This window comes from Streptomyces sp. NPDC045026 (assembly GCF_056432625.1).
Genome location: NZ_JBWKIS010000029.1, coordinates 57,672 through 108,496, shown reverse-complemented (window position 1 = coordinate 108,496; position 50,825 = coordinate 57,672). Strand labels below are relative to the sequence as shown.

General features: G+C 72.0%; 50 protein-coding genes and 1 pseudogene (1 of these 51 only partly in view). 37 read left to right on the top strand and 14 right to left on the bottom strand.

Annotation, left to right across the window (positions count from 1 at the left end; all coding sequences use genetic code 11):
• From AC07EJ_RS38350 to AC07EJ_RS38295, 12 genes and pseudogenes are all read left to right on the top strand, one after another.
• A pseudogene (locus tag AC07EJ_RS38350) lies at positions 1-79 on the top strand (DUF1772 domain-containing protein); the annotation flags it as partial.
• Positions 80-311: 232 nt separating this feature from the next.
• Positions 312-737, top strand: a complete 426-nt coding sequence (locus tag AC07EJ_RS38345; RefSeq protein WP_478885985.1) for a DUF4267 domain-containing protein — start codon at positions 312-314, stop codon at positions 735-737.
• A 363-nt stretch (positions 738-1,100) separates the two neighbouring features.
• On the top strand, positions 1,101-1,856 hold the full coding sequence (locus AC07EJ_RS38340) for a metallophosphoesterase family protein (protein ID WP_478885984.1): 756 nt from the start codon (positions 1,101-1,103) through the stop codon (positions 1,854-1,856).
• 88 nt (positions 1,857-1,944) lie between these two features.
• A complete protein-coding gene (locus AC07EJ_RS38335) occupies positions 1,945-2,322 on the top strand; it encodes a TetR family transcriptional regulator (protein ID WP_389480096.1) in 378 nt (125 codons plus the stop codon).
• Between the two features lie 219 nt (positions 2,323-2,541).
• Complete coding sequence (locus tag AC07EJ_RS38330) at positions 2,542-2,958, top strand: cupredoxin domain-containing protein (RefSeq protein ID WP_478885983.1); 417 nt, start codon at positions 2,542-2,544, stop codon at positions 2,956-2,958.
• A gap of 43 nt (positions 2,959-3,001) precedes the next feature.
• Positions 3,002-3,469: a hypothetical protein gene (locus AC07EJ_RS38325; RefSeq protein WP_389480102.1), complete on the top strand. Its 468-nt coding sequence runs from the start codon at positions 3,002-3,004 to the stop codon at positions 3,467-3,469.
• Between the two features lie 287 nt (positions 3,470-3,756).
• On the top strand, positions 3,757-3,960 hold the full coding sequence (locus AC07EJ_RS38320) for a cold-shock protein (RefSeq protein ID WP_100591190.1): 204 nt from the start codon (positions 3,757-3,759) through the stop codon (positions 3,958-3,960).
• A 205-nt stretch (positions 3,961-4,165) separates the two neighbouring features.
• Positions 4,166-5,632, top strand: a complete 1,467-nt coding sequence (locus tag AC07EJ_RS38315) for a DEAD/DEAH box helicase (RefSeq protein ID WP_389480104.1) — start codon at positions 4,166-4,168, stop codon at positions 5,630-5,632.
• Positions 5,633-5,845: 213 nt separating this feature from the next.
• Positions 5,846-6,040 (top strand): CBS domain-containing protein, encoded by a 195-nt coding sequence (locus AC07EJ_RS38310; protein WP_389480107.1) that lies wholly within the window; start codon positions 5,846-5,848, stop codon positions 6,038-6,040.
• A 7-nt stretch (positions 6,041-6,047) separates the two neighbouring features.
• The gene (locus AC07EJ_RS38305) at positions 6,048-6,359 is read left to right on the top strand and encodes an SCO5918 family protein (protein ID WP_389480108.1); all 312 of its coding nucleotides are present in this window, start codon (positions 6,048-6,050) and stop codon (positions 6,357-6,359) included.
• 188 nt (positions 6,360-6,547) lie between these two features.
• Positions 6,548-6,886 carry a helix-turn-helix domain-containing protein gene (locus AC07EJ_RS38300; protein WP_478885982.1) on the top strand — a complete coding sequence of 113 codons (339 nt, stop codon included), beginning with the start codon at positions 6,548-6,550 and terminating at the stop codon, positions 6,884-6,886.
• A gap of 284 nt (positions 6,887-7,170) precedes the next feature.
• Positions 7,171-7,449 (top strand): hypothetical protein, encoded by a 279-nt coding sequence (locus AC07EJ_RS38295; RefSeq protein WP_389480113.1) that lies wholly within the window; start codon positions 7,171-7,173, stop codon positions 7,447-7,449.
• Between the two features lie 25 nt (positions 7,450-7,474).
• Here AC07EJ_RS38295 and AC07EJ_RS38290 read toward each other — a convergent pair whose 3' ends face one another.
• Positions 7,475-8,458: a helix-turn-helix transcriptional regulator gene (locus tag AC07EJ_RS38290; protein WP_389480116.1), complete on the bottom strand. Its 984-nt coding sequence runs from the start codon at positions 8,456-8,458 to the stop codon at positions 7,475-7,477.
• Between the two features lie 169 nt (positions 8,459-8,627).
• Between AC07EJ_RS38290 and AC07EJ_RS38285 the strand changes: the two genes are divergently transcribed.
• Together AC07EJ_RS38285 and AC07EJ_RS38280 are read left to right on the top strand one after the other, a co-directional pair.
• Positions 8,628-9,197 (top strand): hypothetical protein, encoded by a 570-nt coding sequence (locus AC07EJ_RS38285; RefSeq protein WP_393583119.1) that lies wholly within the window; start codon positions 8,628-8,630, stop codon positions 9,195-9,197.
• A 4-nt stretch (positions 9,198-9,201) separates the two neighbouring features.
• On the top strand, positions 9,202-9,807 hold the full coding sequence (locus tag AC07EJ_RS38280) for a response regulator transcription factor (RefSeq protein WP_389480122.1): 606 nt from the start codon (positions 9,202-9,204) through the stop codon (positions 9,805-9,807).
• A 152-nt stretch (positions 9,808-9,959) separates the two neighbouring features.
• On the opposite strand, the gene AC07EJ_RS38275 is transcribed toward AC07EJ_RS38280, so the two are convergent.
• From AC07EJ_RS38275 to AC07EJ_RS38260, 4 genes are read right to left on the bottom strand one after another with little or no spacing between them, the layout of a single operon-like run.
• A complete protein-coding gene (locus tag AC07EJ_RS38275; RefSeq protein ID WP_393583118.1) occupies positions 9,960-11,075 on the bottom strand; it encodes a 3-dehydroquinate synthase II family protein in 1,116 nt (371 codons plus the stop codon).
• Complete coding sequence (locus tag AC07EJ_RS38270) at positions 11,047-11,982, bottom strand: 2-amino-3,7-dideoxy-D-threo-hept-6-ulosonate synthase (RefSeq protein ID WP_389480127.1); 936 nt, start codon at positions 11,980-11,982, stop codon at positions 11,047-11,049. Before AC07EJ_RS38270 ends, AC07EJ_RS38275 begins: the two co-directional genes overlap by 29 nt.
• Positions 11,979-13,658: a class I adenylate-forming enzyme family protein gene (locus AC07EJ_RS38265; RefSeq protein WP_393583116.1), complete on the bottom strand. Its 1,680-nt coding sequence runs from the start codon at positions 13,656-13,658 to the stop codon at positions 11,979-11,981. Before AC07EJ_RS38265 ends, AC07EJ_RS38270 begins: the two co-directional genes overlap by 4 nt.
• 43 nt (positions 13,659-13,701) lie before the next feature.
• Entirely contained in the window at positions 13,702-15,159 is a 1,458-nt protein-coding gene (locus AC07EJ_RS38260) for a multicopper oxidase family protein (protein WP_389480132.1), read from the bottom strand.
• Positions 15,160-15,436: 277 nt separating this feature from the next.
• Here AC07EJ_RS38260 and AC07EJ_RS38255 point away from each other — a divergent pair, with 277 nt between their 5' ends.
• The 3 genes from AC07EJ_RS38255 (at position 15,437) to AC07EJ_RS38245 (ending at position 17,541) form a co-directional block, all read left to right on the top strand.
• Positions 15,437-16,993: a SagB/ThcOx family dehydrogenase gene (locus AC07EJ_RS38255; protein ID WP_478885981.1), complete on the top strand. Its 1,557-nt coding sequence runs from the start codon at positions 15,437-15,439 to the stop codon at positions 16,991-16,993.
• Positions 16,994-17,119: 126 nt separating this feature from the next.
• Positions 17,120-17,296, top strand: coding sequence for a thiazolylpeptide-type bacteriocin (locus tag AC07EJ_RS38250; protein ID WP_100591202.1), 177 nt, complete (start codon positions 17,120-17,122; stop codon positions 17,294-17,296).
• Positions 17,297-17,364: 68 nt separating this feature from the next.
• Positions 17,365-17,541, top strand: a complete 177-nt coding sequence (locus tag AC07EJ_RS38245; protein WP_100591202.1) for a thiazolylpeptide-type bacteriocin — start codon at positions 17,365-17,367, stop codon at positions 17,539-17,541.
• Positions 17,542-17,645: 104 nt separating this feature from the next.
• Here the strand turns inward: AC07EJ_RS38245 and AC07EJ_RS38240 are convergent, their stop codons facing one another.
• Complete coding sequence (locus AC07EJ_RS38240) at positions 17,646-18,200, bottom strand: DUF7010 family protein (protein WP_389480138.1); 555 nt, start codon at positions 18,198-18,200, stop codon at positions 17,646-17,648.
• 205 nt (positions 18,201-18,405) lie between these two features.
• Between AC07EJ_RS38240 and AC07EJ_RS38235 the strand changes: the two genes are divergently transcribed.
• The 6 genes from AC07EJ_RS38235 to AC07EJ_RS38210 are packed head-to-tail and all read left to right on the top strand — an operon-like array spanning position 18,406 to position 28,128.
• Positions 18,406-19,569 carry a hypothetical protein gene (locus AC07EJ_RS38235; protein ID WP_389480140.1) on the top strand — a complete coding sequence of 388 codons (1,164 nt, stop codon included), beginning with the start codon at positions 18,406-18,408 and terminating at the stop codon, positions 19,567-19,569.
• A complete protein-coding gene (locus tag AC07EJ_RS38230; protein WP_478885980.1) occupies positions 19,566-22,127 on the top strand; it encodes a lantibiotic dehydratase family protein in 2,562 nt (853 codons plus the stop codon). The genes AC07EJ_RS38235 and AC07EJ_RS38230 overlap by 4 nt, the downstream gene beginning before the upstream one ends.
• Complete coding sequence (locus AC07EJ_RS38225; protein ID WP_478885979.1) at positions 22,124-23,788, top strand: hypothetical protein; 1,665 nt, start codon at positions 22,124-22,126, stop codon at positions 23,786-23,788. The genes AC07EJ_RS38230 and AC07EJ_RS38225 overlap by 4 nt, the downstream gene beginning before the upstream one ends.
• Complete coding sequence (locus AC07EJ_RS38220; protein WP_478885978.1) at positions 23,778-25,706, top strand: TOMM precursor leader peptide-binding protein; 1,929 nt, start codon at positions 23,778-23,780, stop codon at positions 25,704-25,706. The genes AC07EJ_RS38225 and AC07EJ_RS38220 overlap by 11 nt, the downstream gene beginning before the upstream one ends.
• The gene (locus AC07EJ_RS38215) at positions 25,703-27,205 is read left to right on the top strand and encodes a nitroreductase family protein (protein ID WP_478885977.1); all 1,503 of its coding nucleotides are present in this window, start codon (positions 25,703-25,705) and stop codon (positions 27,203-27,205) included. The genes AC07EJ_RS38220 and AC07EJ_RS38215 overlap by 4 nt, the downstream gene beginning before the upstream one ends.
• Before the next feature lie 32 nt (positions 27,206-27,237).
• Entirely contained in the window at positions 27,238-28,128 is an 891-nt protein-coding gene (locus tag AC07EJ_RS38210) for a thiopeptide-type bacteriocin biosynthesis protein (RefSeq protein ID WP_389480153.1), read from the top strand.
• Between the two features lie 71 nt (positions 28,129-28,199).
• On the opposite strand, the gene AC07EJ_RS38205 is transcribed toward AC07EJ_RS38210, so the two are convergent.
• The 3 genes from AC07EJ_RS38205 to AC07EJ_RS38195 all read right to left on the bottom strand — a co-directional run bounded on the left by AC07EJ_RS38205 (position 28,200) and on the right by AC07EJ_RS38195 (position 30,630).
• A complete protein-coding gene (locus AC07EJ_RS38205; RefSeq protein WP_478885976.1) occupies positions 28,200-28,730 on the bottom strand; it encodes a YceI family protein in 531 nt (176 codons plus the stop codon).
• A gap of 104 nt (positions 28,731-28,834) precedes the next feature.
• Positions 28,835-29,647: an ABC transporter permease gene (locus AC07EJ_RS38200; protein ID WP_389480158.1), complete on the bottom strand. Its 813-nt coding sequence runs from the start codon at positions 29,645-29,647 to the stop codon at positions 28,835-28,837.
• Entirely contained in the window at positions 29,644-30,630 is a 987-nt protein-coding gene (locus AC07EJ_RS38195) for an ABC transporter ATP-binding protein (protein WP_389480161.1), read from the bottom strand. The genes AC07EJ_RS38200 and AC07EJ_RS38195 overlap by 4 nt, the downstream gene beginning before the upstream one ends.
• Positions 30,631-30,917: 287 nt before the next feature.
• Here AC07EJ_RS38195 and AC07EJ_RS38190 point away from each other — a divergent pair, with 287 nt between their 5' ends.
• From AC07EJ_RS38190 to AC07EJ_RS38155, 8 genes are all read left to right on the top strand, one after another.
• Positions 30,918-32,129, top strand: a complete 1,212-nt coding sequence (locus AC07EJ_RS38190; protein ID WP_478885975.1) for an FAD-dependent monooxygenase — start codon at positions 30,918-30,920, stop codon at positions 32,127-32,129.
• Between the two features lie 86 nt (positions 32,130-32,215).
• Positions 32,216-32,611, top strand: coding sequence for a TOBE domain-containing protein (locus AC07EJ_RS38185; protein WP_389480166.1), 396 nt, complete (start codon positions 32,216-32,218; stop codon positions 32,609-32,611).
• Positions 32,612-32,762: 151 nt separating this feature from the next.
• Positions 32,763-33,563: an ABC transporter ATP-binding protein gene (locus AC07EJ_RS38180; RefSeq protein ID WP_478885974.1), complete on the top strand. Its 801-nt coding sequence runs from the start codon at positions 32,763-32,765 to the stop codon at positions 33,561-33,563.
• A gap of 3 nt (positions 33,564-33,566) precedes the next feature.
• A complete protein-coding gene (locus tag AC07EJ_RS38175; protein WP_478885973.1) occupies positions 33,567-34,904 on the top strand; it encodes an FtsX-like permease family protein in 1,338 nt (445 codons plus the stop codon).
• A gap of 139 nt (positions 34,905-35,043) precedes the next feature.
• Positions 35,044-35,430, top strand: coding sequence for a cell division protein SepF (locus AC07EJ_RS38170; RefSeq protein ID WP_389480174.1), 387 nt, complete (start codon positions 35,044-35,046; stop codon positions 35,428-35,430).
• A gap of 91 nt (positions 35,431-35,521) precedes the next feature.
• Complete coding sequence (locus AC07EJ_RS38165; RefSeq protein ID WP_393583094.1) at positions 35,522-36,670, top strand: AAA family ATPase; 1,149 nt, start codon at positions 35,522-35,524, stop codon at positions 36,668-36,670.
• Complete coding sequence (locus AC07EJ_RS38160) at positions 36,667-36,999, top strand: nucleotide pyrophosphohydrolase (RefSeq protein ID WP_389480180.1); 333 nt, start codon at positions 36,667-36,669, stop codon at positions 36,997-36,999. The genes AC07EJ_RS38165 and AC07EJ_RS38160 overlap by 4 nt, the downstream gene beginning before the upstream one ends.
• Before the next feature lie 175 nt (positions 37,000-37,174).
• Complete coding sequence (locus AC07EJ_RS38155; RefSeq protein WP_389480182.1) at positions 37,175-37,654, top strand: DUF6099 family protein; 480 nt, start codon at positions 37,175-37,177, stop codon at positions 37,652-37,654.
• 75 nt (positions 37,655-37,729) lie between these two features.
• Here AC07EJ_RS38155 and AC07EJ_RS38150 read toward each other — a convergent pair whose 3' ends face one another.
• Both AC07EJ_RS38150 and AC07EJ_RS38145 read right to left on the bottom strand, forming a co-directional pair.
• On the bottom strand, positions 37,730-37,927 hold the full coding sequence (locus AC07EJ_RS38150) for a hypothetical protein (protein WP_389480185.1): 198 nt from the start codon (positions 37,925-37,927) through the stop codon (positions 37,730-37,732).
• Between the two features lie 308 nt (positions 37,928-38,235).
• Complete coding sequence (locus AC07EJ_RS38145; protein ID WP_389480188.1) at positions 38,236-39,159, bottom strand: LLM class F420-dependent oxidoreductase; 924 nt, start codon at positions 39,157-39,159, stop codon at positions 38,236-38,238.
• Between the two features lie 104 nt (positions 39,160-39,263).
• On the opposite strand from AC07EJ_RS38145, the gene AC07EJ_RS38140 reads away from it, so the two are divergent.
• The 4 genes from AC07EJ_RS38140 to argF all read left to right on the top strand — a co-directional run bounded on the left by AC07EJ_RS38140 (position 39,264) and on the right by argF (position 45,791).
• Positions 39,264-40,793, top strand: a complete 1,530-nt coding sequence (locus AC07EJ_RS38140; protein ID WP_478885972.1) for a 3' terminal RNA ribose 2'-O-methyltransferase Hen1 — start codon at positions 39,264-39,266, stop codon at positions 40,791-40,793.
• On the top strand, positions 40,790-43,381 hold the full coding sequence (locus AC07EJ_RS38135; protein ID WP_478885971.1) for a polynucleotide kinase-phosphatase: 2,592 nt from the start codon (positions 40,790-40,792) through the stop codon (positions 43,379-43,381). Before AC07EJ_RS38140 ends, AC07EJ_RS38135 begins: the two co-directional genes overlap by 4 nt.
• Before the next feature lie 76 nt (positions 43,382-43,457).
• Positions 43,458-44,681, top strand: a complete 1,224-nt coding sequence (locus tag AC07EJ_RS38130) for an arginine deiminase (protein WP_389480197.1) — start codon at positions 43,458-43,460, stop codon at positions 44,679-44,681.
• Between the two features lie 102 nt (positions 44,682-44,783).
• A complete protein-coding gene (gene argF / locus AC07EJ_RS38125) occupies positions 44,784-45,791 on the top strand; it encodes an ornithine carbamoyltransferase (protein WP_393583088.1) in 1,008 nt (335 codons plus the stop codon).
• Positions 45,792-45,819: 28 nt separating this feature from the next.
• Here argF and AC07EJ_RS38120 read toward each other — a convergent pair whose 3' ends face one another.
• Positions 45,820-46,344 (bottom strand): ATP-binding protein, encoded by a 525-nt coding sequence (locus AC07EJ_RS38120; protein ID WP_389480203.1) that lies wholly within the window; start codon positions 46,342-46,344, stop codon positions 45,820-45,822.
• 238 nt (positions 46,345-46,582) lie between these two features.
• Here AC07EJ_RS38120 and AC07EJ_RS38115 point away from each other — a divergent pair, with 238 nt between their 5' ends.
• Both AC07EJ_RS38115 and AC07EJ_RS38110 read left to right on the top strand, forming a co-directional pair.
• The gene (locus AC07EJ_RS38115; protein WP_389480206.1) at positions 46,583-47,410 is read left to right on the top strand and encodes an enoyl-CoA hydratase family protein; all 828 of its coding nucleotides are present in this window, start codon (positions 46,583-46,585) and stop codon (positions 47,408-47,410) included.
• The gene (locus AC07EJ_RS38110; RefSeq protein ID WP_389480209.1) at positions 47,395-49,698 is read left to right on the top strand and encodes a bifunctional salicylyl-CoA 5-hydroxylase/oxidoreductase; all 2,304 of its coding nucleotides are present in this window, start codon (positions 47,395-47,397) and stop codon (positions 49,696-49,698) included. The genes AC07EJ_RS38115 and AC07EJ_RS38110 overlap by 16 nt, the downstream gene beginning before the upstream one ends.
• On the opposite strand, the gene AC07EJ_RS38105 is transcribed toward AC07EJ_RS38110, so the two are convergent.
• Positions 49,673-50,509, bottom strand: a complete 837-nt coding sequence (locus AC07EJ_RS38105) for a PaaX family transcriptional regulator (RefSeq protein ID WP_478885970.1) — start codon at positions 50,507-50,509, stop codon at positions 49,673-49,675. The genes AC07EJ_RS38110 and AC07EJ_RS38105 overlap by 26 nt on opposite strands.
• Before the next feature lie 4 nt (positions 50,510-50,513).
• Positions 50,514-50,825, bottom strand: the 3' portion of a protein-coding gene (locus AC07EJ_RS38100) for an AMP-binding protein (RefSeq protein ID WP_478885969.1). Its footprint extends 1,323 nt past the window's final position; the window shows 312 of its 1,635 coding nt (coding positions 1,324-1,635); its start codon lies off the right edge, out of view; the stop codon is at positions 50,514-50,516.

The window sequence follows — 50,825 nt, the reverse complement described above, 5'->3', positions numbered from 1 at the left end:
CCGCTGGGACCGCTTCCACTACGTCCGCGTCGCCGTCATCATCGCCGCCTTCACCCTGCTCGTCGCCGCCCTCGCCTGACCCCGCGAGCCGGCCCCGAGCCGGTGGTGCACGATCCCCGCTCCCCGGGCGGCAGCGGGCCACCGAACTCCCGACATCCGGGAATGCAGCTGCCGCTCAGGTCCCACAGCGGCGATCCCGACAAGCTACGCCCCTCGATCAGCCGCGTCCGCGCGGCTTGATCAGGCCCCCACGCGACTCAGAAAGCTCCACGAAGTTCATCAGGCCGACGAAGACTGCAAGGAGAAGAACAATGTTGCTGAAGAAGGTCAACACCGTCCTGGCCGCCGCCTTCATCCTCTTCATCCTCTGGTTCGGGACGGAGTTCATCCTGAGCCCGGAGACGACGGCGCCGGGCTTCGGCCTGCCGAGCTGGCCGTCCGGCGACGGCGACGGCTTCCTGGTCATCAAGGGAATCCGCGACGTCGTCCTGGCCCTGGTCCTGGGTATCCTGCTCGTGACGGGCCACCGCCGGGCGCTGGGCTGGGCGCTGCTGGTGGAGGCCCTCGCCGCGTACGGCGACATGACCACCGTGCTGGCCCACCACGGCTCCGTGGCCACCGCGCTCGGCGTCCACTGCCTGACCGCGACACTGATGGTGGTCAACGGCCTGCTGATAATGCGCGAGACCCGCAAGGTCGCGGCCGCTCCGGCGACGCCCGCCCTGCAGCCCGCCTGACGCCACCTTTGCCCTGGCAAGATCCAAGACGGCGGCCCCGAGTGTGACCGAGTTCTTCAGTCGGCCCCTGAGTGTGCTTGTTGGCCCGGCTGAGCGTTCCTGTTGGCCATTGGCCTGCGTGCCCCGGCCAGGGACACGCCGGGGCACCGCTACCCTGCGGTGGTTTTGGGTAGCGGTGCCCTCGTGGCTGTTATGAGAGTCCTTCGAGGGCGAAATCGGTGCCGGCGTAGGTCGTGCCGCCGACGCCGCCGACGGAGGACATCTGCACGATGTGCCCGGAGTGCTGTGTGCGCAGGACGGGCAGCAACTCGCGCCGGGCGAAAGATCACACCACTCGGCTGCCTTCGCCCCACAGTGGTGACCGTGTTGAACCGCGTAGCCGTCCTGTCCGACATTCACGGAGTCCTGCCGGCCCTGGAGGCAGTACTCGCCGAACCAGACGTCAGCACCGCCGATCGCATCGTGCTGACCGGCGACATCACCGCCGGCCCGCAACCGGCCCAGGTTCTCGACCTGCTGACCGGCCTCGGTGACCGCGTCGTCTGGATCAGTGGCAACGCCGACCGCGAACTCCTCGAATACCGCCGGGGGCAACGCGAAACGATCCCCGATCCGATCGCCCCCTGGGCAGCCGAACAGCTCCGCGAGGACCATCTCGACCTTCTCAGCTCGCTTCCACGATCACTCTCCCTGTACGTGAATGGCCTGGGAAAGGTGCTGTTCTGCCATGCCACCCCTCGCGACGACGAGGAGGTCGTCCTGGTCGACTCCCGCCTCGACCGCTGGCAGGAAGTCTTCAACGGACTCGATGCCGACATTCGCACCGTGGTCTGCGGCCACACCCACATGCCGTTCGTCCGCCTCGCCCACGGCCGACTCGTGATCAACCCCGGCAGCATCGGCATGCCCTACGGACGAACCGGAGCACACTGGGCCCTCCTGGGCCCGGGCGTCGAACTCCGCACCACGCACTTCGACGTCCAAGCCGCGGCCACCCAGCTCAGCCAGGACTCGTCCTACCCCGACATCACCGAATGGGCCGACTACTTCCTGCACGCTCGCGCGACCGACGCCGACGCCCTCACAGCCTTCGCCCCACGGGACGGACGCGACCATTGAAGCGGCGTTCACCACGCTCGAGGTCGAAGGGCTCGACCGGCTGTCGCTGCGCGGGGTCGCCCGGACGCTCGGCTCCCACCTCAACTCGGTGAGCTGGTACGTCAAGACGAAGCAGACGCTCATCGAAACGATGGCCGACACCATCGTCGGCACCGTCGACGTCACCGGCCTGCCCGCCGAACCGATCGAACGGCTCCGTACCGTCGCCGGGCGCTACCGGGCCGCGCTGCTCGCCCATCGTGACGGCGGCCGCCTGGTCGCCGGTACGTTCGCCGGCGTCTACTTCGCCCTGGGCCTGACCCGGGAAGAGCAGACCCTGTCGGACAACCCGCGCGGGTTGTTCGGCGAATTAGTCGCCATCGACACCTATCCCGCGCTCGCCCAGGTCGGCGAACAACTCATGGTCGCCGACTCCTTCGACGCCCGGTTCGACTACGGCCTGGCCCGCCTGCTGGGCGTTGCCTGACAGAGAGCGCCCCACCCCCGCGAGGGTGTAGGTCCCCGGTGTCCCCGGTGTCCCCGGTGTCCCCGGTGTGTTCCGTCGTATGTAGGCCGTTCAGGCGCTGTCTCTCGTGCGACGGTCTCGGCCTGCCGACATCACTTAGCGGTGCCCGTGTTCACCGGCCGACGGGCGGATCCGGTCATGGGCCCGGCATCTGCCGTGCGCCGCACACCACTTGGAGACATGATGTCCCTGCGTCACCGCCGACCGCACGCGGCCCTGATCGCCGCCGCCCTGTGCCTGGTCACCACCCTCACCGGTTGCTCGGATTCGGGCAACGGATCCTCCTCCAGCAGTACCCCGCCCGCTTCCGCTTCCGTATCGGTGTCGTCCTCCGAGACCGGAAAGGGCGAAGTGAAGGTCACCATCAAGGGCTTCGCCTTCCACCCGGCCAAGCTGGAGGTCAGCCCCGGCACGAAGATCACCGTCACGAACGAGGACTCGGCCACGCACACGCTGACCGCCGACGACAAGTCCTTCGACACCGGCGACCTCGCGCAGGGGAAGTCGGCCACGATCACCGCGCCGTCCAAGCCGGGCTCGTACTCCTACATCTGCACCATTCACCCGAACATGAAGGGCACTCTCACGGTCCGCTGACGTCGGCGCACCCCGCACGCCCTCGTTCTCGGGAGCCCCAGCCATGCCCCACGCACCGACTGACCCGCCGAATCCCCGCGCCGCGCGCCGGCCGTGGCGCGCGGCGGCCCGCGTCCTCGCCGCCGCCGGACTCGCCGTCAACGCGTACGTGCACGCGGATCTCGCGTCACGCTACGACCCCGTCAACGCCACGATCAGCCAGGGCTCGCTCTTCAGGATCGAGACCGCCCTCGCCGCGCTCGCCGCCGTACTCGTCGTGTTCTGGCGCCGGTCCCTGGGCGACGTCTTCGCCTGGCTCACCGCGGCCGGCGGGCTCGCGGCCCTGCTGGTCTACCGCTACGTCGACGTCGGCGCACTCGGCCCGCTGCCCGACATGTACGAACCTCTCTGGTACGCGGAGAAGGGCCTCGTCGTGATCTCGCAGCTCGTGACCGTCGTGGCGATGACCTCGCTCCTGGTCAGCCGGGGTCGCGAACGGCTCCGCGCCCGGCGGTCGGTTTCCGGCCACTGAGCGAAATATCTGTTCCGGCGAGTGCAGAAATTGAGGGCGGCGGGCTGAAGTTTTTCCGGTCGGCGGGGTGTGGGGAAATTGGAGATCTGCGGGATTTCGAGGTGGCGTGCTACTGTTGGATTTAGTTGCAGTTGTGGTTCCCAAAAACTTCGAGTGCCTCCGTTGGGATATTTCGTTCCGACGGGAGCGCTTCTGTGTTTCCGGTGTCTTTCCGGGCGGGGCGATGATCGCGGCGACAGGAGTTCGCACAGTGTGGGCTCCGGGCACTGCCCCGAAGGAGATATGACATGGCTACTGGCACCGTGAAGTGGTTCAACGCGGAAAAGGGTTTCGGCTTCATCGAGCAGGACGGTGGCGGCCCCGACGTCTTCGCCCACTACTCGAACATCGCCGCCCAGGGCTTCCGTGAGCTGCAGGAAGGCCAGAAGGTGAGCTTCGACATCGGTCAGGGCCAGAAGGGCCCGACGGCCGAGAACATCGTTCCCGCCTGACGTCGTCGCTGACGCGTAGACCGTAGCTGGGGCCCGCACCTTGGGGTGCGGGCCCCAGCTCGTTGCTTTTCCGGGTGCCGTTCGGGATTTCGGCACCAAATCATTCGGCTCGTTCCTGCGATTTCCCTGTGCTGTTCGAATGTCGCGGGAATTCCTTGACGCGTGCCGTGCGTTTTCGTGCCGCGTCCAGGAAGGTTTGCTGATCATGAAACGTACGTATGGGGCCGGTCGATCCGGGCGAACGAGTCGGAGTGTGGTTTCCGGGGAGTTCGCGTTGCCGAAGAGCGTACAGCCGGGCCTCCCCGCCGTCTCTTCCTTCGGGGAACTTCCGCTGCCGGACGAGCTCCTGCGGATGCTTACCAGCCTCGGCATGAACGAGCCGTTCCCCATTCAGGCCGCCACCCTGCCCAACTCCCTCGCCGGGCGTGACGTGCTCGGGCGCGGCCGTACCGGGTCCGGCAAGACCCTCGCGTTCGGGCTCGCGCTCCTCGCCCGTACGGCCGGGCGGCGGGCCGAGCCCGGCAGGCCGCTCGCCCTGGTCCTCGTCCCCACCCGCGAACTCGCCCAGCAGGTCACCGAGGCACTCGCCCCGTACGCGCGCTCGCTGAAGCTGCGGACGGCCACCGTCGTGGGCGGCATGTCCCTCGGACGTCAGGCCGGAGCGCTGCGCGGTGGAGTCGAGATCGTCGTCGCCACCCCGGGGCGGCTCAAGGACCTCATCGACCGAGGCGACTGCCGGCTCGACGAGGTGGCCGTCACGGTGCTCGACGAGGCCGACCAGATGGCCGACATGGGCTTCATGCCCCAGGTCACGGCCCTGCTCGACCAGATGGGGCGGGAAGGGCAGCGGATGCTGTTCTCCGCCACGCTCGACCGCAACGTCGACCTCCTCGTGCGCCGCTATCTCCACGACCCCGTGGTCCACTCCGTCGATCCGTCGGCCGGCGCCGTGACGACGATGGAACACCACGTCCTGCACGTCCACCCGGTCGACAAGCACGCGGCCACCACGGAGATCGCCGCCCGCGACGGCCGGGTCATCATGTTCCTCGACACCAAGCACGCCGTGGACCGGCTGACCCGGGACCTGCTCGGCGTCGGTGTGCGCGCCGCCGCCCTGCACGGCGGCAAGTCCCAGCCGCAGCGCACCCGCACCCTCGCCCAGTTCAAGAGCGGCCACGTCACCGTCCTGGTCGCGACCAACGTCGCCGCCCGCGGCATCCACGTCGACAGCCTCGACCTCGTCGTCAACGTCGACCCGCCCGCCGACCACAAGGACTACCTGCACCGCGGCGGCCGTACCGCCCGTGCCGGCGAGTCCGGCAGCGTCGTCACCCTCGTCCTGCCCAACCAGCGCAGAGACATGAGCCGGCTGATGCGGGACGCCGGGATCACCCCGCAGATCGCCCAAGTCCGTTCGGGCGAGGCCGAGTTGAGCCGCATCACCGGCGCGCGGGCGCCGTCCGGTGTGCCGGTCGTGATCACCGCGCCGGTGGCGGAACGCCCTCGGCGCAGCGGGTCGAGCACGCGCGGCCGTCGCAGCCGTTCCGCCGAGGCCCGGCGCGCCGCCGATCCGAGGCGCACCGCCGACCAGCCGCGCACGGGGCCGGGGGCGGGGCCGGGGACGGGAGCCTCCTGGCAGTCCGCGCCCTCGGTCGCCGCAGCGTCCTGATCTGTCACGCCGCAGCCCTGCGTACCAGAGCCCTTCGCACGAGCCCTTCGTACGAGTCCTTGGTGCCAGCCCTTCGTTCCATCGCCCTTCGTCCCATCCCGCCATCCCGTAGGAGGCACTTTGACACTGGTCGAGACACATCCGCGTGAGACGGCCCGTCCCCCTTCGGGGAACGCGTCTCTGAGGCCGTCGGGACCTCACGTCTGGGCCGACATGACCGTCGAGGTCGCCCTGTCCGTCCTCGACAGCTCCCGTGACGGTCATCTCCTCCTCTGTGACGAGGACGGCCGCTGCACCGGTACGGTCAGCCGCGCCGAGCTGAGCGCCGCGCGCGACAGCGCCCGCTACACCGATCGCATCCAGCTGCGGGACATCGTCCACAGCTCCGGACCGTCCCTCTCCCTGTGAGGCCCTCATGCGCTGTGTCATCGCCAGATTCCCCTTCGAGCTGTTCAGCAGCGACGTGCTGGACGCGATGAAGGGCGTCAAACCCGAACCCGTCACCGGCGACTCCGTGCTCATCGGGCGGCGCCGCTACCCCGTCAAGCAGGTCGGGGCCGTCATCACCCGCCAGGACCGGCGCGACTTCACTTCCGGTGAGGTGGTCAGGGCGCTGACCGCGCTCGGCTTCGCCTGTACCGAGGTCTCCGCGGGCGGCTCCGCGGGGGCTGAACTCACCCCGCTCCAGGCCGCGTCGGCCCTGATGGGGTCGCCCGCCTCCGCGTAGACGCGTCACCGCCCGGCCACGGAGGCCGGGCGGTGCCGAGGGCCCCGACCTGGGTACCGGTCGGGGCCTTCGGCGTGCGCGCGGCCCGGCGGCTGCGCGACCTTGCGGACGCATGGTGTTCAATTTGCCCGGGGCACGGCCGCCGCGACGGCGTCTGGGCCCCTCCATGCGCCCCTCGACGAGGTGAAATGACAGAAGAAGGACCGCTGGGCCGTCTCGACGACGACGATTACCCCGCCTTCACGATGGGACGGGCCGCCGAGATGATCGGCACCACGCCCGCATTCCTGCGGGCGATCGGCGAAGCGCGCCTGATCACTCCGCTGCGGTCGGCCGGCGGACACCGCCGCTACTCCCGCTACCAGCTGCGAATCGCGGCACGCGCCCGCGAGCTCGTCGACCGGGGCACCCCCGTCGAGGCCGCCTGCCGCATCATCATCCTCGAGGACCAGCTCGAGGACGCCCTGCGCATCAACGCGGAGTTCCGCCGCGGGGCGGTCGAGCCGGACACCGGGGCCGAGGGCTGACCGGCCCCGCGTAAAGGCCCACCCCCCAAGGCACACTCCAAGGCCTAACCCCAAGGCCTAACCCCATGGCCCACCCCAAGGCCTCAGCCCAACGCGCCACCCGAGGACCCCGCCCCCCAGGCAACTCCCTGCCATGCAGCTTCCTGGCGTGGCCGGATGCGGACAGTGGGGGTGGCGCGGTGATTATCTCTAGGCACGCAGTCGGAACGGCCGAAACGGACCGGACCGGCGCAGGTCAACGCATCGAACGTACGCCGCACCGTACTCGCGAATGGAGACCTCCCATGTCCCGTGCCATCACCCGCTGTACCGTCCTCGCCGCCGCCGTACTCGGCGGGATCCTTATGGCCGTGCCCGCGCAGGCCCTCCCCTCCGGGGCCACCGGGCACGGAGCCGGCGCGGCGGAGGCCGTTCCCTCCTCCGCCGACGACTTCGTGTGGCCGACTCCGCCGGCCAAGCCCCTCGACTTCGTGTGGCCGACCCTGCCGCAGAACCTCCCCGGCCTGCCCGGCATACCCACCTCGCCCGACGACTTCGTCTGGCCCGTCGCCCCTCAGCGGTGAGCCCGATGCGGACGACGACGCCCCGTCAGATCCACTCCCTGCGCGTGGCCTGCACGCCGGCCTCGAAGCGGCTCGACGCACCGAGGCGCTCCATCAGCTCGGCCATGATGCGGCGCTCGGTGCGCACCCCGATACCGAGCGCACGGGCCACGGCCTCGTCGGTGAGACCCGTCGCCAGGAGCTGGAGGAGTTTGCGCTCCTGCGGGGTCAGCCCGCCGGGCAGGGCGTCGCCGGGCCGGTCGAGGGGGCAGGCGTGCTCCCAGTACGCCTCGAACAGGGCCCGCATCGCGAGGACCACCGGCTGGCTGCTGAACAGCAGCGCGGACGGCTGGGCCTGCCCCGGCAGGCCGGCCACGATCGCCGCGGTGTTGTCGACGATGAGCAGCCGCATCGGGAGCGTGGGCGAGGTCCGGATCTCGCTGTGCCGCTCCGCCATCCACTGCGCGTGCGCCTTGGTGACGCGGTCGTTGGCGACGCTGTCGAGGTAGATCGACCGGAAGCGCACCCCGCGGGCGAGCGCCCGCCCGTTGAGGGGCCGGCCGGCCTCGATGGACTCCTGGGTCAGCGCGTTGACCGGATGGAAGGCGAGGGACTCGCGCACGCAGGACTCGGCGAGCGCCTCCAGACGGATCCGGATGTCGTCGACGTTGTCGAGGTGCTCCGTGCCGTCCAGCGTGTTCGACCAGCCGGACGCCGTGTACTCGGCGGCGAGCGCGGCCAGCGCGGCACGGTTCTGCTCGATGCGCTGCTGGCGCCAGGCCAGTTCGTTCTGCTCCCGCTGGAGGAGGACCTTCAGGCCGAGCGACGGGTTCACCGCCCGCAGCCGGCCGGGGGAGTCCGTCGAAGGTGCGAGGAGGGAGAGTTCGGACAGCCTGTCCAGGGCCGCCTCCACCGCCTCCGGTGTGCAGTCCAGTAAAGCGGCGAGGCGCTTCGGATCGTGTTCCTTGTGGAACAGAATCGCGCGGTAGACGCCGAGCGTCTGCTGATCCAGTGACGTGACTTCGTCCACGTGGTGTTTCCCCCTTGAACCACGGTTGAACGTTTATTCAGCGCCAAGTAGAGGCGCCTGAACTCCACTTCATCAGGGCGCACCGCATTCCCGGCGATGCGCACGTTTCAAGCCGTACACAGATTCCGCACGTTACCTGCTCATCGTATTCCGCGAACAGGGAGTCCTCGTGTCCCACGCAGCGTCCTACGCACCCCCGCCGCTCGACGGCTGCGTCGTCCTCGTCGTCGACGCCACCACCGGCACCGGACGGGTCGTCACCGCACGGCTCTGCGCCGCCGGGGCCGCCGTCGCCGTCGTCGGGGCCGGCCATCGGGGACGCGGCGACGATGCGGCGACCAACGCCGCCTTCCTGTGCAAGGAGCTGGCCGACATCGGTCTCGTGGCGCTGCCGTATCAGGTGGACGCCGAGGACACGGAGGCGGTGCTCGCGCTGCCGGCGCAGATAGCCGCCGACATCGGTCCGCTCACGGCCGCCGTCGTGATCGTCCCGGCCAAGGAGGCCGCGTACGGGCTCGCGGACACGTTCCGTGCGGTGTCGGCCGCCGTCGTGGCGGGCCTGCCCGCGCACGCCGTGCACATCGAGATCGACCAGGAGGCCCGCGCCGAGGAACTCGCCAGGTCGGTGGTCGACCGGCTGCTCGGCCCTGCCGATTCCGAGCCCGATTCCGGTTCCGGTATCGAGTCCGGTTCCGGTTCCGAGTCCGGTTCTGAGTCCAGTACATCCATACGGGGGTAGAGAGATGTCCGTACGCGTGGTCGTAGCCGGTGATCACCAGCTGGTTCTCGAAGCGTTCGCCGAGACGCTCAACGGCACCAACGGCCTGGACGTCGTGGGGCTCGCCACGACCTACGAGGCCGTGCTGCCCGCCGTCGAGCGGCACCGCCCGACCGTGCTGCTGCTCGGGGAGCCCACGATGGGCGGCAAGGCGCTGCGGGCCGCGACCGATGTGCGCTCCCGGCATCCCAGATGCGGGGTCGCCCTCATGGTCGGCGCGGCCACACCCGCGGTGGTCGACCGGGCCGTCGCGGCCGGCGCGCTCGGCATCGTCCCCAAGAACGCGCGGATGCCGCAGCTGATCACCACCCTCATGGGTGTCGCGGGCGGCTGCCTCACCGTCGACCCGGCTCTGATGCGTCCGCCCACAGCGGGCGAATCGGCGCTCAGCGTGAGGGAGATGGACGTGCTGCGCCTCACCGCCGGCGGCGCCACGGTGAAGGAGATCGCGGGCGAGCTGTACCTCGCCGCGGGGACCGTACGGAACCTCACCTCGGCGGCCATCAAGAAGCTCGGCGGCCGCAACCGGTTCGACGCGGCCCGCATCGCGAGCGAGCACGGATGGCTGTGAGACCGGGGCGGCCCGGGGCCGCACGCCAGCCGGCCCCGGCACGGGGTGTGCCGGGGCGGGGCGTCCTGGTGCGAGGCGTACGGGTGTTGGTCACGCGCGTACGGGCGTTGCTCACACGCGTAAGGGCGTTGGCCACTTGCGTACGCGCGTTGCTACTTCTCCAGGCAGAACTCGTTGATCGGGTAGCCGACATGGCGGTCGGCCGTGGGCAGGTGGCCCAGGATCGTGTCGCCCGGCTTGAGTTCGGTGCTGTTCAGGACCGAGGCACCGGGGCCGAGGACGCGGACGTGCCAGTCGTCCTGGAGGATCAGGTTGACCGTCTGGCCGTTGGGCGCGACCGCGTCGATGGAGATCAGCGGACGCGTCTCGATCTTCACCCGGCCGACGCTGACCGGCCGCGTACGGCCCTTCACGTCGACCGCCAACACCGAGCTGCCCGCGTGCAGTTCGCTCAGGTAGTGGGTGCGCCCGTGCTGCGCCACGGTGTACGAGTGGAGCGCGCCGGCGTTGACCCGGAAGGGCCGCGTCGGCATGTACGGCAGCGGGTGGGTCTCGCTGACGCACAGCACCATGCCCTTGGAGTGCGAGCCGACGAGGATGCCCTCGTCCTTGCGGAAGTGGGTCGTCGTGTCGACGCAGGCACGCTCGCCCATCCCGATGTGCGTGGCGCCCGTGACCGTCAGCTCCACCAGCGGGATCTCCCCGCCGCGCGAGGTCGCCGCCGTGCGCAGGGCCGTGGCGTCGCCCACGGTGCGCCCGCGCATCAGGACGCCGTCCGAGCCCAGTTCGAGTACGCCGTAGACGATCTCGGCCTCCTCGTGGTTGGCCGCCGTCGTGACGATCGAACCAGGGGCGCCGGTGGCCGCCGCGATGACGATCTCCAGCGGGATCTTGGTCGGGTCGCGGAAGTCGAGGACGCTCCACGCCTCGAGGCGCGCCGCCAGGCAGGCGTCCTCCAGGGTGTCGGCGTCGACGATCTCGACGTAGCGGCCGAACTCGACGTCGGGGTGGGCCTCGACGAGCGGGGCCCGCTCGTCCTTGCCGCCGGGGACGATCACCAGGTCGGCCTCGCCGAGGTCGGCGGGGACGGAGGCGGCCCCGTCCTCGAACATGAGGATCTTGCGGACGGTCGGGGGCAGGCCGGTGAAGGCGGCCGGGTCGGCGGCGACGACGCCGTCGATCCGCTGGTGGACGGCCTCTTCGAGGATGGCGGCGGTGGCGGTGCCGGCGTCGCGGATGTCAAGCCAGCACAGTTTTGCGTCCGTCATGATGCGGACCTCCTGTCAGATCGTGGGAGAGCGGGGCGGTGGTCGGTGCGTCGAGGTGGTCCGGGGTGAGCCGGGCGTCGCTGTCCGTGTCGGCGGACGCGGTGAAGGGGCCCGGCCCGAAGTGCTGCTCGGGGAAGTGGTGGACGAGCCGGGCGACCTTGGCGGCGAGCCTCCGCGGGTCGGCGGCCTGGAAGATGTTGCGTCCCATCGCCACGCCGCCCGCGCCGCCGGCCAGGGCGTCCCGTACGTACGCGAGGACGTCCTCCTCGTCGGCGAGAGCGGGGCCGCCCGCGACGAGCACCGGCACCGGGCACGCCGCCGTCAGGTCGAGCATCTCCGCGGTGGAGCCGAGGAAGACGGTCTTGACCAGGTCGGCGCCCAGGTCGGCGGCGATCGTCACGGCGTGCGCCACGAGCTCCGGGTCCCGGGGGTCGGTGATCCGCGGGCCGCGCGGATACACCATGGCGAGCAGCGGCAGGTTCCAGCGGTCGCAGGCGTCGGCGATCCGGCCGAGGTCGCCGATCTGCTGCCGCTCGTCGTCGGAGCCGAGGTTGACGTGGACGCTGACCGCGTCCGCGCCCAGGCGCAGGGCCTCCTCGACGCCGGCGACGACGTACTTGGCGTTGGGGTCGAGCGCCTGGCTGGTGCTCGCGTTGAGGTGGATGATCAGGGACATCGCGGCGAACCGCTCCGGACTGATGTGCCGCACACTGCCCTTGTGCACGACGACGGCGTCCGAACCGCCGGCCGCGAGGCGGCCCGCGAGATGGTCGAGTGACATGCCCTTGGTGACCACGGGACCGTCACTGATCGAATGGTCGAGAGGGGTGATCATCAGGCCGGCCGTGCTGTGGCGGTAGAGCCGCCGCAGCCGCAGCGACCGGGCGAAGTGGCCGTATGCGGTCATGAGACGCCCTTTCTGGTTCGCGGGATGGCGTGATCGGGCGGAGCACCCGTGCCGCTCACGCGGACGGGGCCGTCCCGCGCGGTGGCTCCGCGCGGGGAGCTGGTGGCGGGCGCCTGCGCGGCGGCGGAGGCTTTCGGACCGGAGCGCTCGGGTGTGGACGACACCCGGCGCAGATACGCGCGGTCCGGCTTGCCCGACGGGGTCAGCGGCAGCTGCGGCCAGACGGAGATCCGGACCGGGGTGTGTTCCGGAGTCAGCGTCGCGGCCACGTATCCGCGCAGGTCGCACGAGGTGCGGGCGGCGCCCGAGTGCAGTTCGACGGCGGCGTGCACCTGCTCCACGTAGTCGTCGTCGCGCACGCCGAACACCGTGGCCTGGCGCACCTGCGGATGCTGGAGGAGCGCGCCCTCGATCGCCGCGGGGTCCAGCTTCAGACCGCCGTGCTTGATCACGTCGCCGACGCGTCCGTCGAGCCGCAGATAGCCGTACCGGTCCCAGTGCCCGAGGTCACCGGTGCGCAGCCAGCCGTCCCTGAGGGTGGCACCGGTCAGTTCCTCGTCGTCCAGGTAACCGGCCGTCACCGTAGGGGAGTTGACCCACAGCTCGCCCGTGACGCCCCGCTCGACCTGTGGTCCGCCGCCGGGCGCCCTGATCTCCAGACGCACCCACGGGAAGGGCCGGCCGACGGAGCCGAGCAGTTCCGGCTCCCGGTGGTCGAGCGGGTTGAGGCTGCTGATCCCGCCGGCCTCCGTGGTGCCGTACACCTGGATGAGGACGTCCCCGAAGAGGCGGACGGCCCGCTCCACCCGGCCCGGTGCCGCCGGAGTGCCGCTGTAGGTGATGCGGCGCAGCGAGGACAGGTCGGTCGCGTCGATGCCCGGATGGTCGAGCAGCCGGTACAGGTGGGGGACCGCCAAGTACACGTCGGTGACGTGCTGTTGGGCGAAGGCGCGCAGTACGTCGTCGGGGTCGAAGCCGTCGTGGAGCACCACCGTGCCGCCGCCCGACAGGACCGCGTCGGCCATCGGCGCCGTCGTGTGGCTGATCGGTGTGACGGACAGGAGCGTCGCGGGTCCCCGGGGATCGAGGCCATGCGCGAGGCGGTCGACGAGCTCCTCACGGGTGCCGAACTGCTGCGCGACCATCTTGGGCCGGCCCGTGCTGCCGCTGGTGAAGTCGACGACGGCGAGCGCGTCGGGCCTCGGTGGCGGCAGCCGCCCGGGATCGAGGGCCCTGGCGGGCGCCCCGCGCTGGATCGGCAGCACGGTGAGCCCCGGCAGGCGGTGCGCGAGCCAGCGCCCGCGCTCGGCGCTCTCCTCGTCCACGAGCAGGAGCAACACACCCAGATCCCGCAGCAGTTGGGTCTGCGTGCCGAGCGAGAACGTCTCCGTGTCGGTCCTCGGGTTCATCGACCGTACGTAGACGGAGGTGGCCCCCAGGAGGTGCACGGCGTACCGGGCGCTGAGCATCAGCGGATGGTTCGGCCCGGTCAGGACGGCCACGGTGTCGCCCCGGCCGACCCCGCGGTCGTACAGCAGGGCCGTGGTGCCGTGGACCGAGTCGCTCAGCTCACCGGCGGCGACGGTGCCGTCCGGCCGGTGCAGGACCGCGCGGGACGGATCCCGTTCGAGCGCGTCGAGAATACGGCGGACGTACGGGTTTGATCGTGCGGTCATGTTCCCCCCTTTCTCCAGCAATTCGTCGTACGGAATGGGCAGTTCAAGAGATCTTCATCTGCGCCATCATTCCCATGGCGCTGTGGTCGATCATGTGGCAGTGGTAGGGGTAGACACCCTTGTGCGTGTTAAAGGTGAGCTGGAGTCTGGCCGTCTGCCCCGGAAAGAGCAGCACGGTGTCCTTGAGGCCGGCCTCCGCCGGATAGACCGGCTGCCCGTCGCGTTCGAGAATGCGGAACTGCACCAGATGCGTATGGAAGTTGTGCGGAATCGTGGTGCTGGTGTTCGTGACCGTCCAGACCTCGGTGTCGCCCCATTCGATGTTCGTGTCGATGCGGCCGGCGTCGAAGGTCTTTCCGTTGATGTAGGCCTTGTCGCCGGTGCCGGGCTCGTCCATCCGCAGCTCGAAGCTGCGCTCGACGGTCGGCTTCGGCAGCGCGGGCAAGGTGGTGAGGACGTCGGGTACCCGGCTGGTGTCGGGCGTCTTCTCGCCGACGTCGAACCGCATGATCTGGCCGACGAGTTCGGTCGGTCCCGGGCCCAGCATGTTCTGGAGCGTGAGCTGGGTGCCGGGCGCGTACTTGGAGAAGTCGACGACGAAGTCGGCGCGTTCACCGGGGGACAGGACGAGGACCGGGGTGGCGGCGGGTGCCGGGAGCAGGCCGCCGTCCGAGCCGATCTGGGTGACCTGGCTGCCGTCGTTCAGGCAGAGGATGAAGATGCGCAGGTTGCATGAATTGAGCATCCGGAAGCGGTACTTGCGCGCCTCGACCTTCATGTACGGCCACGGGGCGCCGTTGACCAGGATGGTCGTCCGGTTCTCCGCGTCGTCCATCGTGTAGACCATCTGGCCGGCCGCGTCGAACTGCGCGTCACGCAGGATCAGCGGTACCTCGTAGCGGCCGGACGGCAGGCCGAGCGCGTCCTCCGCCTTGTCGCCGAGCAGATAGAGACCGGAAAGGCCCCGGTAGACGTGCTCGGACTCCATGTGGTGGGCGTGGTCGTGCGTCCACAGCGTGGCGCCGACCTGGTCGTTGGCGTACACGTACGTCCTGGAGCGGCCCGGCGCGATCGTGTCCATCATGCCGCCGTCGTGCTCCACGGGGTTGCTGCCGCCGTGCAGATGGACGGAGGTCGGCATGTCCAGGGCGTTGATCTGTCGGACCACCGCGGTGCGCCCCTTGCGGGCCCGGATGGTGGGGCCGGGGAACGTGCCGTTGTAGGTCAGGACGTCCGTGCGGGTGCCGGGCAGGATCTGGTGGCTGGTGCGGCTCATGGTGACCGCGTAGTAGTCGGTGGTGCTCGTTCTCCGGTACGGGGCGAGGACCTCGGGCACGGGGAGCGGGACCGCGAACGGCGTGACGGCCGGGGCGCCGGCCGCCGTTGCCGCGTTCGCGGATCCGCCCGACGTCAGCGTCTGGAAGAGCCCTCCCGCGGCGCCCACCGCGCCGACGGCACCGGTGGTGAGACCGAGGCGTATTGCATGACGACGTGTAAGCACGGCGGGGATTCCTTAACTGAGGTCGCTCGGCCTAACTTGCCCGGCCGGATGGTGAATTCGTCTTCCGAGCATGCGGACCAGGGCGCGGAATTCCGAGAGTTCGACGCGTCGCGGTGACGGGTGTCATGGCCGCCGATGGTGTACGTCACCGATTTCACGGGAGACAGGGGGAGCGCTTCCCGTTCGGCGTGACAGTGATTTCCGGAGTACGCCCTCAACAGCCGCCTCAACAGCACGCGGCCCTGGGCAAGTCGCCTCAAGGGAACCGGAGATCAGCATGCCGACCGAGAAGACGGCGGAATCACCGCCGCGCACCGCACCCGCGTTCCGCGCCGACGTCCGGGTCCTCTTCGACGGGGAGTCGGCGACCCTCGCGGGCCCCGCCACCTCGCTCACGCTGCGACCGGTGCGCGGCGGCATCCGCACCGCGCTCGGCCGGCTCGCCGAAGGGCCGCGCCCCATGGGCGAGTTGCTGGACGGGCTGCGGGCCGCCGAGGCCGTCCAGGTGGAACGTCTCCTCGACCGCGCGGGCCATCTCGTCGCGCGCAGCGTCCTCACCCGGGGCGGACCCGCCGACCGCAGGGAGCTCCTGCGCATCGAGCCCACTGCGCGCGACGCCGAGCACCGGATCGCCGTGGTGGCGCCGGGGACGACCGTGCGCCTCTCCCGGTTCGCGTTCTGCCGTACCCGCGAGGGCGTACTGGTCCTGGAGTCGCCGCTCGTGAAGTTCCGCGCGGTGCTCGTGGACCGCGCGGCCCGCGAACTGGTGGCCGCCCTGGGCGAACCCGTCGCGGCGGGTGCGCTCGGCACCGGCCTGAGCGAGGACGAAGTCCTCGACGCGCTCGCGCACCTCGTGGGCGCCGGATTCGTCGAACTCGCCGACCAGGAAGGTGCGTTCGCCTCCGACACGGATCCGAGGCTGCGGCAGTGGGACTTCCACGACCTGCTGTTCCACTCCCGCATCCGCTCCGGGCGCTACGACGACGTGTTCGGCGCCGTATACCCGTACCGCGGCGAGATCGACCCCCAGCCCGCCGTGAAGCCCGCCCCGGACGGACCGGCCGTGGACCTGTACCGGCCCACGCGCGAGGAGATCGCCGCGCGTGACCCCTCGCTCACCACGGCCCTGGAGACGCGCCGCTCCATCCGCTCCTACGGAGAAGGGGAGTTGACGGCCGAGCAGCTCGGCGAGTTCCTCTACCGGGTCGCCCGTGTGCGCGCCCACTACACCCCCGAGGACGGCAGCGGCCGTGACGAGGTCGTCTCCCGTCCCTATCCCAGCGGCGGCCAGGGCTACGAACTCGAGCTGTACGTGACCGTGCGGCGCTGCGCGGGGCTCGACGCCGGCATCTACTACTACGACCCCGTGGCGCACCGCCTCGTCCTCGTCAACGACGCGGAGACGGACCGGGAGTCCCTCCTCCATGTGGCATCACGCGCCACCGGGATGGAGGCGCGTCCCGACGTGCTCATCACCGTCACGGCGCGCTTCCAGCGCATGGCGTGGAAGTACCGCGCCATCGCCTACGCGACGACGCTGCGGCACACCGGTGTGCTCTACCAGACCATGTACCTGGTGGCGACGGCCCTCGGCCTCGCCCCGTGCGGCCTGGGCAACGGCGACGCCGACATGTCGGCCCGTGTCCTCGGCCTCGACTACCTGAAGGAGTCGTCCGTCGGCGACTTCCTGCTGGGCAGCCGCAGCCCCGACGACTCCGTGGCCGGCGATCCCGAGGCGGGCTGGGCCATGCTCAACAACCCGGAATGGTCGCTGCCGGTCAATTCCCCCGTGATAAATGTCAGCGAGGGGACGCAAAGGCTGGCCACCGAATGACCGGCCGAGCATTATTAATTCCGCAGCCACCGGTTGCGGAAAGAAAAAAGACCCCCCGGAAATCTCCGGGAAGGTCGCTCCGGGGAATCCCCGGGAACTCGTGAACTCACGAAAGGAATTCACCACATGAGCATCAACGACATCAAGAACGGTGACGACGCGGAGAAGGCGTTCGACAGCTTCGACGTCGACGAGCTGGAGACCCTTGAGGTCGCGCAGGGTGTCGCGCTCCCCGAGATGGGCGCCTCCAGCGGTTCGATCGGCACCTCGTCGTCCTCGTCCAGCACCTGCTCCGCCTGCTGACTTCCCCTCACCCACCGCTCGTCCACCCCGCGAAGCCACTTCGCGGAACACCGGAAGGAATTCACCACATGAGCATCAACGACATCAAGAACGGTGACGACGCGGAGAAGGCGTTCGACAGCTTCGACGTCGACGAGCTGGAGACCCTTGAGGTCGCGCAGGGTGTCGCGCTCCCCGAGATGGGCGCCTCCAGCGGTTCGATCGGCACCTCGTCGTCCTCGTCCAGCACCTGCTCCGCCTGCTGATCCACCGTTCCAAAGGATGCGCCCATCCAGCCGGGAGCTGGATGGGTACATCCTTGTGTGGGGCCCTTTCGCGGGGCCCCTTCCTGGTTCGGGCGCGTCCCGCCTCAGCCCCGCACGGCGACGTGGAACGACGAGGCCCACAGCACCAGCGCGGCGCCCAGGCCGACCACCACACGCACGGTCTCCATGGTCGTGCCGGCCGCCGCGACCACCAGACCCGCCACCGCGACCGCCGTCAGCAGGACGGCCGTCCACTTGTACTGCCACTGGTCGAAGAGGCGGGCGAGCGGGAAGAAGTGCAGGCCCACGACCAGGCAGATGCCGGGCGGGATCAGCTCGGGGTGGCCGCTCGCGTTCGACGCGGCGATCACCACGAAGATCGCCACCAGCTCGGCCATGTTCACCATGCCGACCCCGCGGTTCCACTTCTCCGGGAGCCGCACCATGCGTGAGGCCGGACCGGCCCCGCCGCGGAACGCCAGGACCACCGCCACGACGGTCACCACGGCGGCGAGCACACCGACCGTCACCGAAACCCCCACGGCGCTTATGCCGGAGCCGCCCGCAAAAGCCCACACCAGGGCAAAAACCGCGAGGACGATCGCCCCGCGGCGGCGCAGATTCTGCGTGAGTGCCAGGCACTCCGTGTCCGTAGTCATGGCCGGAGAGTACAGCGATCTTCGCGCGCGCCTGCCGGTTTTCGGCCAACCCGTCCATGACGCGGCAGTCGCCGGTGTCACGAAAGCGGTGACGTATGTAAGCGGCGGCGCCGCATTCCCTTTCCGGGCGCAAGCCGCCGCCGGAGAATTCCAGTCAAAACATTCCGCCAGATCTGTTGAAGATTTCCTGGAAGGTGCGAAAAACATGGGGGTTGAAGCGCCGGAGCGCACTGCCGTGAAGCCGGATTCCGCCGGCCTGACGGGAGTGCGGCTCCACACACGGATGCCGGTGACACCGGCGTGGCTGGCCCGGCACGTCGTGCCGGCCGCCCGCGCCCTGAGCGAACGGGGCGCCCCAGCCGTCCAGTTGAGGCGCGGCTGGCTGCACGGTCCGCACGTCGACGTCCTCGCCCTCGCGGTGCCGGGCGGCCCCGACTGGACCGAGGTCGCCGATCTCCTCGACGCGGGTCCGCTCGACCCGCCGCGCGCCCTGACCGAGGAGGCGTACCTGGAGCAGGCCCGCGAGTTCGGCCGGCTCGAAGCGGTCCAGCCTCCCTACCTGCCGCTGCGTGAGCACGGCGCCGTCTCACGGGTGAGCCCCGCCGACACGGCGTCCCGCGAGCCGCGCCTCGACCAGTTCCGCACCGTCGTGCTCGGCGCTCTCAACAAGCCCCTGCTGCGCATGATCGACGGCATCGCGGCCGAGCCCGCCACCGCCACCGTCCGGCTCGCCGAGGCGTTCGCCGCCCTCGTCGACACGCACTTCCTCGGCCCCGCCTACGGGGTGTTCTCGCCCCGCTCCCACGTCGAGGCGTTCCTCGCCTGGGCCGCGCCCACCAAGGACGTCAGGCCCGTCTTCCAGGAACGGCTCGCCAAGGACGCACCCCGGCTGCGTACCGTCGTCGAACAGCGCCTGTCCGGCGAGGTGTCGGCCGGCGCCGCGGACTGGCGGACCGCGTTCGCGTACAGCTCCGGCGCCCTGGAGAGCGCCGTCGCCGCGGGGACGCTCACCCTCGACCTGCTCGACTCCGTCACCGACGGCGTGGACCGCAGCGAGATGGGCCCGCCCGGAGCGGCCCGCGTCGTGCCGCAGGGCGACCAGCCCGACAGCGACTTCCACCGGGCCGTCGGCGACTCCGGAGTGGTCGCCGACCCCTCCCGCTGGTTCGCCGCCTTCCGCCTCCTGACGAACCTCTTCTACGAGCAGCTGCCGCTCCTGACCGTCTCGCCGATGCAGCGCTACTACATGTGCTTCGCCATCGCCGAGACCGTCGACGACGTCCTCGGCGTGTCCTGGCAGGACCGCCTCAACGACCGCCGGGACCGCATGGCCGGCGCGGCGGCCGACCCGACGGGAGTCACGCGATGACCGGCCCGACCACACCCGAATCCCTCTGGTTCCTGCGGGTCAACCCGCTGCGCCGCGCCCGCCTCGCCGACCCGGCCCAGCGTCGTACCCTCGCCGAACTCGCCTCCGCGGAGGAGGTGTTGAGGCAGGCCGCCGACGCGTGCTCCGACGAGCTGTACCACCGCATCGGCGAGGCCGCCGACGACGCCGAGCGCCGCGACCTCATCGCGCTGCGCCGCTCCATCCACAACGGCCGCGCGCCCAAGAAGCCGCCGGCTCCCACGCCCGCCGTCACCGAGTGGCTGGCCGCGCGGGACGCCAGGGAGCGGCTGCGCGACGCCGTCGTCGAGGGCTACACCGAGGCCACCGACCGCGAACGGGCGGGCCTGGCAGCCCTGTTGGGCGACGACGACCTGCTGCGCTCACTCGCCCTGGTGGCGCCCGAGGTCCACCAGGAGGCCGAGCGCTACCGCGCCGCCGTCCTCGGCCCCGGCAAGGTCTCCGCCCGCACCCGCAAGTCCGAGCGCGGCCTCATCCAGTACGTCACGCGGGCCATGGTCCGCACGAGCCCGCTGTCCCGGTTCACCGCCGTCGGCATCGCGCAGCCCGACCCGGACGGGGTCGACCCCGGCGACGTCCCCTTCGAGGGAGCCACCGCGTTCCCCGGGCTCGACCGCGTCATGCTCGGCTATGTGCTCGGCGGACTCCCCGCGGCCGACACCGCCGACCTCACGCACCTGTGGGTTGGCATCCCGCCCACCTCCGCTCCCGACCCCGAGTCCGGCAAGCTGTTCTTCCTGCGGCTCACCGACGCGGGCATGCGCCGCCTCGCCGTCCCCCTGGACGGGCCCGTCGGCGACCTGCTCGACGCGGTGTCCATGGGGCCGCGGCTCTTCCCCGCCGTCGTCGCCCACGTCGCCGAACGCGCCGGCATCCCCGCCGAGGCCGCCGACAAACGCGTACGGCAGGCCGTCGGCCAGGGCCTCCTGTGCACCTTCCACGAGGCCGAGGACGGCGCCGCCGACTACGACGACCTCCTCACCCCCGACGACCCGCGCGCCACCACCCTCGCCGCCGGCATCCGCGCCGGACTGCCCCGCCTCGCCGGCGCCCCGGCGCCCGAACGGGGCGGTGTGCTGGCCGAGTTGAGGGGCGACCTCGGCAAGCTGAGCCACCTCGCCGGGCGGCCCGCCCAGATCACCGTCGAGGAGGACTACGTCATGCCGCCGCTGAAGGTGGCGACCCGGCAGTGGCACAAGCCGCTCGCCGACCTCGGCCCGGCCGTCGAGCTCCTGTCCGTCTTCGACTGGCTGCACGACGTGCGCGTCCTGATGACGGCCGCGTTCGTCGAGCGGTTCGGAGCCGGGGCCAACATCCCGCTCGCCGCGAACGCCGCGTTCGTCGTCGGCGAGGTGTCCCGGCGCGCCGCCGCCATGGACGCCGTCTACGGGCCGCACGGCACCGGCGACCCGTCCGCGCTCGCCGGGATCGGCCCCGCCGACGGCTCCCTGGAGCGCATGTACCTGCTGCGCCGCGAGCTGACCGAGGCTGTCCACGCGCGCCTGTCCAAGACCGCCGACGCCGGCGACGACACCCTCGTCCTCACCCCCGACGACGTGACGGGCCTGACCGCGTCCCTGCCCGACCGCTTCCGCCAGGACCCCCTCATCTACGGCGTCCTCCTCCAGGAGGGCGACGGCAGGCTCGTCCTCAACGACGGACTGCCGGGCCACGGCATGCTCTACGCCCGCTTCCTCGACGCCGACCGCCGCATGGGCGGCCAGGCCCTGCCCCGCCTCGCCGAGCACCTCCAGCGGGAGTACGGCTTCGACGGCGCCCGCGTCACCGAGGACCTCGGCCTGCACCGCCTCAACGTCAACGCGCACGCGCCGATCCTTCCCGGCGGCCTCACCCCCGAGGACTGGTTCACGCTGCGCCTCGCGCACGACCCGGACACCGACACGCTCCGCGTCGAGGACGCCGACGGCGCGCCCCTGCGCGTCCTGCCGCTCGGCACCGGCCACCCCGGCCTGTTCCCGCCGCCCCTGTCCGTCGCCTCGGGCCTCGCCATCAGCGGCCGCCTCTTCAACAGCCTGCCCAACAGCTGGCACGCGGCGACGCCGTGGGACCGCGCCACCACCCGGACCGCTCCCCGCATGGCCGTCGGCGACGTCCTCATCGGCCGCCGTCGCTGGTACGGCGGTGACGAACTCACCACCGCGGTCGCCGCGGGACCCGACGAGCACGACCGGCTCCTCGCGCTCAACGCGTGGCGCGCCCGGCACGGCGTCGCCGAGGAGGTCGTCATCAAGAACGCGCCCGAGGACGAGGGGCCCCTCTCGGTCGGCGCCCCCGACGTGCAGTCCAAGCGGCTCCAGCAGAAGCCGCAGTACGTCGACCTGACCAGCGCCCTGAGCGCCCGCGTCCTGCCGCGCATGCTCGACCGGCGCGGCGCCGACGGCTGCTACCTGGAGGAGGCGCTGCCGGCCGTCGTCGACGGCACGCACGCCACCGAGTGGGTCGTCGAGGTCGGCCGCGAGGTCGGCGGCCGCTTCACCTACCGAGGGGGACAGGCATGACGAGCACCAAACTCAGGGCCCGCCCGGACCTGCACTTCGCGCCTGTGCCCGGCGGCGTCTACCTCAGCGGCACCCGCGGCCAGGTCGTCCTGCGCGGCTCCGACGTCCTGCACGCCGTGGCCGAGGGCTGCGTGCCCCTTCTGGAGAACGGCGCGACCGAGGACGAACTCGTCGCCGAACTCGGCACCGAGCGCTCCCGCCCCGCCGTACGCCACCTCGTCGGCAAGCTGCGCGACGCGGGACTCCTGCTCGACCCGGGCGCGTTCACCGTCCCCGAGCCGTCCCCCGAGGAGCGCGCGCCGCACGCCGAGTCCGTCGCGCGCCTCGAAGCGCGGCTCGACGACCCGTACGCCGCGTTCGCCCGGCTGCGCGCCGCCCGCGTACTCGTCGCGGGCCCGTCACAGGCGACCGGCCCGGCGGCACGCGGGCTGCGGCGGGCCGGGGTGGGGGAGGTGACGGTCGTCGAGGCGCCCGGTTCGTACGACAACGGTTCGTACGACAACGGGTACGAAGGTGCTGACGCGGTACTGGAGATGCGTACCGCCGCCGATGGCACGCGACTCGAACTCCCCTCTGCCGCACACCACTTGACTGTCCTTCTCGGTGACACGGTTCATGTCGTGGGACCCGTTCTCGCGGGTGGTCCCGAGGGCGCCGAGGCCTTCCACGAACGGGCGCTGTCCTGGGCGGACGAGAGTGAGGGGCCCGTGCCGCGGCCGGTCGCCGACGCCGTGGCCGGGGCTCTCGCGGGGCAGCTGCTCATCGACACGCTGACAGGGACGGCGGACGCGGGCGAGGCCCACGTCGTGCACGGGGCGGACCTGGTCTCCGACCGGGTGACCGTCGGGGGAGCCCGCATGGCGGCCGCGACCGGCCGGCCGGGCTCCCTCCTCACCGACGTCCTCTCGACGCCGATGCCCGAACCGGAGGACGCACGCGAGCCGGCCGTGGCCCTCGCCGGACGCTTCACCGGCCTGTTCGCCTACACCGCCGACGAGGGCCTGCCGCAGATGCCGCTCGCTCTGCGCGCCGTCGAACAGCGCGGGGAGCGGGCGGGCACGCTCGTCGCCTGGGGGCCGCACCAGGAGACAGCGACCGTCGCCGCGGCGCTCCTCGCCCTGCGGGACCGTGCCCCGGGGGCGGCCGCCGGACTGACCGAGGAACACTGGCTGCTCGACGGCGCGTTGCGGCTGCTGGCCCCACGCGCGGTCGAGCTTGCGGGGGCCGACGCGTCGCCCGACGCCGAAGGCGAGCGCATCCGGTCCGCGCTGCGGCAGCTCGTGGACGGCGAGCCCCGGCTCGCGCTGCGCCACGTCCCCGGCATCGACTGGCCTCTCGCCGAGGTCACCACGGCAGCCGGTGAACTCCTCGGTACGGGCTGGGGATCCACCTCCGAGGAGGCCCTGCGCGCCGCCCTGTGCGAGGCCGTCGCCCACGCACAGACGGGCAGGCCCCCTCAACTCTCCACGGACGCCCTGCTGTTCGCCGACCCGGCCGTCACCGGCGCCCTGCGCGCCCAGCTCACCACCCACGCCGACACCCTCGGCATCGCCTGGTGCGGCCACCCCGTCGCGGCGGACCCGGTCCTCGGCGAGATCCCCTTCTGGTACGGGCCGGTCGAGGCCGCAGAACGCACGCGGGAGACCCACGATGCACAGTGACACGGCTGAGGTGATCAGCACACGGCGCGCCCCCGACGCGTACGACGACGAGACCTGGCGGGATGTCTTCACCGGGCTGAGCGCCCCGGCCGTCGCGGGCGGCGCGAGCGTCTCCGTCCGGCGCGGCTGGGACCTCGGCCGGGAGCGCCAACACCTCGACGCGGCGAGGGAGTCGGGCCGCCCGCATCTGTCCGTGCGCGTCCACGGCGACGAAGTCCTCGTCGGACCGCTGTGGGTGCCGGGGACCGACGCCGGGTGCGCGGGCTGCGCCGAGGTGCGTGAGCGCACCGTCGTCGACCACCCCCTCGTCGGTGACCTCGCGCACGCGGCCGCCGGACCCGCACCGTCCGAGGCGCTGCTGCCCGAACTGCTCCGGGCGTCCCTGGAGCACCTGGCGCGGCGGCCCCTCGGCCCCGGCGAGCTGTACGCCGTATCGGCGCGCGGCCTGCGCCGCCACCGCGTCGCCCGCAGCTTCCACTGCCCGCTGTGCGGCCCCGAGAAGGCCGAACTCACCGCCGCGCAACAGCCTTTGTCACCTGCGCTGCGGAGCCGGCCGGCGTCCCCGGGCGACCCGACCCGGTCCGGCGACAGCCGTCTCGTCGAGCGGGGCCTGCTGCGCGAGCGCCTCGTCGACGACCGCTACGGCCCGGTCCGCGCCGTCCTGCGCGAGTCCCGCACCCCGTTCGCGATGAGCATGGCCGTCGTGCCGGACGCGCCGGCGATGGGCCACGGCCGCGCCAGGACGTTCGCCGAGACCGAGCCCGTCGCGGTCCTGGAGGCGTACGAGAGGCTCGGCGGATTCCCGTACGACATCCCGGTCCTCACCGACCGCGCGTACACGGACGTCGCCGAGCACGCCGTCGACCCGGCGACCCTCGGCCGGTACACGGACGAGCAGCTCGCCCACCCGACCAGCCGGGTCACCCCGCACACGGCCGACACCCCGATGGACTGGGTGTGGGGCCACGACCTCGACGACGGGCGGGCCCTGCTCGTCCCCGCCGACCACGCCTTCTACCAGTACGAATACGCGTTCCGCAGGGACCGGCGCGCCGCGAGGGCCGTCACGCCGCACGAGCGCAAGCACTACTTCTACGAGTCGTCCAGCGGCTGCGCCGTCGGCGCGAACCTCGAAGAGGCGGCGCTGCACTCGCTGTTCGAGCTCGCCGAGCGCGACGCGTTCCTCACCTCCTGGTACCGGGCCGCGCCGCTGCCCCACATCCCGCAGAGCTCGATCACCGACCCGACGAGCCGCGCCATGATCGAGCTGATCCAGGCGCGCGGCTTCGACATCCATCTCCTGGTCGCCACGCGGGACATCGCGCTGCCCGTGGTCTGGGTCCTGGCGGTGAACCGCCTCAACCCGTTCCCCGCGACGTTCTCCTCGGCCGGATCCGGGGCGGACCCGCAGTCCGCGGTCCGCGGCGCCCTGCGCGAGGTCGCCCAGCTCGTCACCAACCCCGTCGACTGGACCAGGGAACAGGTCGAGGCGATGGCCGAAGACCCATGGCTGGTCCAGGAGTTGGAGGACCACGTCCGGTTCTCCTCGATCCCCGAGACGCGCGAGCGGGCCACGGCCGCGCTCGGCGGCGAGAGCGTCACCCTGGACGAGGCGTTCCCCGACTGGCCACGGCGCCTCGCCGACGCGTCGGGCGGCGATGTGCGTGGCGCCCTCGACTTCGTACGCTCCCTGTTCGCCGACGCGGGCCTCGACCGGATCGTCCTCGTCGACCAGACGAGCCGCGAGCACGCCGACGCGGGCATCCACGTCGCGCGCGCGGTCGTCCCCGGCATCCTGCCGATGTGCTTCGGCCACGCGCAGCAGCGCTTGGCGGGCCTGCCCCGTCTGGAGGCGGCCCTGCGCGGCACGGCCCAGGAGCACCGGACGTCCCCCTACGACCCCCACCCGTTCCCGTGACCGCGCCCGCGCCGGCCCGGCGTTCCCCCGTGGAACTGCCGGGCCCCGAAGGCGACAACAGCATCGCGCGCGAACCCCTCTGGTACGCGTACGGCGCCGGGGCCGACCGGCCCGAGCCGCCGCCGTGGACCTGGACCCCGGAGCCGCCCCCGGACACGCACGTCGCGCCCGCGCCGCCGCGCGCGGGCGCCCCGCGCGAGACCCTCCCGCTCGGCACCGTCGACCAGCTGGAACGGATGCCCTACCCCACGCTCCCGCCGCCGCGCGACGTGCCGGACCGCCTGGCCCGCGCGCTGATCACCGCGTTCGGCCCGCAGCGCCGCGAGCCCGAGAACCCGTACAACGACCACCGCCCCTACGCCTCCCCGCGCTGCCTCTTCCCCGTCCACGCCTTCGTGGCCGGGGGCAGTGGCGGGGCGCCCTGGCGTGTCCTCGATCCTGACCGGCACGCGCTGACCGGTGAACCGGGCGGGGGCGCGCCGCGCCGGATCGCCCTCACCGGCCGCTACACGTCGATCCCGGCCGCCTACAAGTGGTTCAGGGGCTCGCTGGTCGCGCTCGAACTCGGCATCGTGCTGCGGGCGTTGGGCGTGGGCTTCGAGCTGTTCGACGTACCCGCACGCCTTTCGCTGCCCGGGTCCGACGGGCACGCGCTCCTCGGGGACCTCGGGCTCGACCCGGCGTGGGAGTGGTCGCTGCCGCTCACCCTCGACGTCGGCGACCCGGCCCCGGTCCTGCCGGTACGGCGGCGCGCGGCCGTTCCCGACCGGCGCGACCCGTCGCTCGCCGACCTCGTGCGCGTCAACCGGCAGCAGACGTACGACAGTTCACCCGTCCCGGTCGGGCCCGCGATCCCCAGGGGCCTGCCCCCCTCGCGCACCGTCCCGAACTGGGCGGAGCTCCTGTGGCAGCGGCACTCCGGCCGCATGCCCCGCGCCCTGCACGGCATGAGCGGCCGCCGCGCCCGGCTCCCCGCCGAGGCCTTCGACACCGCGCTGCGGTGGCTCGCCGTCCCGCCCCCCGGGCCCGACCTCGCGGCGGCCTTCGACGCGGTGAACGTCACCGCCGTCGTCCAGGGCGTCGACGGCCACGAGGACGGGGTCCACCGCGCGGTCCCGGGTGGCGCCCGCCTCCTGCGCGCCGACCCGGAAGCGCCCGCCCGCCTGGAGGAGCACTACGGGTACGGCGTCTCGCCCGTCAACGGCTGCCGCATCCGGCACGCACCCATGACCGTGTTCTTCTCCGTGCGCCCCCGCGACCTGTTCGCCCGCTCGGGCCCGGCCGCTTGGGGCGCCGCGCAGCACGCCGTCGGCTGGGCCGCCCACGGCCTGTGCCTCTCGGCGGCGGCCTCCGGCCTCTTCGCCCGGCCTGTGCGCGCGTTCAAGGAGATCCCCACGCAGCGCGTCCTCGGCCTCGACCCGGACGAGACGATCGTCCTCTCCGTCGTCGTCGGCGCCCCGCAGGACTCGGGCGGCGCCCTCCTGGACCTCCGGCTGTGACCGCCCACGCCCCCACCACTCAGGGAGACCTCATGACATGGAGCTCGTGGCACCTTCACCTCGCCACCACCGCCCGGTCCGCGCACGACCGCGTCCTGACCGACGTGATCGGCCCCGCGATCGGCGAACTCGCCCCCGGAACACCCTGGTTCTTCATCCGCTACTGGCAGGCCGGACCCCATCTCCGGCTGCGGATAAGAGACTTGGACCCAGGGACGTACGAACGCGTCGAGGAGGTGCTGCGCGTCCGGCTCGCCGACGCCGGCACGCTCGCGCCCGGCGAGGAGCCGCTCGACCCCGACGCCTACCTCGAAGGCGCGGGCGCGCTCGCCTCCGCGGGCGAGCAGGGCGACGACCGGCACGTACGGGCCATGCTGGCGCCCGGCGTCCACCGCGCCGACTACGACCCCGAGTTCGACCGCTACGGCGGACCCGCCCTGATGCTCGCCACCGAGGACCTGTTCCGCCTCTCCAGCGAACTCGTCCTGCGCCTCGCACCGAAGGCCCCTTCGCAGGCGCAGCGCGCCCTGCTCGCCCTGCGCGGCACGATGGCGGCCGCCGCGGCCCTCGGCGACACCGCCGAACGCGGCTACTTCTACGCGCACGGCCTGGGCGCCTGGCGCGCCTGGGCCGGGGAGGCCGGCTACCCGGACGAGCTCCTCGACTCACTGACGACGATCACCAGGGACGCCGGGGCCAGGCCCGTGGACCCGCTCGCCCACGGCCCGTTCGCGCACTGGCACGACGGGCTCGCCGCCCTCACCGGCGACATCCGCGAAAAGTCACCGACCCACCCCGGAATGATCCTCTTCTCGCACGCCCACATGCTCCACAACCGCCTGGGCCTGAGCCTCCTTGAGGAATTGCGCAACTACGCCTGGCTGGCGCATGTCTTCCCGGTCGAGCAGGGCGCTCTCGCCTGACCCGGGAGCACGCACGACGAGGCCCGGCCGGTGATGCACCGGCCGGGCCTTCGTGTTGTGCCGCACGCGGATCAGGCGCGTACGAACACCGCCGTCACCCGCACCCGCAGCCGGGGACCCACCAGCGCCCGCATCGCGCTGACGCCGCACGCGTGCCGGTCGACCGTCGCCGACGCGCGGACGAGCGTGCGGGCACCCTCCGGGACGACCTCGTCGACCGTGAGGACCAGCGGCATCACGCGGCCCTTGACCGACAGGTGACCCGGGACGGTCCACGGCTCGCCGGCCGCGGCGAGGGTCTCACCGTCGAAGCGGAGGAGCGGGTGGCGCTCCGTGTCGAGGAAGGCGGGGCCACGGACGGCGTCGTCCCGGCGCGGGTTGCCGGTCGTGAAACCGGCCGCGTCGAGCGCGACGTCGAGGCGCCCGAGGCGGCCGTCGCTGTCGAGTTCCGCGGCGCCGGAGCGCACCGGCATCGACCCGGTCACCGGGAGGAGGAGAAAGTGCCGGCCGGTGAACTCGACGGAACTGGCGGAGGGTTCGAGGGTCCAGGCACCGGCGAGGTCGGTCGGCCCGGGACGCGTGTGCGGTTCGGTGAGGGACATGGGAGGGGTTCCCTTCGGGGAGTGGGGGGTGGGGAGTGAGGGGCGGGGTGCCGAGGGGGCCTCCGAGGAGGCCCCCAAGCCGTGCGCGGGGTACGGCGCGTGGACTACTCCGGCCGCGGGTCCCAGCGGAAGCTGCGCACCGCGATCAGGGCGCCGATGACACCCCAGGCCGCGAGGACGGCGAGGTCGCGCCACTGGTAGCCGGAGTTCTGCGCGAACGGCGCCAGCATCGCGTCGTTGAACGGCTTCACCGGGAGCAGCCCGGCGATGTTGTTGAGCACCTCGGAGTGGATCGGGAAGTAGCTGCCCGAGATGAACACCAGCGGGAACTGGATAAACTGCACCACCGCGGGCGCCGCTTCCGAGTTCTTGATGAGCGAGGCGACGCCCACGCCGAGCGCGCAGAAGCTCGCCGCGCCGAGTACGAGGGTCACCAGGATCGCGCCCCAGTGCGTCGGCAGCGGCACGTCGTACAGCGAGCCGATGCCGATGACGAGCGCGACGTCGACGACGCTCACGACGATGCAGTGCACGAGCAGGCCCGTGAAGTAGACCCAGGCCGGCAGCGGCGTCGCGTGCAGCCGCTTGAGCACGCCGGTCTGCCGACGCATCGCGAGGACGATCGCCAACTGCCCGTAGCAGGCGCCCAGTACGGACACCGCGGCGATCGTCGGCGTGTAGTACTGCATGCCGGACAGGCCGAAGAAGAACTTGTCGTCGGCGCTGCCGCTGAACACCGCGCCGAAGATCGCGATGATCACGATCGGCAGCACGAACGTGAACACCATCGACTGCGGGTTGCGCCAGAACGACAGCTGCTCGTAACGGATCTGGTGGCCGAGCAGCGCCAGCGGACTCCGCCCGTCGCGCGCGGTGCGCCCGGCGCCGGCGGCCGTGGTCGGGGTCAGGGTGGTCATGAGCGGCTCCGTCCGGGTCGGCGCCCTCGCCGCGAGGACGGTCCGCGCCCGCGTTCAAAGGACGGTGAGGATGCTTCCTGTTCCGCGTACTTGCTGGTCAGGCCCAGATAGATGTCCTCGAGCGTGGGCTGCTCGACGGTCAGGCGCTCCAGCGGGGTGCCGCGCCGCAGCGCCCACTCGGTGAGCCGGTGCAGCGCTGCCGTCGGCTCGTCCGACTCCGCCGTGACCAGGCCCTCCTGCACATCGCTCACCGGCAGCGGCACGTCGGTGAGGGTCGCGCCGTGCGGCAGCAGGAAGCGGATCCTGGCCAGCGCGCTGTCCCGGCCGCCCAGCGTGTCGGGCGTGCCCGCCGCGACGATCTCGCCGCCCGCGATCACGGCGACCGAGTCGGCGAGCGCCTGCGCCTCGTCCATGTAGTGCGTGGTCAGGACGATGGTGGTGCCCGCGTCCCGCAGGTTCTTGACGACATCCCAGGCGCCGCGCCTCGCGTTCGGGTCGAAGCCCGTCGTCGGCTCGTCCAGGAAGAGGAGCTGCGGGTTGCCGACGACACCGAGCGCCAGGTCGAGCCGTCGCTTCTGCCCGCCGGACAGGTCCTTCACCTTCGCGCCGCGCTTCTCGTCGAGCCCGACCAGGTCGATGACCTCGTCGATGCCCCGGGGCGCGGGGTAGTAGCCGGCGCTCCGCGCGATCGTCTCGCGCACCGACAGATACGGCTCGACGGCGATGTCCTGGAGCACGAGCCCGATCTGCCCGCGCAGCCACTTGCCGTCCGCCTTCTTGCCCGGGTCGCGCCCGAGCACCTCGACACTCCCGCCGTCCCGGCCGCGGAAGCCCTCGAGGATCTCCAGTGTGGTGGTCTTGCCCGCGCCGTTGGGTCCGAGCAGGGCGAAGATCTCCCCGTCCGAGACGGTGAAGTCGACGCCGCGTACGGCCTCGTGGTCCCCGTAGCGCTTGCGCAGGCCCTCCACGGCCACCGCGGTCACCGCGGTCCCTCCGCTTCCGTCACTGTGTGCCTCCCGGCGTCGTCAGATCTCGTTGTCACCTGGAAGTTAGGGCCGACCAGGGGCCGTTGAGCGGCCGTGGCCCGGTTCCGATGACGGACGTCACGCAAGCGGCGACAGTTGTCAGGTCAGGGGGTGACCGCCGTTGCCGCGCAGGCCCGTGCCGCCGATGCTCTGGGAGCGGCGATGGGCGGGACCTCGGGCCACCGGGCCTCTCGCACCGCCGCGCACAGGCCCGGTACACAGCGACGCGGAAGGCGGTCCCAGACGTGCGGTTCGGGGAAGTGGGCGAAGGGGAACGGCCGCGGATCACTGTGGTCGGCGCGGGCATCGGAGGCCTGGCACTGGCCGGCGCGCTGGCCGCGCACGACATGCCGTACACGGTCTTCGAGCAGACCCGGCGCCTCGCGGAGGTGGGGGCGGGCGTCCAGCTCTCGCCGAACGCGATCAGGCCGCTGCTGCGTCTCGGCCTCGGCCCGGCGCTGCGCGAGCACGCCGTCCGGATCGAGGCGATGGAGGTACGCGGCTGGACCGGCCGCCCCATCGCCCGTACCCCGCTCGGCGATGACTGCGAGCGGATGTTCGGGGCGCCGTACTACGCGATTCACCGTGCGCATCTGCACGAGGCGCTGCTCTCACTGGTCGACCGCGACAGCCTGCGGCTCGGCCAACGTCTGGGCGGTGCCGAGGAGTTGGGCGATGGCGGTGCCCGGCTGACGTTCGAGGACGGCACCGTCCGCGACGCGGACGTCGTCGTCGGGGCCGACGGGATCCACTCGACCGTCCGCGAGACGTTCCTGCGCGACGAGCCGGTCTTCGCGGGCCTCGGCATCTACCGGGGCCTCGTCCCCGTCGACCGGCTCCCCGACGAGGCGCGCTCCGCCCTCGTGCGCCTCTGGCTCGGCCCCGGCGGGCACTTCGTCTGCTACCCGGTGTCCGGCGGCCGCCACCTCAGCTTCGCCGCGACCGTCCCCATGACGGACGCGCCGCCCGAGTCGTGGTCGGCCCCCGGTGACCCGGAGGAGCTGCGCCGCGCGTTCGGCTCCTGGAGCGGCCTCGTCGCCGACATCGTCGAGGCCGTCGACGTGACGCATCAGTGGGCGCTCCACGACCGGCCGCCGCTGCGCAAGTGGTCGAGCCGCCACATCACGCTCCTCGGCGACGCGGCGCACCCGATGCTGCCGTTCATGGCGCAGGGCGCCAACCAGGCCATCGAGGACGCGATGGACCTGGCGGCCTGCCTCGCCGCCCCGTCCGACGAGACGGCCGGTACCCGCCTCGCCCGCTACGAGTCCCTGCGCATCCCGCGCACGGCCGAGATCCAGCGCGGCTCCCGCGGCAACGCGGGCGTGCTGCACCTGCCCGACGGCCCGGCCCAGCGCCGCCGCGACGCGCAGATGGCGGTGCACGCGGCGCTGCGCGACCGCACGACCCTGTACGCCCACGAGACGGGACGCAGCGTGGTGCCGTCGGCGGTGTGACAGCGGGGGGTGCCAGAGGGAATGTGACGGCGGGGGTGCCAGGGGGGAATGTGACGGGGGATCGGCCGCCGCATAGTCTTCCGCGCATGCAGTCCTACACCATCGGGCAGGCGGCGCGTCTGCTCGGCGTCAGCCCCGACACGGCACGCCGCTGGGCGGACGCGGGCCGCGTCGCCACCCACCGCGACGAGGGCGGCCGCCGCCTGATCCGCGGCCAGGACCTGGCGGCGTTCTCCATTGAGGTCGGCCAGTCGGGCGGCGACGACGAGGACGCCTCGTACACCTCCGCCCGCAACGCCTTCCCCGGCATCGTCACCGGCGTGAAGCTCGGCGACGTGGCGGCTCAGGTCGAGATCCAGGCGGGCCCGCACCGGCTCGTCTCGCTCCTGACCCGGGAGGCCGTCGAGGAGCTCGGCCTCGAAGTGGGGATGCAGGCCACCGCCCGCGTGAAGTCGACCAACGTACACATCGACCGCACCTGATCCGGCCCGCCGGGCACCCGGATGTGAGGGGTGTACGTAGCAACACCCCAGGTCCGGGCCGTACACCCCATGTGCCGGGCCGCCGCCGTCCCTAACGTCGTAGTCATGGCGCAGACAGCGTCGTGACGACGACGGTGGACGGGGAGAGACCATGTTCCGACGTACGGGCCGGGCGGGCGGCAGCGGACCGGCAGGGCACGGCGGCGAGGCTCTGCGCCTCGTCAAGGTCAGCAAGACGTACGGGGCCGGGGAAGGCGCCGAGAACGCCGTCACCGCACTCGACGACGTGACCCTCAGCCTGCGGGCCGGGACGTTCACCGCCGTGATGGGCCCCTCCGGCTCCGGCAAGTCCACGCTCCTGCAGTGCGCGGCCGGACTCGACCGGCCCGACAGCGGGATCGTGATGGTCGACGGCGAGGAGATGACGGGCGGCACCGAGGCCGCCCTCACCAAGTTCCGCCGCCGCCGGATCGGCTTCGTCTTCCAGCAGTACAACCTGCTGCCGACGCTGACCGTCGCCCAGAACACCACCCTGCCGCTCAGGCTCGCCGGGCGGCGCGTGAACCGGGCCCGCGCGCAGGAGATCCTCACCCAGGTCGGCCTCGGTGACCGGCTCGGCCACCGCCCCGACCAGCTCTCCGGCGGCCAGCGCCAACGTGCCGCCATCGCCCGCGCGTTGGTCACCGAGCCCAGCGTCATCTTCGCGGACGAACCGACCGGCGCCCTCGACACCCGCAGCGCGCGCGACGTCCTGCGCCTCCTCCAGGAAGCCGTGCGCCTGCATGGCAGGACCGTCGTCATGGTGACGCACGACCCGGTCGCCGCCTCGTACGCGGACTCCGTGCTCTTCCTCGCGGACGGCCGCCTCGCCGGCGAGATGACCGCACCCACCGTCGACGCCGTGGCCGAACGCCTCGCGCACCTCGGCGACACCACGCCGGCGGGGGTGTGAGCCGTGTTCGCACTCGCCCTGCGCTCCGTCCGGCTGCGCCCCGGACGCCTCCTCGCGACGCTCCTGTCCGCGTTCCTCGGCGCGGCGATCACCATGACGTTCAACTCGCTGCACGACACGGCGGGCGCCCCCGGCGTCGACCACGTCAGCGCGGACACCCTCACCACCGCGGCGAGCGTCGTCGGCGGGTACGGAACGCTCCTCGTGTTCTTCGCCGTCGCCTCCACCCTGACCGTCAACGTCCGCCAACGCACCGACGAGATCACCCTCCTGCGCCACACCGGCGCCACCCCCGCCCAGATCAAGCGCATGATCGTCGGTGAGTCCGTGATCGTCGCCCTGGCCGGTTCGGCGCTCGCCGTCGGACCCGCGATGCTCGGCGGCAACGCCCTGCTCGACGTGTTCAAGGACAGCGGCCAGGTCGCCGACGGCGTCAGCTACGTATTCGGTCCCGTCGCCCTCATGTCGGGCGTCGCCATCACCCTCCTCGCCTCGGCGGGCGCCGCGTTCCTCGCGGTGCGGCGGGCCACGAGGGCGGCCGCCGGGATGCGTCAAGAGCGGGGCGGGGCACGCAAGTTCGCGGCCTGGGCCGCACTCGCCGTCGGCACCGCCGGTGTCCTTTGCACCTTCGCCATGAAGCCCACCGACGCGGCCCTCATGGCGGCGCCCGCCTACGGCGCGATTCTGCTCTCCATAGGCTTCGCGCTCCTGTCCCCGGCCCTGCTGCACCGCTTCCTCGGCCGCGCGGAACCCCTGCTCACCGCACTCACCGGCGCGAGCGGCTATCTGACGGTACGGAACATGCGGCAGCGCGCCGACGAGCTCTCCGGCGTCCTGATGCCGCTGATCCTCTTCACCGGCATGGCCACGGCCACCCTCTACATGCAGGCCGTCGAGAGCGACGCGATCAAGGCGTCCGGCGTCGCCAAGTCCGTCGGGGACAAGAACCTGGAGACCCTCAACTTCGTGGTCGTCGGCATCATCGTCGTCTTCGCCTGCGTCATGCTCGTCAACACCCTGTACGCGGCGACCTCCTACCGGGCCGGCGAGTTCGGCCGGCAGCGCCTCGCCGGTGCCACGCCGGGCCAGGTCCTCGGGACGGTCGGGCTCGAGAGCCTCGTCCTCACGGTGACGGGTGTGTTCTTCGGCACGGTCGCCGGCCTCGCGGGAATCGTGCCCTTCACCGCGGTCCGCACCGACTCGCTCCTGCCCGGCCAGGGCCTCGGCATCTGGCTCACGGTCGTGGCCCTGGCGGCCATGGCGACCCTCGTGACCAGTCTGGGCACGGCCCGCAGGACCCTGCGCGTCAGGGCCGTGGACGCCGTCGCGGTCGTCGCCTGAACCCGGATCAGCCCGCCCGGCACGGTCCGCGCCCGCCACCACGGCGGATGCGGACCGTGTCGCTGTTGGGCTGAACGGGTGACTTGGCGTAAGAATGGCGGGTGCAGAAAAAAGTACGAGCCCGGACGGGGTGGGGGCAGTGAACAGCCACGACGTCACTGACGAACAATGGGAAGGGCTCGCCCAGGTCGTACCTTTGCGCGGCCGGAACGCATGGCCGTCGGCGGTCGACCACAGGGCCGTTCCCGAAGCGGAGACCGAGGCGCGGCGACGGTTCGTCGTGCTGCGGGTCAATGTGTTCGCGGACGCCCGCGAGGTCGCCGAGACCGTGATGACGGGCATCCCCGTGCTGCTCGACCTCAGCGGTGCCGAGTCCGATGTCGCCAAGCGCGTCCTGGACTTCAGCAGCGGAGTGGTCATGGGCCTCGGCTGCGGAATGCACCGCGTCGACCGCAATGTCTTCCTGCTCGCCCCTCCCGGCGCCGAGGTGCAGGACTTCGTCGCGGGGGCTGTTCCCCGGGCATAGCCGCCCGGCCAGGGCCACCGGTCCCCCGATCGTAGGAAGGTCCGTCCGGAGGAACGGTTCGCCGGACCCGCCGCCGCATACCGTCCGGAACATGAGCTTGCTCGCGCGGGGCGCACCCCCGGCCCCCAAGGACCGGCCGAGCGTCACCGAACTGCGGCTCTCCGCCTTCGCCGCGCACCGCGGCGCAAGCTTCCCGCTCGGCCCGCTGACCCTCTTCACCGGGCCGAGCGGCAGCGGCAAGTCCAGCGCCCTGAAGGCCTACGAAGGTCTGGCCCGGCTCGGCGGCGGCGCGGCTCTCGACGAGGTGTTCCCCGACCCGTCCGCCTGCGTGCCGGACCGGGCCCGGCCCGACGCGCAGCGACGCCGCGGCTTCCGTGTCGGCTGCACCGTCACCGGAGCCCTCGGACCGGTCCGCCTCGATCTCGCCGTCCAGGCGGAACCCGAACTGCGCATCGTGGGCGAGCGGTTGACCTGCGACGGCCGCACCCTCCTGGAGACCGCCCTGCGCGACCCCGGACGCCGCGTCGTCCAGGCCGCGTGGCACACGGCGGGCGCGACCCCGGTGACCCGCGCGCCCCTGCCGGACGACCTGCTCGGCACGGCGCTCCTGCCGCTGCGCGTCGCGGGCAGGACGGAGGGCCAGCGACTCGTCATCGCCGCCGCCGAACAAGTGGTGGTCGCCCTGCGCTCCGTCTTCTCCTGCGACCCCCAGCCGGCCCGCATGCGCAGCCCCGCCCCGGCCGCCGCCGACCGCCTCCTGACCGGTTGCGACAACCTCGCCGCCGTCCTGTGGCGCACCCGCTCCGAGTGCGGCACGCGGCACGCGCTGCTCGTCGCCGCCGCCCGGGCCGGCTGCGCGGGACCCGTCGTCGACGTCCTGTCGGAGGACCTCGGCAACGGAACGGTACGGGCCGTGCTCGACCGCGGTGACGGCCTGCGCACCCCCGTCGACCGGCTCGGGGACGGCGAGTTGAGATACCTGGCGCTCGCCCTGGTGTTGCTCACCGGCCCCCGGGTGCTCGCGGTCGACCCGGTGGCGGAGGTCCCCGAGGCGTACCAGACGCTCACCGTCCTCGCCGACGGCCTCGACCGCAGCCTGGACCCGCGGCAGCTGAGGGAGCTGACGGCGCTCGCGGTGCGGATGTGCGGGCGGGGGCACATCCGCCTGGCGGGGGCGGTCGGCGACGGGAGGTGGGCGGCGCGGGAGCACGGCGCGGCGGTGGTAGACCTGGGGCCGTGACAGAACTTGATGTGGCGGGGCTGCAGCGCCGACTGGCCCGGTTCGCGCAGGCCAGGAACTGGGAGCAGTACCACACGCCGAAGAACCTGGTCGCTGCGCTGAGCGTGGAGGCGTCCGAACTGGTCGAGATCTTCCAGTGGTTGACGCCACAGGAGTCGGCCGACGTGATGACGGACCCGGAGACCGCGCACCGGGTGCGTGACGAGGTCGCGGACGTCCTCGCGTATCTGCTGCAACTGTGCGAGGTGCTCGGGATCGACGCGCTGGCGGCCCTGTCGGCGAAGATCGACCGCAACGAGGCACGGTTTCCGGTGCCGGGGGAGGGCTGAGGCCGGCGGCCGAGACGGGCTGGAAGGGCCGCACGACCGTTCTTGTCACTCTATGGAGTCACAGAATTATCAACATTGGATTCCGTGTCCACAGATTTCGGTCGTCCTCTGGCTTTTCGCCTCTCTGACCCTCACTCTGGGTAGTGGACAAGGGAGTTCAGGACGGGGGCGGCGTATGGACGCGGTGCGACTCATCAGGGCGAGCCGACGGGCCCTGGCGGAGAGCCAGGACGCGCCGGCCATCACGCGGGAGGCATGGCAGGCCCAGGCCCTCGCACAGGCCATGGGGAACAGGCTGGCGCGGGAGGGCCCGCCGGAGCTGAGGGGCGAGGCACTCGGACTCAGCGAGGCGGGCGGCAGAGGCTGCTCGGGCTCGGCGATCCCGGTCATCGGCGCGGGCGGCATACGGGCGGCGCAGCTCACGGACCTGCCGGAGGCGCAGAAGGCGTTGACCGGTCTGGCCGCGCTGCTCGGGGAAGTGGGGATCGCCCTCGTGGGCATCGCCAGCGAGGCGGAGGAGGAGGGGGATTACTGGCACTGCATGGATGCCATCGACGCCGCGGACGAATCACGCGACAGGGCCCTCGAGATAATCCGCCGGCTCATCCTGCGCCACGACGCGATGTCGGAATCGGAGCCGGACTCGGCGGCGTAGGGGGCCGCCAAGCCGGTGCGGCGGCGGGCTTCGGGGGCGCACCGGCATCGGTGCGACGCGCGCGCCCCCGGCGGGTCAGAGGCGGTGGCCCTCGTCGGCGGACGGGGCGCCGGGTCCGGTGGACTGCTGAAGGTCGGCGTCGAGTTGGGACAGATCCGCGTTGAGCGCGGCCATCAGCTCTTCCATCTGCTGGAGCAGCCCCTTGGGCGCGCCCTGCTGATCCGGCAGGGCCGGTTCGTGCACGACCTGTTCGGACATGGCTTCCTGGGACATGACGGCCTCCTCGGCCCTCGCCCTCCCCGCGGGGGGAAGGCAGTTGACGCAAGCATCGCCCGGCAGCGGCGGCCGCCGCCGATGCGGGTGCCGGGCGGTCCGGCTCCGCCCGAGGCAACGATCACTCGCGTGGCCGGGTCACTGGCGCGGGCACCGGCCACGTGCCCGGTTGACGGATATTCACCCGACAGGGGCGGGGCCGGAGCGCCGGGACCGGCGGAGTTGACGCCCCGCGGTGCAGCAGGGCGGCGGCGCGGTCGCACGGCGCTCAGGCCCCCGCGAGCCCGGCATGATCCGAACGAGAGGCCCTAGGACAGCTGGGGCATCACCTCGGTGGCGATCAGCTCCAGGTGGTCCAGGTCAGTCAGGTCGAGCATCTGGAGATACATCCGCTGCGAGCCGACGGCCTGGTACGCGGCGATCCGCTCGACGACCTCGGCCGGCGACCCGGCGAGCCCGTTCGCCTTGAGCTCGGCCACATCGCGGCCGATGATGGCGGCGCGGCGCCGCACGTCGGCGTCGGTCTTCCCGACGCACGCCACCAGGGCGTTGGAATAGACGAGGCTGTCGGCGCTGCGGCCGCGCTCCGTCGCCGCCGCACGTACGCGCTTGAACTGCTGATCGGTGTCGGCGAGCGAGGCGAACGGGATGTTGAATTCGTCGGCGTACTGCGCGGCGAGCGCCGGGGTCCGCTTGGCGCCGTGCCCGCCGATCAGAACCGGCACCTTGCTCTGCTCCGGCTTCGGCAGCGCGGGGCAGTCCTTCAGCTGGTAGTACGTGCCGTTGAAGTCGAAGTGCTCGCCGACGGGCGTACTCCACAGGCCCGTGACGATGGCGAGTTGCTCCTCCAGGCGGCCGAACTTCTCCTTCGGGAAGGGGATGCCGTAAGCCTCGTGCTCCGCCCCGTACCACCCCGAGCCGAGGCCCAACTCCACACGGCCGCCCGACATCTGGTCGACCTGCGCCACCTGGATCGCGAGGACGCCGGGGAGGCGGAAGGTGCCCGCGGTCATCAGCGTGCCCAGGCGGATCCGCTGTGTCTCGCGGGCGAGCCCGGCCAGCGTGATCCAGGCATCGGTGGGGCCGGGGAGCCCGTCGGCGGAGCCCATGTGCAAGTAATGGTCAGACCGGAAAAACGCTCCGTAATTGAGGTCTTCAGCGGCCTTCGCGACGCGGAGAAGCGTCGCGTAGGTCGCGCCCTGCTGCGGTTCTGTGAAGACTCGAAGATCCATTCATCCATCATGCACCGGTCACTTCTGGTGACCTTTTAGAACCGCAGCGTCCCCGGAGGGAAATGCGTGGTCGGAGGCGGTACGGGCGGACCATACTCGGACGCGTGTTCCTGACGATCAGTACGACCGGCACCCCAGAATGCCCCGCGACCGACCTCGGGTTTCTGCTGCACAAGCATCCCGACAACGCGCAGGCGTTCTCCACCTCGCACGGAACCGCGCACGTCCTGTACCCGGAGGCGTCCGCGGAGCGCTGCACCGCGGCGCTGCTCCTGGAGGTGGATCCGGTCGCGCTCGTGCGCCGCGGCAAGGGCAAGGGCCGTGGCGGCGCCCCGGACGCGGCGCTCGCGCAGTATGTGAACGACCGGCCGTACGCCGCCTCGTCCCTGCTCGCGGTGGCGATCGGCAACGTGTTCTCCAGTGCCCTGCGCGGACAGTGCAAGGCCAGGCCCGAGCGGGCCGAGCAGCCGATGCCGCTGCGCATCGAGGTGCCCGCGGTGCCCGCGCGCGGCGGGGCGGCGCTGGTGCGCCGGCTCTTCGAGCCGCTCGGCTGGGCCACGGTGACGGCCGACCCGGTGGCGCTCGACGAGCAGTTCCCCGAGTGGGGCGACTCGCGCTATGTGCGTCTCGTCCTGGAGGGCGAACTGCGTCTCGCCGAGGCACTGCGGCACCTGTACGTGCTGCTCCCCGTGCTCGACGACGCCAAGCACTACTGGGTGTCGGACGACGAGGTCGACAAGCTGCTCCGGGCGGGTGAGGGCTGGCTGCCCACGCACCCCGAGCAGAAGCTCATCACCAGCCGCTACCTCTCGCGGCGGTGGGCGCTCACCCGCCGGGCCATGGAGCGCCTGGAGCTGGTGCGGCTCGCCGAGACGGACGACACCGACGTCGAGGACATCGACAACGCCGTCGACGAGGCGACGGACACCGAGGAGCAGCCCGTACCGCTGGCCGTTCAGCGGCGCGACGCCATCATCGCCGCGCTCAGGGCGGCCGGGGCCGGACGCGTGCTCGACCTGGGCTGCGGGCAGGGCCAGCTGGTGCAGGAGCTGCTCAAGGACACCCGGTTCACCGAGGTCGTGGGAGTCGACGTGTCGATGCGGGCCCTGACGATCGCCGCCCGGCGCCTCAGGATCGACCGGATGGGCGAGCGCCAGGCCTCCCGCGTCACGCTGCTCCAGGGCTCGCTCGCGTACACCGACAAGCGGCTCAAGGGGTATGACGCGGCGGTTCTCAGCGAGGTCGTCGAGCATCTCGACCTGCCCCGGCTGCCCGCCCTGGAGTACGCGGTGTTCGGCTCCGCGCGGCCGAGGACGGTCCTCGTGACGACGCCGAACGTCGAGTACAACGTCCGCTGGGAGTCCCTGCCCGCCGGGCACGTGCGGCACGGCGACCACCGCTTCGAGTGGACCCGCGAGGAGTTCCGCACCTGGTCGCGCGCGGTGGCCGAACGGCACGGCTACGGCGTCGAGTTCGAGCCCGTAGGACCCGACGACCCCGAGGTCGGCTCGCCCACGCAGATGGCCGTCTTCACCCTGACCGACCAGACTCTGACCGACCGGACCCGGACCGACCAGGCCCGAACCCATCAGACCCGATCCGCCCCGAGCCCGAAGGAGGCGAAGGCCGCATGACCACCACCTCCGGTTCCCACGCTCGTACGCTCCCCGTCACCGACCTGTCCCTCGTCGTCCTCGTCGGCGCCTCGGGGTCCGGCAAGTCGACGTTCGCGCGGCGGCACTTCAAGCCCACCGAGATCATCTCCAGCGACTTCTGCCGGGGGCTCGTCGCCGACGACGAGAACGACCAGAGCGCCAGCCGCGACGCCTTCGACGTGCTCCACTACATCGCGGGCAAGCGCCTCGCGGCCGGGCGCCTCACCGTCGTCGACGCGACCAACGTCCAGCAGGAGAGCCGCAAGCAGCTCGTCGACCTGGCGCGGCAGTACGACGTGCTGCCCATCGCCGTCGTCCTCGACATCCCCGAGGAGGTCTGCGCCGCGCGCAACGCGGAGCGCGCCGACCGCGCCGGCATGCACCGCCGCGTCATCTCCCGGCACACCCGCGAACTGCGGCGCTCCCTGCGCCACTTGGAGCGCGAGGGCTTCCGCAAGGTCCACATCCTGCGCGGCGCCGAGGAGGCCGACAGCGCCGAGGTCGTACGGGAGAAGCGCTACAACGACCTCACGCACCTCACGGGCCCCTTCGACATCATCGGCGACATCCACGGCTGCGCCGGCGAGCTGGAGACGCTGCTCTCCAGGCTCGGCTACGCGGACGGTGTGCACCCCGAGGGCCGTACGGCGGTGTTCGTCGGCGACCTCGTCGACCGGGGGCCCGACTCCCCGGGCGTCCTGCGCCGCGTCATGTCGATGGTCAAGTCGGGCAACGCGCTGTGCGTGCCCGGGAACCACGAGAACAAGTTCGGCCGTTACCTCAAGGGCAGACAGGTCCAGCACACGCACGGCCTCGCCGAGACCGTCGAGCAGTTCGCGGGCGAGAGCGAGGAGTTCACGCAGGAGGTCGCACAGTTCGTCGACGGCCTCGTCAGCCACTACGTCCTCGACGGGGGCAAGCTCGTCGTCTGCCACGCGGGCCTGCCCGAGAAGTACCACGGACGCACCTCCGGGCGGGTGCGCTCGCACGCCCTGTACGGGGACACGACCGGCGAGACCGACGAGTTCGGCCTGCCGGTGCGCTACCCGTGGGCCGAGGACTACCGCGGCAGCGCGGCCGTGGTCTACGGCCACACACCGGTCCCGCAGGCCACCTGGCTGAACAACACCATCTGCCTCGACACCGGCGCCGTGTTCGGCGGCAAGCTGACCGCGCTGCGCTGGCCGGAGCGCGAACTGGTCGACGTGCCCGCCGAGAAGGTCTGGTACGAGCCGTCGAGGCCGCTGCGGACCGAGGCGCCCGGCGGGCACGACGGGCGGCCGCTCGACCTCGCCGACGTGCACGGGCGGCGGGCCGTGGAGACCCGGCACGCCGGACGCGTCGCCGTGCGCGAGGAGAACGCGGCGGCGGCCCTGGAGGTCATGAGCCGCTTCGCCGTCGACCCGCGCCTGGTCCCGTACCTGCCGCCGACGATGGCGCCGACGCCGACGGCGACGGCGACGGCGACGTCACGGGAGGACGCCCGCGGTGGAGCCGCTGGTGAAGACTTCCTGGAGCACCCCGCCGAGGCCTTCGCCCAGTACGCCGCCGACGGAGTCGGGCGCGTCGTGTGCGAGGAGAAGCACATGGGCTCGCGGGCCGTGGCCCTGGTGTGCCGGGACGCGGACGTGGCGCGCGAGCGCTTCGGCGTTCCGGCAGGGCCCACCGGCGCGCTCTACACCCGTACCGGACGGTCCTTCTTCGCCGACGAGCAGGTCACCGAGGAGATCCTCGGCCGGGTGCGCGCCGCCGTCACGGACGCGGGCCTGTGGGACGAACTCGACACGGACTGGCTGCTGCTCGACGCGGAGCTGATGCCCTGGTCGCTCAAGGCGTCGGGCCTGCTGCGCTCGCAGTACGCCGCCGTGGGCGCCGCGTCCGGTGCCGTGTTCCCGGACGCGCTCGCCGGCCTGGAAGCGGCGGCGGCGCGCGGCGTCGACGTGGGCGAACTGCTCGGCAGGCAGCGTGAACGGGCCGCCGACGCGGCCGCGTTCACGGACGCCTACCGGCGCTACTGCTGGACGACGGACGGGCTCGACGGGGTCCGGCTCGCACCGTTCCAGATCCTGGCCGTGCAGGGCCGGTCGCAGGCCGCACTGCCGCACGACGAGCAGCTCGCCCTCATCGACCGCATGGTCGAGCACGACGGGTCCGGGCTCCTGCAGACCACGCGGCGGCTCTTCGTGGACACCGGCGACGAGGCGTCGGTGGGCGCCGGTGTCGACTGGTGGCTGGAGATGACGGGCCGCGGCGGTGAGGGCATGGTCGTCAAGCCGGTCGAGCCGCTCACGCGCGACGGCAAGGGCCGGCTCGTGCAGCCGGGCATCAAGTGCCGGGGCCGCGAGTACCTGCGGATCATCTACGGTCCCGAGTACACGCGCCCCGACCACCTGGAGCGCCTGCGCGGCCGCTTCCTCGGGCACAAGCGCTCGCTCGCGATCCGCGAGTACGCGCTCGGTCTCGAGGCGCTCGACCGCCTCGCGGACGGGGAGCCGCTGTGGCGGGTCCACGAGGCGGTGTTCGCGGTCCTCGCGCTCGAGTCGGAGCCCGTCGACCCGAGGCTGTGAGCGCGCGGATGTGAGCCGCCACCCAGCTCCTTGATTGCACGGGCGCGGGCCGTCCGGCCGGGGAAAGATGGATCCCATGGGATTCCAAGTCGACTCCGAGGCCGGGCGGCTGCGCCGCGTCATCCTGCACCGCCCCGATCTGGAGCTCAAGCGGCTCACCCCGAGCAACAAGGACGCGTTGCTCTTCGACGATGTGCTGTGGGTGCGCCGGGCCAGGCAGGAGCACGACGGGTTCGCCGACGTGCTGCGGGACCGGGGCGTGACCGTGCACCTCTTCGGCGACCTGCTCACCGAGACGCTCGCCGTCGGGGACGCCAGATCCCTCGTCCTCGACCGGGTCTTCGACGAGAAGGAGTACGGGCCGCTCGCCACCGACCACCTCAGGGCCGCCTTCGAGACGATGCCGGCCACGGACCTGGCCGAGGCGCTGGTCGGCGGCATGACCAAGCGGGAGTTCCTCGACCGGCACCCCGAGCCGACGTCGGTCCGCTTCCACGCGATGGACCTCGACGACTTCCTGCTCGGCCCGCTCCCCAACCACCTCTTCACCCGCGACACCTCGGCCTGGATCTATGACGGCGTCTCCATCAACGCGATGCGGTGGCCCGCCCGGCAGCGCGAGACCGTCCACTTCGAGGCGATCTACCGGCACCATCCGCTGTTCCGCGACTCGGGCTTCCACCTCTGGTCGCAGGGGCAGGCCGACTACCCCTCCACGATCGAGGGCGGGGACGTCCTGGTGATCGGGCAGGGCGCCGTCCTCATCGGGATGAGCGAGCGCACCACCCCGCAGGCCGTCGAGATGCTGGCACACAAGCTGTTCGCGGCGGGCTCCGCGAAGACGATCGTGGCGCTCGACATGCCGAAGCGGCGGGCGTTCATGCATCTCGACACCGTGATGACGATGGTCGACGGCGACACGTTCACGCAGTACGCGGGGCTCGGCATGCTGCGCTCGTACACCATCGAACCTGGCGCGGGGGAGCGGGAGTTGAAGGTCACCGACCATCCGCCGGAGCACATGCACCGAGCCATCGCCGCCGCGCTCGGCCTCAGCGAGATCCGGGTCCTGACCGCCACGCAGGACGTGCACGCGGCCGAGCGGGAGCAGTGGGACGACGGGTGCAACGTGCTGGCCGTGGAGCCGGGCGTCGTCGTCGCCTACGAGCGCAACGCCACGACGAACACCTATCTGCGCAAGCAGGGCATCGAGGTCATAGAGATCCTGGGCAGCGAGCTGGGACGGGGCAGGGGTGGCCCACGCTGCATGAGCTGCCCGGTCGAGAGGGATCCCGTGTAGGAGCCCCGCATGAAAGCCGGACTGTATAGAAATGTGGAGCGTCGTATAGACTTCCAGTATCTCTGATGCCCTAGCCCTTTACGCGTACCCCAGGAGCGCCCCATGGCGACAGTCCGTCCCGACCTCACCGGCCGCCACTTCCTCAAGGAGGTGGACTTCACCGCCGAGGAGTTCCGCGGCCTGATCGACCTCGCCGCCGAGCTGAAGGCGGCCAAGAGGGCGGGGACGGAGACGCGGTATCTCGCGGGCCGGAACATCGCGCTGATCTTCGAGAAGACCTCCACCCGTACGCGCTGCGCCTTCGAGGTCGCCGCGGCCGACCAGGGCGCGTCCACGACCTACCTGGACCCGTCCGGCTCGCAGATCGGCCACAAGGAGTCCGTGCGGGACACGGCCCGGGTCCTCGGCCGGATGTTCGACGCCATCGAGTACCGCGGCGACAGCCAGTCCGGCGTGGAGGAGCTCGCCGCGTACGCGGGCGTGCCGGTCTACAACGGCCTGACCGACGACTGGCACCCCACGCAGATGCTCGCCGACGTGCTCACGATGGTCGAGCACTGTGCCGAGCCGCTCGACCGGATCGCCTTCGCCTACCTCGGTGACGCCCGGTTCAACATGGGCAACTCGTACCTGGTGACCGGCGCGCTGCTCGGCATGGACGTCCGGATCGTGGCGCCGCGCGCGTACTGGCCGGCCGAGGAGATCGTCGCGCAGGCCCGCAAGCTCGCGGAGGCGAGCGGTGCCCGCGTCACGCTCACCGACGACGTCGCCGAGGGCGTCGCGGGAGCCGACTTCGTCGCCACCGACGTCTGGGTCTCCATGGGAGAGCCCAAGGAGGTGTGGGCCGAGCGCATAACCGCTCTCAAGCCGTACGCCGTGACGATGGACGTCCTGCGTGCCACGGGGAACGCGGACGTCAAGTTCCTGCACTGCCTGCCCGCCTTCCACGACCTGGGTACCAAGGTCGGGCGCGAGATCCACGAGACGTACGGCCTGGACTCGCTGGAGGTCACGGACGAGGTCTTCGAGTCGGCGCACTCGGTCGTCTTCGACGAGGCCGAGAACCGGCTGCACACCATCAAGGCGATCATGGTCGCCACGCTGGCCTGACGCCCACCTGGGCAGAGGCGGGCGCGTACTACTCCGGGCTCGTCCGCTGCGCCGGTATCGCGGGAAGGGTGAACCAGACCGCCTTGCCGGACGCGGTGGGGCGATGTCCGCAGGACGAGCTCAGGGTGCGGATCAGCAGCAGGCCGCGCCCGTGCTCCTGCCACGGGTCCGGCTCCTCGGCCGGGCCGGGCAGGGTCAGATCGCCGGGCGGCGCCGGGTCCCCGTCGTGCACCTCGACCTGGCAGCCCGACGCCAGCAGCTCCACGACCAGCTCGATGGGGCCGCTCCCCGCCGTGTGCTCGACGGCGTTCGCCACCAGCTCGGCCGTGAGCAGCTCCGCCGTGTCGCTGTCGGCGGCGGGCGACTCGATCTCCGTCAGGGCCGTGCGCACCAGGGCGCGCGCGACCGGCACCGCTGCCGCTGTGTGTGGCAGCGCGATGCGCCAGGAGGTGGGGGCAGGCGGTGTGGGCACGGCGGGTCCGTTCAGGGTGCAGGTGTCCTGACAGGGGGTGACAGGGGCTGACAGCGGATGGGCTGTCCTGCTTTCAACCATACGAATGGTAAGGCGTCGTCGGAAAGAGCCGCCCGACACCCTTCTCCGGGACGTCCGTCACCCGCCTCTCTGCGTGCCCCACCACGTGCTCCCTGCCTGGGCCGAACGCCTGCGGCAGGGATCGCGTATCGCGTACTCGTGACGGAAGTCACGAAGCGGTGATAACTTCATGAGGCGACGTGCCCGAGGCAGGCGCGCCGTACCGTCCGCCGCCCCCGCCCGAGGAGGCCGCACCGCCATGAGTCCCTTCACCGGCTCCGCGCCCCGCACTGACGACTGGCGGCATCTGAGGTACGCCGTCGACGACGGGGTCGCCACCGTCACCCTGGCCCGCCCCGACAAACTCAACGCGCTCACCTTCGGCGCCTATGCCGACCTGCGCGACCTGCTCGCCGAGCTGACCCGCGAGCGTTCCGTACGCGCACTCGTCCTGGCCGGCGAGGGCCGCGGGTTCTGCTCCGGCGGTGACGTGGACGAGATCATCGGCGCCACCCTCTCCATGGACACCGCCCAGCTCCTCGACTTCAACCGGATGACCGGGCAGGTCGTACGCGCCGTGCGCGAGTGCCCCTTCCCCGTGATCGCCGCCGTGCACGGGGTCGCGGCCGGGGCGGGTGCCGTCCTCGCGCTCGCCGCCGACTTCCGTATCGCCGACCCGAGCGCCCGCTTCGCGTTCCTGTTCACCCGCGTAGGCCTGTCCGGCGGCGACATGGGCGCCGCGTATCTGCTGCCCCGTGTCGTCGGCCTCGGCCACGCGACGCGCCTGCTCATGCTGGGCGAGCCGGTGCGCGCCCCCGAGGCCGAGCGCATCGGCCTGATCAGCGAGCTGACCGACGAGGGCCAGGTCGACGAGGCCGCGCAGGCCCTGGCCCGCCGCCTCGCCGAGGGCCCGGCCCTCGCGCATGCCCAGACCAAGGCGCTGCTCACCGCCGAACTCGACATGCCGCTGGCCGCCGCCGTCGAAATGGACGCCGCGACCCAGGCCCTCCTCATGAACGGCGAGGACTACGCCGAGTTCCACGCGGCCTTCACGGAGAAACGCGCGCCCAAGTGGCGGGGGCGGTGACCGTGCGACCTCTGCGCGTGGCCGTCATCGGCGGCGGACCCGGCGGCCTGTACGCCGCCGCCCTCCTCAAGCGGCTCGACCCGCGCCGCGACGTCACCGTCTGGGAGCGCAACGCCCCCGACGACACCTTCGGCTTCGGCGTCGTCCTCTCCGACGAGACGCTCGGCGGCATCGAGCACGCCGACCCCGTCGTCCACGCCGCGCTCCAGGCCGAGTTCGTGCGCTGGGACGACATCGACGTCGTGCACCGTGGCACCCGCCATACCTCGGGTGGCCACGGCTTCGCCGCGCTCGGCCGCCGCAGGCTCCTCGAAATCCTCCACGAGCGCTGCCGGGAGCTCGGCGTGAACCTCCGCTTCCGCGCGGAGGCACCGCCGGCAGAGGAGCTCGCCCGCGACCACGACCTGGTCGTCGCCGCCGACGGAGTGCACAGCGCGACCCGCGAGGCCCACGCCGACGTGTTCCGGCCGCGCGTCGAGGAACACCGCTGCCGCTACATCTGGCTCGCCGCCGACTTCGCCTTCGACGCGTTCCGCTTCGAGACCGCAGAGACCGAGCACGGCGTGATGCAGCTGCACGGATACCCGTATTCGGCCGGTGACAGCACCGTCATCGTCGAGATGCGCGAAGAGGTCTGGCGGGCGGCCGGGTTCGACGAACTCGACGTGCGCGAGTCCGTCGAGCGCTGCGCCAAGATCTTCGCCGACGCCCTCGGCGGCCGCGCCCTCAGGTCGAACAACTCGGCCTGGACCGCCTTCCGTACGGTCGTGAACGAGAAGTGGTCGCACGGGAACGTCGTCCTCGTCGGCGACAGTGCGCACACCGCGCACTTCTCCATCGGCTCCGGCACCAAGCTCGCCGTCGAGGACGCCCTCGCGCTCGCCGCCTGCCTCCAGGAGCAGCCGACCACGGCGGAGGCGCTCGCCGCTTACGAGGCGGAGCGGCGGCCCGTCGTCGCCTCCACGCAGCGCGCCGCCCGCGCCAGCCTGGAGTGGTTCGAGAACCTCGGCCTCTATCTCGACCAGCCCTCACGCCAGTTCGCGTTCAACCTCCTCACCCGCAGCCGCCGCGTCACGCACGACAACCTGCGCCTGCGCGACCCCCGCTTCACCGAGGCCGTCGAGCACGACTTCGGCTGCCCGCCCGGCACACCCCCCATGTTCACGCCGCTGCGCCTGCGCGAGCTGACCCTGCGCAACCGCGTCGTCGTCTCGCCCATGGACATGTACTCGTCCCAGGACGGCGTCCCCGGCGACTTCCACCTCGTCCACCTCGGCGCGCGGGCCCTCGGCGGCGCCGGGCTCGTCATGACCGAGATGGTGTGCGTCAGCCCCGAGGGCCGCATCACCCCGGGCTGCGCCGGTCTCTACACGCCGGAACAGGCCGCGGCCTGGCGCCGCATCACCGAGTTCGCGCACACCCGGGCGCCCGGCACGGCGATCGGCGTCCAGCTCGGGCACAGTGGCCGCAAGGGCTCCACGCAGCTGATGTGGGAGGGCATCGACGAACCGCTCCCCGAAGGGAACTGGCCGCTGGTCGCCGCGTCCCCGCTCCCGTACAAGCCGGGCAGCCAGACTCCCCACGAGCTGACGCGGGACGAACTCGCCGATGTCCGCGAGCAGTTCACGTCTGCCGCCGTGCGCGCCGCCGACGCCGGCTTCGACCTCCTCGAGCTGCACTGCGCCCACGGCTATCTGCTGTCCGGCTTCCTCTCGCCGCTGACCAATCACCGGACGGACGCGTACGGCGGCTCGCTCACGAACCGGCTGCGCTTCCCCCTCGAAGTCTTCGACGCCGTACGCGCAGTGTGGCCCGGCGAGCGGCCCATGACCGTCCGGATCTCCGCCACCGACTGGGCGGAGGGCGGCACGGACGCGGCCGACGCCGTGGAGATCGCCCGCGCCTTCGCCGCGCACGGCGCAGACGCGATCGACGTGTCGACCGGACAGGTCGTCGCCGACGAGAAACCCGCGTACGGGCGCTCCTACCAGGTGCCGTTCGCGGACCGGATCCGCAACGAGACCGGCATCCCGGTGATCTCGGTCGGCGCGATCTCCTCGTGGGACGACGTCAACTCGCTGATCCTGGCCGGGCGCACCGACCTGTGCGCGCTGGCCCGCCCCCATCTCTACGACCCGCACTGGACCCTGCACGCGGCGGCCGAGCAGGGCTACACCGGTCCGGGTGTCGCGTGGCCGAAGCCGTACGCGGCGGGCAGCCGGCCACCGCAGACCGGCCGTCTTGACGCGCCCAAGCCCCGGCTCACGCTGGGTGGTCGAGAGCGGTGAAAGCCGCCCCCGCGAACGCCGCCCCCGCGTCCCGCAGCCGCTCGTGCAGCGCCCGGAACACGCTCGCCGACCTGATGCCCGGCCACCGGTCCGGCAGCAGTCCGGCGGGCAGTCCCGGGTCGGCGTACGGCAGATGGCGCCAGGAGTCGAGGGCGAGGAGGTAGTCCCGGTAGGCCTCCTCGGCCGGGGCGTAGCCGGGGGAGCGGTCCTGCCAGGCGGCGAGGACCGGCGCGTGCTCGTCGAGGAACGCCTCGTGCAGCGCGGTGAGACGGTCCAGGTCCCACCAGCGCGCGACCGCGTCGGCCGTCGCCGCGTAACCCAGGTGCTCGCCGCGGAACAGATCGACGTACGGCGAGAGCCCGAGGCGTTCCAGGGTGTGCCGGGTCTCCTCGTGCAGGCCCGCCGGGGCGATCCACACGCCGGGCGCCGCCGATCCGAAGCCGAGCCCGGCAAGGCGTGAGCGCAGGACGTGGCGCTTGGCGCGCTCGGCCTCCGGCACGGAGAACACGGCGAGCACCCAGCCGTCCGCCTCGCCGGCCGGCGCCCCGTAGATGCGCCGGTCGCCGTCGTCCAGGAGCTGGCGCGCGGCGGGCGACAGCGCGTACCCGGCGGCGCCCGACCCCGTGCGCTCCGGCAGGAGCAGCCCGCGCCGCTTGAGGCGGGACACGCAGGACCGCACGGCGGGCGCGTCGACGCCGACCGCGCCGAGCAGACGGATCAGCTCGGCGACCGGCACGGGGCCGGGAAAGCCGCGCCCGTAGGCGCCGTAGAGGGTGACGATCAGGGACCGGGGAGTGTGCAGCTCGGACACGTGGTCACTCTAGATCGCCGGCGGAGCGCAGCCGGAACCGCTGCAGCTTCCCGGTCGCCGTGCGCGGCAGCGAGTCCAGGAACACGATCTCGCGCGGGCACTTGTACGGCACCAGCTCGGCCGTCACGAACGCCCGCAGCGCGTCCGGGTCCCGGCGGGCACCTTCGCGCAGCACGACGTAGGCGACCGTGATCTGCCCGCGCTGCTCGTCGGGGCGGCCGATCACCGCGGTCTCCGCGACGTCCGGGTGCCGCAGCAGCGCATCCTCGACCTCGGGGCCCGCGATGTTGTACCCCGCCGAAATGATCATGTCGTC

Excerpts from the sequence above, each read along its gene's own strand:
- AC07EJ_RS38345 (WP_478885985.1), top strand. The coding sequence starts at position 312 with ATGTTGCTGAAGAAGGTCAACACCGTCCTGGCCGCCGCCTTCATCCTC.
- AC07EJ_RS38330 (WP_478885983.1), top strand. The coding sequence starts at position 2,542 with ATGATGTCCCTGCGTCACCGCCGACCGCACGCGGCCCTGATCGCCGCC.
- AC07EJ_RS38325 (WP_389480102.1), top strand. The coding sequence starts at position 3,002 with ATGCCCCACGCACCGACTGACCCGCCGAATCCCCGCGCCGCGCGCCGG.
- AC07EJ_RS38320 (WP_100591190.1), top strand. The coding sequence starts at position 3,757 with ATGGCTACTGGCACCGTGAAGTGGTTCAACGCGGAAAAGGGTTTCGGC.
- AC07EJ_RS38315 (WP_389480104.1), top strand. The coding sequence starts at position 4,166 with ATGAAACGTACGTATGGGGCCGGTCGATCCGGGCGAACGAGTCGGAGT.
- AC07EJ_RS38310 (WP_389480107.1), top strand. The coding sequence starts at position 5,846 with ATGACCGTCGAGGTCGCCCTGTCCGTCCTCGACAGCTCCCGTGACGGT.
- AC07EJ_RS38305 (WP_389480108.1), top strand. The coding sequence starts at position 6,048 with ATGCGCTGTGTCATCGCCAGATTCCCCTTCGAGCTGTTCAGCAGCGAC.
- AC07EJ_RS38300 (WP_478885982.1), top strand. The coding sequence starts at position 6,548 with ATGACAGAAGAAGGACCGCTGGGCCGTCTCGACGACGACGATTACCCC.
- AC07EJ_RS38295 (WP_389480113.1), top strand. The coding sequence starts at position 7,171 with ATGTCCCGTGCCATCACCCGCTGTACCGTCCTCGCCGCCGCCGTACTC.
- AC07EJ_RS38280 (WP_389480122.1), top strand. The coding sequence starts at position 9,202 with ATGTCCGTACGCGTGGTCGTAGCCGGTGATCACCAGCTGGTTCTCGAA.
- AC07EJ_RS38275 (WP_393583118.1), bottom strand. The coding sequence starts at position 11,075 with ATGACGGACGCAAAACTGTGCTGGCTTGACATCCGCGACGCCGGCACC.
- AC07EJ_RS38270 (WP_389480127.1), bottom strand. The coding sequence starts at position 11,982 with ATGACCGCATACGGCCACTTCGCCCGGTCGCTGCGGCTGCGGCGGCTC.
- AC07EJ_RS38265 (WP_393583116.1), bottom strand. The coding sequence starts at position 13,658 with ATGACCGCACGATCAAACCCGTACGTCCGCCGTATTCTCGACGCGCTC.
- AC07EJ_RS38255 (WP_478885981.1), top strand. The coding sequence starts at position 15,437 with ATGCCGACCGAGAAGACGGCGGAATCACCGCCGCGCACCGCACCCGCG.
- AC07EJ_RS38250 (WP_100591202.1), top strand. The coding sequence starts at position 17,120 with ATGAGCATCAACGACATCAAGAACGGTGACGACGCGGAGAAGGCGTTC.
- AC07EJ_RS38245 (WP_100591202.1), top strand. The coding sequence starts at position 17,365 with ATGAGCATCAACGACATCAAGAACGGTGACGACGCGGAGAAGGCGTTC.
- AC07EJ_RS38240 (WP_389480138.1), bottom strand. The coding sequence starts at position 18,200 with ATGACTACGGACACGGAGTGCCTGGCACTCACGCAGAATCTGCGCCGC.
- AC07EJ_RS38235 (WP_389480140.1), top strand. The coding sequence starts at position 18,406 with ATGGGGGTTGAAGCGCCGGAGCGCACTGCCGTGAAGCCGGATTCCGCC.
- AC07EJ_RS38230 (WP_478885980.1), top strand. The coding sequence starts at position 19,566 with ATGACCGGCCCGACCACACCCGAATCCCTCTGGTTCCTGCGGGTCAAC.
- AC07EJ_RS38225 (WP_478885979.1), top strand. The coding sequence starts at position 22,124 with ATGACGAGCACCAAACTCAGGGCCCGCCCGGACCTGCACTTCGCGCCT.
- AC07EJ_RS38220 (WP_478885978.1), top strand. The coding sequence starts at position 23,778 with ATGCACAGTGACACGGCTGAGGTGATCAGCACACGGCGCGCCCCCGAC.
- AC07EJ_RS38210 (WP_389480153.1), top strand. The coding sequence starts at position 27,238 with ATGACATGGAGCTCGTGGCACCTTCACCTCGCCACCACCGCCCGGTCC.
- AC07EJ_RS38205 (WP_478885976.1), bottom strand. The coding sequence starts at position 28,730 with ATGTCCCTCACCGAACCGCACACGCGTCCCGGGCCGACCGACCTCGCC.
- AC07EJ_RS38200 (WP_389480158.1), bottom strand. The coding sequence starts at position 29,647 with ATGACCACCCTGACCCCGACCACGGCCGCCGGCGCCGGGCGCACCGCG.
- AC07EJ_RS38185 (WP_389480166.1), top strand. The coding sequence starts at position 32,216 with ATGCAGTCCTACACCATCGGGCAGGCGGCGCGTCTGCTCGGCGTCAGC.
- AC07EJ_RS38180 (WP_478885974.1), top strand. The coding sequence starts at position 32,763 with ATGTTCCGACGTACGGGCCGGGCGGGCGGCAGCGGACCGGCAGGGCAC.
- AC07EJ_RS38165 (WP_393583094.1), top strand. The coding sequence starts at position 35,522 with ATGAGCTTGCTCGCGCGGGGCGCACCCCCGGCCCCCAAGGACCGGCCG.
- AC07EJ_RS38155 (WP_389480182.1), top strand. The coding sequence starts at position 37,175 with ATGGACGCGGTGCGACTCATCAGGGCGAGCCGACGGGCCCTGGCGGAG.
- AC07EJ_RS38150 (WP_389480185.1), bottom strand. The coding sequence starts at position 37,927 with ATGTCCCAGGAAGCCATGTCCGAACAGGTCGTGCACGAACCGGCCCTG.
- AC07EJ_RS38145 (WP_389480188.1), bottom strand. The coding sequence starts at position 39,159 with ATGGATCTTCGAGTCTTCACAGAACCGCAGCAGGGCGCGACCTACGCG.
- AC07EJ_RS38135 (WP_478885971.1), top strand. The coding sequence starts at position 40,790 with ATGACCACCACCTCCGGTTCCCACGCTCGTACGCTCCCCGTCACCGAC.
- AC07EJ_RS38130 (WP_389480197.1), top strand. The coding sequence starts at position 43,458 with ATGGGATTCCAAGTCGACTCCGAGGCCGGGCGGCTGCGCCGCGTCATC.
- argF (WP_393583088.1), top strand. The coding sequence starts at position 44,784 with ATGGCGACAGTCCGTCCCGACCTCACCGGCCGCCACTTCCTCAAGGAG.
- AC07EJ_RS38120 (WP_389480203.1), bottom strand. The coding sequence starts at position 46,344 with ATGGTTGAAAGCAGGACAGCCCATCCGCTGTCAGCCCCTGTCACCCCC.
- AC07EJ_RS38115 (WP_389480206.1), top strand. The coding sequence starts at position 46,583 with ATGAGTCCCTTCACCGGCTCCGCGCCCCGCACTGACGACTGGCGGCAT.